This window comes from Streptomyces sp. NPDC102270, from assembly GCF_044766405.1.
GTDB lineage: Bacteria > Actinomycetota > Actinomycetes > Streptomycetales > Streptomycetaceae > Streptomyces.
Genome location: NZ_JBIWLX010000006.1, coordinates 1 through 57,058, shown reverse-complemented (window position 1 = coordinate 57,058; position 57,058 = coordinate 1). Strand labels below are relative to the sequence as shown.

General features: G+C 71.0%; 50 protein-coding genes and 1 riboswitch (1 of these 51 cut by a window edge). Of the genes, 17 read left to right on the top strand and 33 right to left on the bottom strand.

The window, feature by feature from the left end:
* Nucleotides 1–1,540, bottom strand: the 5' portion of a protein-coding gene (locus tag ACIRP7_RS12915) for a TraR/DksA C4-type zinc finger protein (protein ID WP_403657286.1). Its footprint begins 515 nt before the window's first position; only the first 1,540 of its 2,055 coding nucleotides appear in the window; the start codon lies at nt 1,538–1,540; its stop codon lies beyond the left edge, outside the window.
* Between the two features lie 581 nt (nt 1,541–2,121).
* On the opposite strand from ACIRP7_RS12915, the gene ileS reads away from it, so the two are divergent.
* Nucleotides 2,122–5,259, top strand: a complete 3,138-nt coding sequence (ileS, locus tag ACIRP7_RS12910) for an isoleucine--tRNA ligase (RefSeq protein ID WP_403657283.1) — start codon at nt 2,122–2,124, stop codon at nt 5,257–5,259.
* A gap of 152 nt (nt 5,260–5,411) precedes the next feature.
* Here the strand turns inward: ileS and ACIRP7_RS12905 are convergent, their stop codons facing one another.
* From ACIRP7_RS12905 to rsmH, 16 genes are all read right to left on the bottom strand, one after another.
* Nucleotides 5,412–6,656, bottom strand: a complete 1,245-nt coding sequence (locus ACIRP7_RS12905) for a DivIVA domain-containing protein (protein WP_403657280.1) — start codon at nt 6,654–6,656, stop codon at nt 5,412–5,414.
* A gap of 52 nt (nt 6,657–6,708) precedes the next feature.
* Complete coding sequence (locus tag ACIRP7_RS12900; RefSeq protein WP_053847334.1) at nt 6,709–6,999, bottom strand: YggT family protein; 291 nt, start codon at nt 6,997–6,999, stop codon at nt 6,709–6,711.
* 50 nt (nt 7,000–7,049) lie between these two features.
* Nucleotides 7,050–7,691 carry a cell division protein SepF gene (locus ACIRP7_RS12895; RefSeq protein ID WP_007381413.1) on the bottom strand — a complete coding sequence of 214 codons (642 nt, stop codon included), beginning with the start codon at nt 7,689–7,691 and terminating at the stop codon, nt 7,050–7,052.
* 128 nt (nt 7,692–7,819) lie between these two features.
* Nucleotides 7,820–8,539 carry a YggS family pyridoxal phosphate-dependent enzyme gene (locus ACIRP7_RS12890; RefSeq protein ID WP_403657276.1) on the bottom strand — a complete coding sequence of 240 codons (720 nt, stop codon included), beginning with the start codon at nt 8,537–8,539 and terminating at the stop codon, nt 7,820–7,822.
* A gap of 6 nt (nt 8,540–8,545) precedes the next feature.
* Complete coding sequence (gene pgeF / locus ACIRP7_RS12885) at nt 8,546–9,274, bottom strand: peptidoglycan editing factor PgeF (RefSeq protein WP_403657273.1); 729 nt, start codon at nt 9,272–9,274, stop codon at nt 8,546–8,548.
* On the bottom strand, nt 9,271–10,467 hold the full coding sequence (ftsZ, locus tag ACIRP7_RS12880; RefSeq protein WP_403657270.1) for a cell division protein FtsZ: 1,197 nt from the start codon (nt 10,465–10,467) through the stop codon (nt 9,271–9,273). The genes pgeF and ftsZ overlap by 4 nt, the downstream gene beginning before the upstream one ends.
* Before the next feature lie 287 nt (nt 10,468–10,754).
* Nucleotides 10,755–11,549: a cell division protein FtsQ/DivIB gene (locus ACIRP7_RS12875; protein WP_403657267.1), complete on the bottom strand. Its 795-nt coding sequence runs from the start codon at nt 11,547–11,549 to the stop codon at nt 10,755–10,757.
* A gap of 19 nt (nt 11,550–11,568) precedes the next feature.
* Nucleotides 11,569–12,663 carry an undecaprenyldiphospho-muramoylpentapeptide beta-N-acetylglucosaminyltransferase gene (gene murG / locus ACIRP7_RS12870; protein WP_352382882.1) on the bottom strand — a complete coding sequence of 365 codons (1,095 nt, stop codon included), beginning with the start codon at nt 12,661–12,663 and terminating at the stop codon, nt 11,569–11,571.
* Between the two features lie 6 nt (nt 12,664–12,669).
* Nucleotides 12,670–14,031: a putative lipid II flippase FtsW gene (gene ftsW, locus ACIRP7_RS12865; RefSeq protein ID WP_403657264.1), complete on the bottom strand. Its 1,362-nt coding sequence runs from the start codon at nt 14,029–14,031 to the stop codon at nt 12,670–12,672.
* Nucleotides 14,032–14,051: 20 nt separating this feature from the next.
* Nucleotides 14,052–15,485, bottom strand: a complete 1,434-nt coding sequence (gene murD, locus ACIRP7_RS12860; RefSeq protein WP_403657261.1) for a UDP-N-acetylmuramoyl-L-alanine--D-glutamate ligase — start codon at nt 15,483–15,485, stop codon at nt 14,052–14,054.
* Entirely contained in the window at nt 15,467–16,540 is a 1,074-nt protein-coding gene (mraY, locus tag ACIRP7_RS12855) for a phospho-N-acetylmuramoyl-pentapeptide-transferase (protein WP_352382888.1), read from the bottom strand. Before mraY ends, murD begins: the two co-directional genes overlap by 19 nt.
* Nucleotides 16,537–17,946, bottom strand: coding sequence for a UDP-N-acetylmuramoyl-tripeptide--D-alanyl-D-alanine ligase (gene murF / locus ACIRP7_RS12850; RefSeq protein ID WP_403657257.1), 1,410 nt, complete (start codon nt 17,944–17,946; stop codon nt 16,537–16,539). Before murF ends, mraY begins: the two co-directional genes overlap by 4 nt.
* Nucleotides 17,947–17,950: 4 nt before the next feature.
* Entirely contained in the window at nt 17,951–19,471 is a 1,521-nt protein-coding gene (locus ACIRP7_RS12845; RefSeq protein ID WP_403658405.1) for a UDP-N-acetylmuramoyl-L-alanyl-D-glutamate--2,6-diaminopimelate ligase, read from the bottom strand.
* Between the two features lie 202 nt (nt 19,472–19,673).
* Nucleotides 19,674–21,650, bottom strand: coding sequence for a peptidoglycan D,D-transpeptidase FtsI family protein (locus ACIRP7_RS12840; protein ID WP_403657254.1), 1,977 nt, complete (start codon nt 21,648–21,650; stop codon nt 19,674–19,676).
* A gap of 5 nt (nt 21,651–21,655) precedes the next feature.
* Nucleotides 21,656–22,219 (bottom strand): hypothetical protein, encoded by a 564-nt coding sequence (locus tag ACIRP7_RS12835; RefSeq protein WP_403657251.1) that lies wholly within the window; start codon nt 22,217–22,219, stop codon nt 21,656–21,658.
* A 58-nt stretch (nt 22,220–22,277) separates the two neighbouring features.
* On the bottom strand, nt 22,278–23,279 hold the full coding sequence (gene rsmH, locus ACIRP7_RS12830; RefSeq protein WP_403657248.1) for a 16S rRNA (cytosine(1402)-N(4))-methyltransferase RsmH: 1,002 nt from the start codon (nt 23,277–23,279) through the stop codon (nt 22,278–22,280).
* Nucleotides 23,280–23,639: 360 nt separating this feature from the next.
* Between rsmH and ACIRP7_RS12825 the strand changes: the two genes are divergently transcribed.
* The 4 genes from ACIRP7_RS12825 (at nt 23,640) to ACIRP7_RS12810 (ending at nt 29,313) form a co-directional block, all read left to right on the top strand.
* Nucleotides 23,640–24,245: a beta-class carbonic anhydrase gene (locus tag ACIRP7_RS12825; RefSeq protein ID WP_403657245.1), complete on the top strand. Its 606-nt coding sequence runs from the start codon at nt 23,640–23,642 to the stop codon at nt 24,243–24,245.
* A gap of 249 nt (nt 24,246–24,494) precedes the next feature.
* A complete protein-coding gene (locus ACIRP7_RS12820) occupies nt 24,495–25,532 on the top strand; it encodes an AAA family ATPase (RefSeq protein WP_403657242.1) in 1,038 nt (345 codons plus the stop codon).
* Nucleotides 25,532–26,905 (top strand): DUF58 domain-containing protein, encoded by a 1,374-nt coding sequence (locus tag ACIRP7_RS12815; RefSeq protein ID WP_403657239.1) that lies wholly within the window; start codon nt 25,532–25,534, stop codon nt 26,903–26,905. The genes ACIRP7_RS12820 and ACIRP7_RS12815 overlap by 1 nt, the downstream gene beginning before the upstream one ends.
* Nucleotides 26,905–29,313 carry a DUF3488 and DUF4129 domain-containing transglutaminase family protein gene (locus ACIRP7_RS12810; RefSeq protein WP_403657236.1) on the top strand — a complete coding sequence of 803 codons (2,409 nt, stop codon included), beginning with the start codon at nt 26,905–26,907 and terminating at the stop codon, nt 29,311–29,313. The genes ACIRP7_RS12815 and ACIRP7_RS12810 overlap by 1 nt, the downstream gene beginning before the upstream one ends.
* Nucleotides 29,314–29,538: 225 nt before the next feature.
* On the opposite strand, the gene ACIRP7_RS12805 is transcribed toward ACIRP7_RS12810, so the two are convergent.
* The 3 genes from ACIRP7_RS12805 to ACIRP7_RS12795 all read right to left on the bottom strand — a co-directional run bounded on the left by ACIRP7_RS12805 (nt 29,539) and on the right by ACIRP7_RS12795 (nt 31,707).
* A complete protein-coding gene (locus ACIRP7_RS12805) occupies nt 29,539–29,934 on the bottom strand; it encodes a DUF3040 domain-containing protein (protein ID WP_057618523.1) in 396 nt (131 codons plus the stop codon).
* A 277-nt stretch (nt 29,935–30,211) separates the two neighbouring features.
* Nucleotides 30,212–30,982, bottom strand: coding sequence for a methyltransferase (locus ACIRP7_RS12800; RefSeq protein WP_403657233.1), 771 nt, complete (start codon nt 30,980–30,982; stop codon nt 30,212–30,214).
* 155 nt (nt 30,983–31,137) lie between these two features.
* Nucleotides 31,138–31,707 (bottom strand): SAV_6107 family HEPN domain-containing protein, encoded by a 570-nt coding sequence (locus tag ACIRP7_RS12795; RefSeq protein ID WP_403657230.1) that lies wholly within the window; start codon nt 31,705–31,707, stop codon nt 31,138–31,140.
* Between the two features lie 180 nt (nt 31,708–31,887).
* Here ACIRP7_RS12795 and ACIRP7_RS12790 point away from each other — a divergent pair, with 180 nt between their 5' ends.
* The 5 genes from ACIRP7_RS12790 (at nt 31,888) to ACIRP7_RS12770 (ending at nt 38,273) form a co-directional block, all read left to right on the top strand.
* Nucleotides 31,888–32,643 (top strand): ATP-binding cassette domain-containing protein, encoded by a 756-nt coding sequence (locus ACIRP7_RS12790; protein ID WP_403657228.1) that lies wholly within the window; start codon nt 31,888–31,890, stop codon nt 32,641–32,643.
* A complete protein-coding gene (locus ACIRP7_RS12785; protein ID WP_403657225.1) occupies nt 32,615–34,699 on the top strand; it encodes a YhgE/Pip family protein in 2,085 nt (694 codons plus the stop codon). Before ACIRP7_RS12790 ends, ACIRP7_RS12785 begins: the two co-directional genes overlap by 29 nt.
* Nucleotides 34,700–34,746: 47 nt before the next feature.
* Nucleotides 34,747–35,379, top strand: coding sequence for a TetR/AcrR family transcriptional regulator (locus tag ACIRP7_RS12780; RefSeq protein ID WP_403657222.1), 633 nt, complete (start codon nt 34,747–34,749; stop codon nt 35,377–35,379).
* 391 nt (nt 35,380–35,770) lie between these two features.
* Nucleotides 35,771–36,385, top strand: coding sequence for a DUF4126 domain-containing protein (locus ACIRP7_RS12775; RefSeq protein WP_403657219.1), 615 nt, complete (start codon nt 35,771–35,773; stop codon nt 36,383–36,385).
* A 385-nt stretch (nt 36,386–36,770) separates the two neighbouring features.
* Complete coding sequence (locus ACIRP7_RS12770; RefSeq protein ID WP_403657216.1) at nt 36,771–38,273, top strand: phytoene desaturase family protein; 1,503 nt, start codon at nt 36,771–36,773, stop codon at nt 38,271–38,273.
* A gap of 16 nt (nt 38,274–38,289) precedes the next feature.
* Here the strand turns inward: ACIRP7_RS12770 and ACIRP7_RS12765 are convergent, their stop codons facing one another.
* The 6 genes from ACIRP7_RS12765 to ACIRP7_RS12740 form a co-directional block, all read right to left on the bottom strand.
* Entirely contained in the window at nt 38,290–39,270 is a 981-nt protein-coding gene (locus tag ACIRP7_RS12765) for a hypothetical protein (RefSeq protein ID WP_403657213.1), read from the bottom strand.
* Between the two features lie 56 nt (nt 39,271–39,326).
* Nucleotides 39,327–40,250, bottom strand: a complete 924-nt coding sequence (metF, locus tag ACIRP7_RS12760; RefSeq protein ID WP_403657210.1) for a methylenetetrahydrofolate reductase [NAD(P)H] — start codon at nt 40,248–40,250, stop codon at nt 39,327–39,329.
* 132 nt (nt 40,251–40,382) lie between these two features.
* On the bottom strand, nt 40,383–41,033 hold the full coding sequence (gene thiE / locus ACIRP7_RS12755) for a thiamine phosphate synthase (RefSeq protein ID WP_403657207.1): 651 nt from the start codon (nt 41,031–41,033) through the stop codon (nt 40,383–40,385).
* Nucleotides 41,034–41,127: 94 nt separating this feature from the next.
* Nucleotides 41,128–41,499 (bottom strand): Rv2175c family DNA-binding protein, encoded by a 372-nt coding sequence (locus ACIRP7_RS12750; protein ID WP_352382923.1) that lies wholly within the window; start codon nt 41,497–41,499, stop codon nt 41,128–41,130.
* A gap of 655 nt (nt 41,500–42,154) precedes the next feature.
* The gene (locus tag ACIRP7_RS12745) at nt 42,155–43,375 is read right to left on the bottom strand and encodes an NAD(P)/FAD-dependent oxidoreductase (protein ID WP_403657204.1); all 1,221 of its coding nucleotides are present in this window, start codon (nt 43,373–43,375) and stop codon (nt 42,155–42,157) included.
* Between the two features lie 32 nt (nt 43,376–43,407).
* Complete coding sequence (locus ACIRP7_RS12740; RefSeq protein WP_403657201.1) at nt 43,408–43,758, bottom strand: hypothetical protein; 351 nt, start codon at nt 43,756–43,758, stop codon at nt 43,408–43,410.
* A gap of 52 nt (nt 43,759–43,810) precedes the next feature.
* Nucleotides 43,811–43,922, top strand: a riboswitch (TPP riboswitch).
* Between ACIRP7_RS12740 and thiO the strand changes: the two genes are divergently transcribed.
* The 5 genes from thiO to ACIRP7_RS12715 all read left to right on the top strand — a co-directional run bounded on the left by thiO (nt 43,920) and on the right by ACIRP7_RS12715 (nt 49,201).
* Nucleotides 43,920–45,083 (top strand): glycine oxidase ThiO, encoded by a 1,164-nt coding sequence (gene thiO / locus ACIRP7_RS12735; RefSeq protein WP_403657198.1) that lies wholly within the window; start codon nt 43,920–43,922, stop codon nt 45,081–45,083. (Overlaps the previous riboswitch by 3 nt.)
* Nucleotides 45,080–45,280: a sulfur carrier protein ThiS gene (thiS, locus tag ACIRP7_RS12730; RefSeq protein WP_403657195.1), complete on the top strand. Its 201-nt coding sequence runs from the start codon at nt 45,080–45,082 to the stop codon at nt 45,278–45,280. The genes thiO and thiS overlap by 4 nt, the downstream gene beginning before the upstream one ends.
* 3 nt (nt 45,281–45,283) lie before the next feature.
* Nucleotides 45,284–46,081 carry a thiazole synthase gene (locus ACIRP7_RS12725; protein WP_403657192.1) on the top strand — a complete coding sequence of 266 codons (798 nt, stop codon included), beginning with the start codon at nt 45,284–45,286 and terminating at the stop codon, nt 46,079–46,081.
* A 147-nt stretch (nt 46,082–46,228) separates the two neighbouring features.
* On the top strand, nt 46,229–48,166 hold the full coding sequence (pknB, locus tag ACIRP7_RS12720; protein ID WP_403657189.1) for a Stk1 family PASTA domain-containing Ser/Thr kinase: 1,938 nt from the start codon (nt 46,229–46,231) through the stop codon (nt 48,164–48,166).
* Between the two features lie 171 nt (nt 48,167–48,337).
* Nucleotides 48,338–49,201 (top strand): deoxyribonuclease IV, encoded by an 864-nt coding sequence (locus ACIRP7_RS12715; protein ID WP_403657186.1) that lies wholly within the window; start codon nt 48,338–48,340, stop codon nt 49,199–49,201.
* Between the two features lie 39 nt (nt 49,202–49,240).
* On the opposite strand, the gene ACIRP7_RS12710 is transcribed toward ACIRP7_RS12715, so the two are convergent.
* The 5 genes from ACIRP7_RS12710 to ACIRP7_RS12690 all read right to left on the bottom strand — a co-directional run bounded on the left by ACIRP7_RS12710 (nt 49,241) and on the right by ACIRP7_RS12690 (nt 54,541).
* The gene (locus ACIRP7_RS12710) at nt 49,241–49,729 is read right to left on the bottom strand and encodes a Pycsar system effector family protein (RefSeq protein ID WP_403657184.1); all 489 of its coding nucleotides are present in this window, start codon (nt 49,727–49,729) and stop codon (nt 49,241–49,243) included.
* Nucleotides 49,726–50,802 (bottom strand): hypothetical protein, encoded by a 1,077-nt coding sequence (locus tag ACIRP7_RS12705; protein ID WP_403657181.1) that lies wholly within the window; start codon nt 50,800–50,802, stop codon nt 49,726–49,728. Before ACIRP7_RS12705 ends, ACIRP7_RS12710 begins: the two co-directional genes overlap by 4 nt.
* Entirely contained in the window at nt 50,799–53,000 is a 2,202-nt protein-coding gene (locus tag ACIRP7_RS12700; protein WP_403657178.1) for a hypothetical protein, read from the bottom strand. The genes ACIRP7_RS12705 and ACIRP7_RS12700 overlap by 4 nt, the downstream gene beginning before the upstream one ends.
* Entirely contained in the window at nt 52,997–53,737 is a 741-nt protein-coding gene (locus tag ACIRP7_RS12695; RefSeq protein ID WP_403657175.1) for a hypothetical protein, read from the bottom strand. The genes ACIRP7_RS12700 and ACIRP7_RS12695 overlap by 4 nt, the downstream gene beginning before the upstream one ends.
* 105 nt (nt 53,738–53,842) lie before the next feature.
* On the bottom strand, nt 53,843–54,541 hold the full coding sequence (locus ACIRP7_RS12690; protein ID WP_403657172.1) for a Crp/Fnr family transcriptional regulator: 699 nt from the start codon (nt 54,539–54,541) through the stop codon (nt 53,843–53,845).
* Nucleotides 54,542–54,779: 238 nt separating this feature from the next.
* Between ACIRP7_RS12690 and ACIRP7_RS12685 the strand changes: the two genes are divergently transcribed.
* Nucleotides 54,780–55,292, top strand: coding sequence for a DUF4396 domain-containing protein (locus tag ACIRP7_RS12685; protein ID WP_403657169.1), 513 nt, complete (start codon nt 54,780–54,782; stop codon nt 55,290–55,292).
* An 11-nt stretch (nt 55,293–55,303) separates the two neighbouring features.
* On the opposite strand, the gene ACIRP7_RS12680 is transcribed toward ACIRP7_RS12685, so the two are convergent.
* On the bottom strand, nt 55,304–55,936 hold the full coding sequence (locus ACIRP7_RS12680; RefSeq protein ID WP_403657166.1) for a sulfite oxidase-like oxidoreductase: 633 nt from the start codon (nt 55,934–55,936) through the stop codon (nt 55,304–55,306).
* A 177-nt stretch (nt 55,937–56,113) separates the two neighbouring features.
* On the opposite strand from ACIRP7_RS12680, the gene bfr reads away from it, so the two are divergent.
* Nucleotides 56,114–56,593 carry a bacterioferritin gene (bfr, locus tag ACIRP7_RS12675; RefSeq protein ID WP_007381448.1) on the top strand — a complete coding sequence of 160 codons (480 nt, stop codon included), beginning with the start codon at nt 56,114–56,116 and terminating at the stop codon, nt 56,591–56,593.
* A 22-nt stretch (nt 56,594–56,615) separates the two neighbouring features.
* Here the strand turns inward: bfr and ACIRP7_RS12670 are convergent, their stop codons facing one another.
* A complete protein-coding gene (locus ACIRP7_RS12670; RefSeq protein ID WP_403657161.1) occupies nt 56,616–56,849 on the bottom strand; it encodes a bacterioferritin-associated ferredoxin in 234 nt (77 codons plus the stop codon).
* Nucleotides 56,850–57,058 lie beyond the last annotated feature (209 nt).

Here is a 57,058-nt window from a genome sequence, read left to right as displayed (position 1 = left end):
CCGCCTTGTGGGCCGTGCTCTTCCCGGCCGCCCTCTTCGTGGGGGACTTCTTCCCGGAGGTGCCCTGCCCGGCGTCCCCCTGCGGGACACCGGCCTCCGTAGCGACCCCCTCCTCGACCGCGGCGTCCTTCCCGACGGTCTTCTTCCCCACGGCCTTGCCCCCAGCCGTGTCCTCGGACGCGCTCTTCGTCACGCCCACACTCTCGGAGCCGACCTCGGTCACAGCCGCGCCTTTCATGACACCCGCGTCCTTGCCCGCGGCCTTCGTCCCGCCCGTGCCCTTGCCGGCGGTCGTGCTTTTGACCGCGCCCTTCGTCACGGCCGCGCTCTTGGAGCCGACCTCGGTCACAGCCGCGCCTTTCGTGACACCCGCACTCTTGTCCGCGGCCGTGCCCTTCGCCCCTCCCGCGCTCTTGCCCGCGGCCGTGCCCTTGAGCGTGCCCCTCGTGGCGGACGTGTTCTCGGAACCGGCCTTGGTCACAGCCGCGCTCTTCGTCACGCTCGTGTTCTCGGAGGCGGTCGCAGCCGCGCTCTTTGTGACACCCGCGCTCTTGGCCGCGGCCCTGTTCTCAGCGGCGGTCTTCGCCGCCCCCCTGCCCTTGACCGCGCCCTTCGTCACGGCCGTGTTCTTGGCCGCGGCCGTGCTTTTGACCCTGCCCTTCGTCGCTGCCGAGCGCTCGGAACCGGCCTTGGTCACAGCCGTGCCCTTCGTGACACCCGCGCTCTTGGCCGCGGCCCTGTTCTCGGCGGCGGCCTTCGCCGCGCCCGTGCCTTTCACCGTGCCCTTCGTCGCGGCCGTGCTCTTGGCCGCGCTCTTCTTCGCGACCGCCTTCTTCGTCGCCGAGGCCTTCTTGGTGACCGCGGACTTCTCCGCGACCGCCCTCTCGGCAACCACGGCGTTCTCGTCGACAGCTTGCTCGCCGACCGCCTTCTCCGCGACCGCAGCCTTTCGACCGAGCGCCTCCTTGCCGACCCCCTTTTCGGTGACCGCAGCCTTTCGACCGACCGCCTTCTCCGCGACACCAGCCTTCTTGCCGACCGCCTTCTTCGCGGCCGCAGGCTTTTTCGTAGCCGCAGCCTTCTTCGAAGCCGCAGCCTTCTTCGTAACCCCGGTCTTCTTCCTGACCGCAGCCTGCTTCGTGACGGAAGCCTTGCCGACGCCCCTGGTGGTCTCCATCGTCCCGCCGACGGGCGGCTCGGTCGCCGGTCTCCCGGCCGACGCCTCCTCCTGCGCGGCCCCCCGCCCGCCGGAGGCAGCCGTGGCCTTCCTGGCGCCGCTCGCCTTCCGCGGCGGCGTCTTCTTCGCCACGGCCACGGCCTTCTCGGCACCCGCGCGCGTGCTCTTGACGGCGGCCTTCTCAGCGACTTTCTTCGCCGCCGCTCCGACCGCCTTCACCGCCTTGGCCGCCGCTCCCTTGCCGGACGGCACCCCGCGCGCACTCTTCTTCCCGCCCGCGTCCTTGGCCCCGCCGCCGGAGGCACGGGCATGGGTGGACCGGCCCGACGCCGACTGCTGTACGGCGGTCTTTTTCGCCACCATGCCGCGGCCCCTTCACATATTGTGATCTTGCTCGCGAATCGTGCTGGGACGATAAATCGACTCGAGTCCCGCGGCAACGGGGCACGCCGCCCGATTCGCCCGCCCCACGCGCGCGAGGCGGGAAGCATGCATGCGTTGTGCCCAGCTCCCCGCCGGGTAATCCGCCGGACCGTCCGTCCCGGATTCCGAACAGCCGTGCCGCTCCATTCGGGTCACCCCACGCCCTACGGCGACCTCCGCGCCCGGCCCGGGAAAAGCGGTCGGCCGCTGTCCCCGGGGCGCCGTACACTGGGCGCAGCGAAAAGCGTGGATGGGGACGAGTAGCGGCGTACGCAGCCCAGAGCGACCCGGGGACGGTGGAAGCCCGGGGGCGAGCGCGACGTGAAGATCACCCCGGAGCCGCCGGAAGAAAGCCCAGCGGGGCCAGTAGACCCGGCATCGCGACCCCAATGAGGGGGCTCACCGACACACACCAGGTGTCGGCGGGCCAAGGAGGGTGGTACCGCGGGAGCGCGTCGAAACCGGCGCACGGACTCTCGTCCCTCCGGACGGAAGGCAGCACATCCGCCGGAGGAAGACTGATGACGCAGTACCGCCAGGTGCCCGCCCAGGTCGACCTGCCCGCGCTCGAGCACGCGGTGCTCGACTTCTGGCGCGAGCAGAAGATCTTCGCCAAGACCCTGGAGCAGTCCGAGGGCCGCCCCGAGTGGGTGTTCTACGAGGGCCCGCCCACCGCCAACGGCATGCCGGGCGCCCACCACATCGAGGCACGCGTCTTCAAGGACGTCTTCCCCCGCTTCCGCACCATGCGCGGCTACCACGTGGCCCGCAAGGCCGGCTGGGACTGTCACGGCCTCCCGGTGGAGCTGGCGGTCGAGAAGGAGCTCGGCTTCACCGGCAAGAAGGACATCGAGGCGTACGGCATCGCCGAGTTCAACGCCAAGTGCCGCGAGTCCGTGACCCGCCACACCGACGCCTTCGAGGCGCTCACGACCCGCATGGGCTACTGGACCGACCTCCAGGACCCGTACCGCACGATGGACCCGGAGTACATCGAGTCCGTCTGGTGGTCGCTGAAGGAGATCTTCAACAAGGGCCTGCTGGTCCAGGACTACCGCGTGGCCCCCTGGTGCCCCCGCGACGAGACGGGCCTGTCGGACCACGAGCTGGCGCAGGGCTACGAGACGATCGTCGACCCTTCCGTGTACGTCCGTTTCCCGCTCACCTCCGGTCCGCTCGCCGGCCAGGCCGCGCTCCTGGTCTGGACGACGACCCCCTGGACGCTGGTCTCCAACACGGCCGTGGCCGCGCACCCGGAGGTCACCTACGTCGTCGCGACCGACGGCGAGGAGCAGCTCGTCGTCGCCGAGCCGCTGCTCGCCAAGGCGCTCGGCGAGGGCTGGGAGACCACCGGCCAGTCCTTCACCGGCGCCGAGATGGAGCGCTGGACCTACCAACGTCCGTTCGAGCTCGTGGAGTTCCCGGAGCCGGCCCACTACGTGGTCAACGCCGAGTACGTCACGACCGAGGACGGTACGGGCCTGGTCCACCAGTCCCCCGCCTTCGGTGAGGACGACCTCAAGGTCTGCCGCGCCTACGGCCTGCCCGTCGTGAACCCCGTCCGCCGGGACGGCACGTTCGAGGAGGACGTCCCCCTGGTCGGCGGCGTCTTCTTCAAGAAGGCGGACGAAAAGCTCACCGACGACCTCCAGCAGCGCGGCCTCCTCTTCAAGCACATCCCGTACGAGCACAGCTACCCGCACTGCTGGCGCTGCCACACCGCGCTCCTCTACTACGCGCAGCCGTCCTGGTACATCCGCACCACCGCCGTCAAGGACCGCCTCCTCCAGGAGAACGAGAACACCAACTGGTTCCCGGAGACGGTGAAGCACGGCCGCTTCGGCGACTGGCTGCAGAACAACATCGACTGGGCGCTGTCCCGCAACCGTTACTGGGGCACCCCGCTGCCGATCTGGCGCTGCGAGGACGATCACCTGACCGTCGTCGGCTCCCGCGCGGAGCTCACCGAGCTGACCGGCACGGACCAGTCGGGCCTGGACCCGCACCGCCCGTACATCGACGAGGTCACCTTCGCCTGCCGCCACGACGGCTGCCAGAAGACGGCCACGCGCGTGCCGGAGGTCATCGACGCCTGGTACGACTCGGGTTCGATGCCGTTCGCACAGTGGGGCTACCCGTACAAGAACAAGGAACTGTTCGAGTCCCGCTACCCGGCGCAGTTCATCTCCGAGGCCATCGACCAGACGCGCGGCTGGTTCTACACGCTGATGGCCGTAGGCACCCTGGTCTTCGACAAGTCGTCGTACGAGAACGTCGTCTGCCTCGGCCACATCCTCGCCGAGGACGGCCGCAAGATGTCCAAGCACCTGGGCAACACCCTGGAGCCGATCCCGCTGATGGACCGGCACGGCGCGGACGCGGTGCGCTGGTTCATGGCGGCCGGCGGCTCCCCGTGGGCGGCCCGCCGTGTCGGCCACGGCACGATCCAGGAGGTGGTGAGGAAGACCCTCCTCACCTACTGGAACACGGTCGCCTTCCAGGCCCTGTACGCCCGCACGTCCGGCTGGGCGCCCAGCGGGGCGGACCCGGCCCCGGCCGACCGCCCCGTCCTGGACCGCTGGCTGCTGTCCGAACTGCACGCGCTGACCGACCAGGTGACCCAGTCCCTGGAGTCGTACGACACCCAGCGCGCCGGCAAGCTCCTGTCGGCGTTCGTCGACGACCTGTCCAACTGGTACGTACGCCGGTCCCGGCGCCGCTTCTGGCAGGGCGACAAGGCCGCGCTGCGCACGCTGCACGAGGTCGTCGAGACGGTCACCCAGCTGATGGCCCCGCTGACCCCGTTCATCACCGAGCGGGTCTGGCAGGACCTGGTCGTGCCGGTCACCCCGGGCGCCCCGGAGTCGGTGCACCTGGCCTCCTGGCCGGAGGCGGACCTCTCCGCCATCGACCCGGAGCTGTCGAAGCAGATGGTTCTGGTGCGCCGGCTCGTCGAGCTGGGCCGTGCCACGCGCGCGGAGTCGGGCGTGAAGACCCGTCAGCCGCTGTCCCGGGCGCTCATCGCCGCGACCGGCTTCGACTCCCTCGACCGCGAACTGCACGCGCAGATCACCGACGAGCTGAACGTGAGCGCGCTCGCCTCCCTCAGCGACGTCGGCGGCAGCCTGGTCGACACCACGGCGAAGGCCAACTTCCGCGCCCTGGGCAAGCGTTTCGGCAAGCGCGTCCAGGACGTGGCCAAGGCCGTGGCGAACGCCGACGCGGCCGCGCTCTCCCTGGCCCTGCGCGAGGGCACGGCCTCGGTGGAGGTCGACGGCGAGACGATCACGCTCGCCCCCGACGAGGTGATCATCACGGAGACCCCGCGCGAGGGATGGTCGGTGGCGTCCGACTCCGGGGCGACGGTGGCCCTGGACCTGGAGATCACGGAGGAGCTCCGCCGAGCGGGCCTCGCCCGTGACGCGATCCGCCTGATCCAGGAGGCCCGCAAGAACAGCGGCCTCGATGTGGCCGACCGCATCGCGCTGCGTTGGACCGCCACGGACCCGGCCGTGATCGCGGCCCTGTCCGAGCACACGCCCCTGATCGCCGACGAGGTCCTGGCCACGGACTTCGCCCAGGGCGAGGCGGACGACACCTACGGCACCCCGTTCACCGACGAGGGCCTGTCGCTGACGTTCCGCCTGCGCAAGGCGTAGGACCGAGAAAAGAAGGCCCGGCCCCCACGTGGGGGCCGGGCCTTCTTCGTGCCCACACAACGTGGTCAACTCGCGTAAAAGGGAGGGGCCCCGGATCGAAATCCGGGGCCCCTCCCTGAACGCTGCCGACGCCTAAGGCGTACTAGAGGCCGTCAGTTGTCGTCCTCGTCGATGAGGAAGCCACGCATGGGCGAGGGAGCCTGTCCCATCGGACCGGGACCCTGCGGCCGCACGGGCGCCATCGGCTGGGTCATCGCGGGCGACATCTGCTGCTGGCCGCCGTACGACGGGCCGGCCGGCGAAGGACCGCCGCCCATGCCCTGGTTGCCACCGTACGACGGCGCGCTCGCACCGGCCGGAGCCATGGAAGGCGCCGGGGACGGCGGCAGCGACGCGGCGGCCGGGGTACGCGGCGGAGCCAGCGAGTCGTCGGCCTGGGTCTCCAGCTGACGCAGCTGCGACTCGAGGTACGACTTCAGACGCGTGCGGTACTCGCGCTCGAAGCCGCGCAGGTCCTCGACCTTGCGCTCCAGCGTGGCGCGGGCGGACTCCAGGGAGCCCATCGCGACGCGGTGCTTCTCCTGCGCATCCCGCTCCAGGGCGTCCGCCTTGGCACGGGCGTCACGCTCGAGACCCTCGGCACGCGAACGCGCCTCGCCCACGATCTTGTTGGCCTCGGAACGCGCCTCGGCGATCGCCTGGTCGGCGGTCTGCTGGGCCAGCGAGAGGACACGGGCGGCGCTGTCGCCACCAGGGCCCTGACCGGGGCCGCCCATCGGACCGCCCATGGGGCCGCCCATCGGGCCACCCATCTGCTGCTGCATGGGCGGCTGACCGCCCATGGTGCCCTGACCCATCTGGCCCTGACCCATCGGACCCTGGCCCATCGGACCCTGGCCCATCTGGCCCTGACCCATCTGGCCCTGGCCCATCGGACCCTGGCCCATCTGGCCCTGACCCATCGGACCCTGGCCCATCTGGCCCTGACCCTGCGGGCCGCCCTGGCCGGCGGGCAGCTGCGGCGCACCGCTCGGCAGCTGGGGCGGGCCACCCATGGGGCCGCCCATCTGCTGCTGCGGCGGACCGGATATGCCGGCCGGTACGGGGGCGCCGGGACCGGGCCCACGCATACCCTGCTGCGGCATTCCCTGTCCGGGCATGCCGCCTTGCTGCTGGTCCTGCTGCTCCGGAGGCTTGCGCATGTTCTGCTGGTTCTGGGCAGCAGCACGCGTCGCCGCGGCCAGCTTGGCGCGCAGGTCCTCGTTCTCGCGCAGCAGGCGGGTCAGTTCGGCTTCGACCTCGTCGAGGAAGGCATCGACCTCGTCCTCGTCATAGCCTTCTCGGAGGCGGACGGTCGTGAACTGCTTGTTCCGCACGTCCTCGGGGGTCAACGGCATCTCTTCACCTCAACGTAGTCATCGGCAGTCGGCAAGACCGTATCGTCCACAGTCACCTCGCCAGGTTTCCCATGATGGAGATGAGGATGTAGACGATGATCATCAGCACGAAGAAGGACAGGTCGAGCGCCACGCCCCCGAGACGCAGCGGCGGGATGAACCGCCGCAGAAGCTTCAACGGTGGATCGGTGACAGTGTAGGTGGCCTCCAGAACGACCACCATCGCCTTGCCGGGTTGCCACGAGCGGGCGAACTGGAAGACGTAGTCCATGACCAACCGGAAGATGAGCACGATGAGGAACACCATCAGCGCGATGTAGATCACCTGCGCGAACACGCTCATGGTCTGTCTTTCCCTCTCCCCTGTTCGTACTTCGTTCCGGTTGCTGCTTCTCAGCTCTGGTTGAAGAATCCGCCCTCTGCGATGCGGGCCTTGTCCTCCGCCGTGACATCGACGTTAGCAGGCGACAACAGGAACACCTTCTGCGTCACCCGCTCGATGCTGCCGTGAAGACCAAACACCAAACCGGCTGCAAAGTCGACAAGTCGCTTGGCGTCTGTGTCATCCATCTCAGTCAGATTCATGATCACCGGGGTGCCCTCACGGAAGTGTTCCCCGATGGTACGGGCCTCGTTGTAGGTCCGGGGGTGAAGTGTGGTGATCCGGTAAGGCTCTCGTTCCGACACGACCTTGGGCATGATCACCGGTGCGTTCTTCTCCAGGCTTGCGCGCTCTTGTGTGATGGATGCCACGGGCGCGATGCGCGCCGGACGCACCGATTCCGCGGCGAGCGAAGAGGATCGGGGCACCGGGTCGCGCGGCACCGAGGACTGCACAACTCTGACCGATTCGTCCCTTTCAGGCTGAAGTGCCTGATGTGACTGGTGAGACGGCTCATGCCGTCGGCGGTCCCGCTCGGGCTCCGGGTCGAGTTCCGGTTCGAAGTCGTCGTCGGGGTCGAAACCGCGGCCGTCGTACCCATCGTCCTCCACGAGGCCGAGGTAGACCGCCATCTTGCGCATCGCGCCGGCCATTCTCTGAGTCCTCCGCTCTGTGGTGGATCGGCTGACGACTGCCAAGTGCCCGCGATCCACGAGGTCGTTATGACCGCCTTTGGCGGTAATGACCATATTTTCTGCTGTGGTCCGACTTCCTGGCGACGTTACCCGAGCCTGGGGCGGACTCCGAGTACCGCGGTGCCGACGCGCACATGTGTCGCTCCTGCCGCCACGGCCTGTTCGAGGTCCGCGCTCATCCCTGCCGAGACCATGTTGGCAGTCGGATGGGCTCTGCGCAGGTCGGTCGACAAATCCATCAACCGCTCGAACACCGCCTGTTCGCGTCCCGCGTACTCCCCGGTGAGCGGGGCGACGGTCATCAACCCGTCGAGCCGCAACCCCGGAGCCCCGGCCACGAGACCGGCCAACTCCTCGATTCCACCCGGTGCCACACCACCCCGCTCCCCTCGCTCGCTCGAACCGGCGTCGAGAGCGACCTGGATCAGGCAGCCCACCTCGCGCTCGGCCTTCACGGCCTCCCTGGAGAGAGCCGTCACCAACTTCGAACGATCGACAGACTGCACGAGATCCGCGTAACCCACCACAGACCGCACTTTGTTGGTCTGCAACTGACCAACAAAGTGCCAAGTAAGAGGCAGATCCGAGCATTCGGCGGCCTTGGGCGCTGCGTCCTGGTCCTTGTTCTCGGCGACGTGGCGCACACCTAGCTCGGCGAGGATCCGCACATCGCTCGCGGGGTAGGTCTTGGTGACCACGATGAGGGTCACCTCTTCCCGCCTGCGCCCGGCGGCCGCACACGCGGCGGCGATGCGCGCCTCCACCTTCGCCAGATTTGCGGCGAGTTCATCCTTACGGTCCGTCATGCCCCATCAGTCCAGCCAGACATATCCCGCGAGTCGCCCCGTGGTGCGATCGCGACGATACGAGAAGTGGTCGTCCGACTCCAGCGTGCACACCGGCGACTGCTGCCGGGCGCGCACCCCGAGCCGGTCGAGCTGCGCGTGCACTCCGGCGGTCACGTCGACCGCGGGAGTGCCCCAACTCGTTTCGGAGTGCGCCGTTGGTTCGACGGCGGCGACGTCGGCGCGCATCTCCTCGGGCACTTCGTAGCACCTGCCGCAGACGGCGGGTCCGGTGCGGGCGACGATCCGGGCGGGATCGGCGCCGAGTTCGGTCATCGCGCGTAGCGCGGCCGGGACGACTCCGGCGATCATGCCGGGCCGGCCGGCGTGGGCCGCCGCGGCGATCCCGGCGACCGGGTCGGCGAGCAGCACCGGGGTGCAGTCGGCGATGAGGACGGCGAGGGCGAGACCGCGTTCGGCGGTGACGAGCGCGTCGACCCGGGGCACCGGCTTCTCGCCCCACGGCTCCGAGACCACCACGACGTCCGCCCCGTGCACCTGGTTCATCCAGACCACCCGGGCCGGGTCGAGACCGAGCGACTTGGCGGCCAGTTCGCGGTTGGTCCCCACGGCCTCGGGGTCGTCGCCGACCGCCCCGCCGAGGTTGAGCTCCTCATACGGAGCGGCGCTCACCCCGCCCCACCGGTCGGTGAAGGCGAAGTGCGCGCCGCTCACGCTCTCGCGCTGTCCTATCACTTCAGGAAGTCCGGCACGTCCAGCTCCTCGGCCGCGCTGTCCGAGTAGCTCCGAGACGGCGGGACGGGCGGGGCGACCGGGAGGTCGGCGGCCGGCTCGGGCGCCGGCTCCGGGTCCTCCTTCGGCGTGACGCTGCCGAGCGAGCCGAAGGACGGACGGCTCTCGGTCTGCCGCACCGGAGTGGGCTCCTCGCGGCGGGCCGAGGCCGAGGAGGAACCCATGACCGTCTCGCGGCGGGCGGGCGGCTGGCCCCCGTCGAAGCCGGCGGCGATCACGGTGACGCGGACCTCGTCGCCGAGGGCGTCGTCGATGACCGCGCCGAAGATGATGTTCGCCTCGGGGTGGGCGGCCTCGCTGACCAGCTGGGCCGCTTCGTTGATCTCGAACAGGCCGAGGTCGCTGCCGCCGGAGATGGAGAGCAGCACGCCCCGGGCGCCGTCGATGGACGCTTCGAGCAGCGGCGAGGAGATCGCCATCTCGGCGGCGGCCACCGCGCGGTCGTCGCCGCGGGCCGAGCCGATGCCCATGAGCGCCGAACCGGCCTCCGACATGACCGACTTGACGTCGGCGAAGTCGAGGTTGATCAGACCGGGCGTGGTGATGAGGTCGGTGATGCCCTGGACACCGGAGAGCAGGACCTGGTCGGCCGACTTGAAGGCGTCGAGGACCGAGACCTGGCGGTCCGAGATGGACAGCAGCCGGTCGTTGGGGATGACGATGAGGGTGTCGACCTCTTCGCGGAGTTCCGCGATGCCGTCCTCGGCCTGGTTGGCGCGGCGCCGGCCCTCGAAGGTGAAGGGGCGGGTGACCACGCCGATGGTGAGGGCGCCCAGAGTGCGGGCGATGTTGGCCACGACGGGCGCGCCGCCGGTGCCGGTGCCGCCGCCTTCACCGGCCGTCACGAAGACCATGTCGGCCCCCTTGAGGACCTCCTCGATCTCCTCGCGGTGGTCCTCGGCGGCCTTGCGGCCCACGGCCGGGTTGGCTCCGGCGCCGAGTCCGCGGGTGAGTTCGCGGCCGACGTCGAGTTTGACGTCGGCGTCGCTCATCAACAGCGCCTGCGCGTCGGTGTTGATGGCGATGAACTCGACGCCCTTGAGACCGACCTCGATCATCCGGTTGATGGCATTGACACCACCGCCGCCGACACCGATGACTTTGATGACTGCGAGGTAGTTCTGCGGTGCTGCCACGTCGAAGGCCTCTCGCCTCGAGTTACGTGTCGCCGAACCGACGAAGCACTGCTGCCTCGCGATCCGTCGACTGATGCCGAATGGGACGGTCCGTAGCGCCGACCCGAACCCTAACGCTGAAGTTTAGGGTTACCAGTGTGTCTGTTCCCTGGAGTCTTCTGAACAGGACACTAAGTCGACAAGTGGCGCACGTTCAACGAACACGCCGAACCTCCCGTTTTTCTTTTCACCCTATGTGATCAGCCGTAGCAGTGCCCAACCAGGGTGCTGGCCTGCGCTGATGTGCGTCAACTCCCCGATGACGCGGGGGCGGTGGGAACGCTGACGTCGAAGTGCCGGGCATCCGGGGCGGCTTTCATGAGGGCACTGAGCGTACGGGCCTTCGCGGCACCCTTCTCACCGCTTCCCCAGGCGACGGTACGACCGCCCCTCAGCTCCAGCGAGATGTCGTCATACGAACGCACCTTGACGGAACGGGTCGCGCGCGCGACGTCGACCGGAATGTCACCCGCCACGCGCACCGCTTCCCGCACCAGTCGGCCCTCCCCGAAGCGACGCAGGCTCGCGGCACGGGAGTCCGGCCGGGAGAGCGCCAATTCCAGCGCGGGGACGCCTTTCGGGGCCACGGAAACCGTGGCGAACCGGACACCTTCGTCGTCCACTTCGACAAAGTTTCCGCCCTTTTGGACAAGCAGAACCGGAGTACGCTCAGTCACTTTCAGCCCGATTCCGTGGGGCCAGGAGCGAGCGACATCAACTGAGTCAATTCGGGGCAATTTCCGGCGCAGCCGTGCCTCAATCGCATCGGTGTCGACGGAAATCAGCGGCGAGCCGACCGGGACGTCGGCGGCCTCACGGACCTGTTCCGGAGTCAGCACCAGGGTTCCCGAGACCGACACGCGTTCGACACGGAGCCACTGGGATCCGTACAACAGCCAGACGGCGCCCGCGGAGAGAAGTGCGAGCGCCACGGCGAGGATGATGATCATACGAAGCCGACGCACCCTCAACCGCCGGGCGGGAGGCGGGCCGGACGACTCCTGCTGGCGTTCACCGCGCTCGGCGGTCGTCGATCCGGCCACGCGCACTCCCTCTTCCTGGCTACTGGCGTCGGTGCGAGGCGATCGCCTCGTACACCATGGCGACGAGCAGCTCGTCGGCATCCCGGCGACCGAACTCGGCGGCGGCGCGGGACATCTCGTACAACCGGTGCGGGTCGGCGAGCACGGGCAGGACGTTGCCCCGCACCCAGTCGGGCGTCAGTTCCGCGTCGTCGACCAGCAGTCCGCCGCCGGCCTTGACCACCGGCTGGGCGTTCAGCCGCTGTTCGCCGTTGCCGATGGGCAGCGGGACGTAGGCGGCCGGGAGCCCGACGGCGGAGAGTTCGGCGACGGTCATCGCGCCCGCGCGGCAGAGCATCATGTCGGCCGCGGCGTACGCGAGGTCCATCCGGTCCAGGTAACTTACCGGGATGTAGGGGGGCATTCCCGGCATCTGCTGTACATGTGGCAGTTCGTTCTTCGGACCGACCGCGTGCAGGATCTGGATTCCGGCCTGCTGGAGCCAGGGCGCGACCTGCTGGACGACCTCGTTGAGGCGCCGGGCGCCCTGCGAGCCGCCGGAGACCAGCAGGGTCGGCAGGTTCGGGTCGAGGCCGAACATGTGCCGGGCCTCGGGGCGGACGGCGGCCCGGTCCAGGGTGGCGATGGTGTGGCGCAGCGGGATGCCGATGTAGCGGGAGTTGCGCAGCTTGCTGTCCGGCGTGGCCACGGCGACCTGGGCGGCGTACCGGGAGCCGATCTTGTTGGCGAGGCCGGGGCGGGCGTTGGCCTCGTGGACCACGATCGGGACGCCGAGCCGCTTGGCAGCGAGATAGCCGGGCAGCGCCACGTAGCCGCCGAAGCCGACGACGGCGTCGGCCTTGGTGCGCTCCAGGATCTGCTCGGTGGCCTTGATCGTGCCGCGCAGCCGGCCCGGCACGGTGATCAGCTCCGGGGTCGGCTTACGGGGCAGCGGGACGGCCGGGATGAGCGCGAGCTCGTAGCCGCGCTGTGGGACGAGCTTGGTCTCCAGGCCCCGTTCCGTGCCCAGGGCCGTGATCCCCACGGTCGGGTCCTGCCTGCGCAGGGCGTCCGCGAGGGCGAGCGCGGGCTCGATGTGGCCGGCGGTCCCCCCACCGGCGAGTACGACATGCACCGAAATTCACCGCTCTCCGGACGAACGCGCCGAGGGGGCGCGCCGTCGCATCGTGTTCCATCTCCGAGGACCCCGTGCCGGCACGGCGCCTCCCGCCCGCTTTCTACCAAAGCGGGGTTGCCGCATCGAAAGCGCCATCCGCGCAGCGGGATCGTCACGCGCGAACGCGATCAGCAGCCCGATGGCGAACATGGTCGGCAGCAGGGCGGACCCTCCGTAGGAGAACAGCGGGAGCGGGACGCCGGCGATCGGCAGCAGACCGAGCACCGCACCGATGTTGATCACCGCCTGAGCGGTGATCCAGGTGGTCACACCTCCCGCGGCATACCTCACGAAGGGGTCCTCCGTGCGTCCGGCCACGCGGATACCCGCATAGCCTAGAGCCGCGAAGAGAGCGAGTACCGACAGCGTCCCCGCGAGGCCCAGTTCCTCACCGGTGACGGCGAAGATGAAGTCGGTGTGGGCTTCGGGGAGTTGGCCCCATTTTTCCACACTCGCACCGAGCCCGGAGCCAAAGATTCCGCCGGATGCGAGGGCATAGATGCCGTGCACGGCCTGCCAGCAGTCGGCGGCCCCCGACTTGGGCTCGGTGGCGCCGATGCAGGCGAGCCGGGCCATGCGGTTGGGGCTGGTCTTGATGAGGATCATGCCGATCAGCCCGGCGATCGACAGCACCCCGACGAACAGCCGGGTCGGGGCCCCCGCGAGCCACAGCAGGCCGAACAGGATCGCGGTCAGGATGATCGCCGTACCCATGTCGCCGCCGAGCATGATCAGCCCGAGCAGCAGGAAGGCGGCCGGGACGAGCGGCACCAGCATGTGCTTCCACTGGGTCAGCAGCTTCTTGTCCTGCTTGCGGGCGAGCAGGTCGGCCGCCCACAGCACGAGGGCGAGCTTGCCGAACTCGCTGGGCTGGATCTGGAAGGAGCCGCCGAGCGAGATCCAGTTCTGATTGCCGTTGACCGACATCCCTATCCCCGGCACCTGTACCAGGGCCATCAGGAAGACCGCGCCTGCCAGGATCGGATAGGCCAGCGCCCGGTGCAGCTTGACCGGCATCCGGGAGGCGATCAGCAGCAGTACGGTGCCGATGACGGCGGCCAGGAACTGCTTGCGGAAGAAGAAGGAACCCGGCAACGACATCTGCAGGGCCGTGATCTGGGAGGCCGAGTACACCATCACCAGACCGAGCACGGTGATCAGCAGGCTGCCACCGAGGATCAGGTAGTAGGCGGTCAGCGGCCGGTCCCAGGCCTTCCGCGCACGCGTGTAGAGCTGTTGTACGGGGTTCTCGCGCGGCTGCCGGGGGACGGCGGGGCGCCGGGACGCCCGCTGCACGGGGGGCCTGCCGGTCCGGCTACTGGGCATCAACGCCTCCGCTACGTCGGTCAGGCGCCGAGTTCGCGAACCGCCTCCGCGAACGCGTCACCGCGCTGGTTGTAGTTGGCGAACATGTCCATCGAGGCGCAGGCCGGAGCCAGCAGCACCGTGTCACCTGCGACGGCGAGGCGTGAGGCCTCCTGGACAGCCGCGAGCATCGCCCCAGTGTCGGTCCGGTCGAGGTCCACCACGGGTACCTCCGGGGCGTGTCGCGCGAGGGCTTCACGGATCAGGGCGCGATCCCGGCCGATGAGCACGACCCCGCGAAGTCGCTGTGCCGACTTGGCGACCAGCTCGTCGAAGGTCGCGCCCTTGGCGAGCCCGCCCGCGATCCACACGATCGACTCGTAGGCCGCCAACGAGGCTTGTGCCGCGTGGGTGTTGGTGGCCTTGGAGTCGTCGACGTAGCCGACCCCGTCCACGTCGGCCACGTGGGAGATGCGGTGGGCGTCCGGGGTGAAGTCCCGCAGCCCGTCCCGTACGGCCCTTGCGGGCACCCCGAATGCGCGTGCGAGGGCCGCCGCCGCGAGGGCGTTGGCGATGTTGTGCGGGGCCGGCGGGTTGACGTCGGAGACCTCGGCGAGCTCCTGGGCGTTCTTGTGCCGGTCCTCGACGAAGGCCCGGTCGACCAGGATGCCTTCGACGACACCGAGTTGAGAGGGCCCGGGAGTGCCGAGGGTGAAGCCGATGGCCCGGCAGCCCTCCTCGACATCCGCCTCGCGCACCAGGTCCTCGGTGGCCTTGTCGGCCACGTTGTAGACGCAGGCGACCCGATTGCCCTCGTAGATACGGCCCTTGTCGGCGGCGTACGCCTCCATGGAGCCGTGCCAGTCCAGGTGGTCCGGCGCCAGGTTCAGCACGGCGGCGGAGTGCGCGCGCAGCGAGGGCGCCCAGTGCAGCTGATAGCTCGACAACTCCACGGCGAGGACGTCGTACTGCTCGTCGCCGAGCACGGCGTCCAACAGGGAGACGCCGATGTTGCCGACGGCGGCGGTGCGCAGCCCCGCGGCCGTCAGGATCGACGCCAGCATCTGGGTGGTGGTCGTCTTGCCGTTGGTGCCGGTGACCGCGAGCCAGGGGGCCGCGTCGGGGCCGCGCAGCCGCCAGGCGAGCTCCACGTCGCCCCAGATCTCCAGGCCGGCCTCACGGGCCGCGGTGAAGAGCGGCTTGTCCGGCTTCCAGCCGGGCGCGGTGACGACGAGTTCGGTGCCCTCGGGCAGGGTCGCGCCGTCACCGAGACGCACGGTGATGCCGAGCGCCTCCAACTCCGCGGCCTGCTCACGCGCGCGTGCGTCGTCGCCGTCGTTGACGACCGTGACGTGTGCCCCGCGCGCGTGCAGCGCCTTGGCCGCCGGGATGCCGGAGACACCGAGTCCGGCGACGGTGACGTGCTTTCCCTGCCAGTCGAGGTGCTCCGAGGAGGTCACTTTTCTGCTGCCCATCCCGCGTAGAAGAGACCCAGGCCGACGATCACACAGATGCCCTGGATGATCCAGAAACGGACCACCACGAGGACTTCGGACCAGCCCTTGAGTTCGAAGTGGTGCTGGAGCGGGGCCATGCGGAAGACGCGCTTGCCGGTGAGCTTGAAGGAGCCGACCTGGATGACCACCGACATGGTGATGAGGACGAACAGGCCGCCCATGATGGCCACCAGCAGCTCTGTGCGGGACAGGATCGCGAGGCCGGTCAGGACACCGCCGAGCGCGAGCGAACCCGTGTCACCCATGAAGATCTTGGCCGGCGAGGTGTTCCACCACAGGAAGCCGAGGCAGGCACCCATCAGCGCCGAGGCGATGACCGCGAGGTCGAGGGGGTCCCGTACCTCGTAGCAGGCACCTGGGTTGGTCAGGGTGCCCGCGTTGGCGCAGGACTCCTGGAACTGCCAGACACCGATGAACGTGTAGGCGCCGAAGACGAGAACGGAGGCGCCGGTGGCGAGGCCGTCCAGACCGTCGGTGAGGTTCACGCCGTTCGACATCGCGAGGATCATGAACAGCGCCCAGACCACGAACAGGATCGGGCCGATCTTCCAGCCGAAGTCGGTGATGAACGACAGCTTGGTCGAGGCCGGGGTGTTGCCGCGGGCGTCCGGGAACATCAGCGCGAGCACCGCGAAGCTGATGCCGACGATCAGCTGGCCGGCCATCTTCGCCTTGGCCCGCAGGCCCAGCGAACGCCGCTTGACGATCTTGATGTAGTCGTCGAGGAAGCCGACCAGGCCCATGCCGCACATCAGGCCGAGCACCAGCAGGCCCGAATAGGTGGGCGGGAAGCCGGTGATGACCTTGGACAGGAAGTAGGCGACGACCGTCGCCAGGATGAAGGCGATACCGCCCATCGTCGGCGTACCGCGCTTGCTGGCGTGCTCGCGCGGGCCGTCGTCCCGGATGTACTGGCCGTAACCCTTGCGCGCGAGCAGCTTGATCAGCAGCGGGGTGCCGACCAGGGTCAGAAAGAGGCCGATGACTCCTGAGAACAGGATCTGCTTCATCATCGGGCGGCAACCTCACCCTCGGCGTCGAGCAGCGCCTGGGCGACGCTCTCCAGGCCGACCGAACGGGACGCCTTCACGAGGACGACGTCTCCCGGGCGCAATTCACTGCGCAGCAGGTCGACCGCCGCCTGTGCGTCGGACACGTGCACCGACTCCTCACCCCACGAACCCTCGTTATATGCGCCCAGTTGCAGCCAGGACGCTTCCCTGCCCCCGACCGCGACGAGCTTGCCGACATTGAGCCGGACGGCGAGCCGTCCGACCGCGTCGTGCTCGGCGAGCGCCTCGTCCCCGAGCTCGGCCATCTTGCCGAGCACCGCCCAGGTCCGCCGCCCCTTGCCCATCGCCGCGAGCGCGCGCAAGGCCGCTCGCATGGACTCGGGGTTCGCGTTGTAGGCGTCGTTGACGATGGTCACGCCGTCCGGGCGCTCGGTGACCTCCATACGCCAGCGGGAGAGGGAGCCCGCCTCGGAGAGCGCGGTGGCGATCTCGGTTGCGGACATGCCCAGCTCATGGGCGACGGCGGCCGCGGCGAGCGCGTTCGACACGTGGTGCTCACCGTACAGGCGCATGGTCACTTCGCTTGCACCGGAGGGTGTGCGAAGGCTGAAGGCGGGCTGTCCGCTGTCCGTGAGTCGCACGTTCTCGGCGCGAACGTCCGCTTCGCCGGACTCTCCGAAAAGGATCACCTTCGCCTTCGTACGGGAGGCCATGGCCCGTACGAGAGGATCGTCGGCGTTGAGGATCGCGGCGCCGCCGTCCTGTGCCGACGGCAGGGCTTCCACGAGCTCGCCCTTGGCCTGCGCGATCTGCTCGCGGCCGCCGAACTCGCCGATGTGGGCGGAGCCGACGTTGAGGACCAGGCCGATCTTCGGGGGCGTCAGATCCGTGAGGTAGCTGATGTGGCCGATACCGCGGGCGCCCATCTCCAGGACGAGGAACTTCGTCTCCTCGGTGGCGGTGAGCGCGGTGAGCGGCAGCCCGATCTCGTTGTTGAGCGAGCCCGGCGTGAACACCGTCGGCGCCTTGCGCCGCAGCACCTGCGCGATCAGGTCCTTGGTGCTGGTCTTGCCGGCCGAGCCGGTGAGGGCGACGAGGGTCGCGCCGAGCCGTCGTACGACGTGACGCGCGAGGGCGCCGAGGGCCGTCTGGACGTCCTCGACGACGATCGCGGGCACGCCGACGGGGCGTTGGGCCAGCACGGCCACCGCGCCCGCCCTTACGGCCTGGTCGGCGTAGTCGTGGCCGTCGACGCGCTCCCCCACGAAGGCGGCGAACAGAGCGCCGTCCTTCACCTGCCGGGAGTCGATGACGACGGGCCCGTGCACCTGCGCCGACGGATCCGGTATGTCGTGGGTCTGCCCGCCGACGACTGAGGCGATCTCGGCGAGAGAGAGGGCGATCACAAGTTCATCCCTGGGTCTGCTGGATGGCTTCTCGAAGCACCTGGCGGTCGTCGAAGGGACGGACCACCCCGGCGATGTCCTGGCCCTGCTCGTGGCCCTTGCCCGCGACGAGCACGGTGTCACCGGGCTGCGCGCGGGCGACGGCTGCGGCGATCGCGGCGGCCCGGTCCTCGAAGACCTGGACCTCGCCGCGCTCGTGTGCTGGTACGGACGCCGCACCCTCGAGCATGGTTGCGAGGATCGCGAGCGGGTCCTCGGAGCGGGGGTTGTCGGAGGTCAGTACGGCGGTGTCGGCGAGGCGGGCCGCGGCCGCGCCCATGGGCCCGCGCTTGGTCCTGTCGCGGTCGCCACCGCAGCCGAGCACGACGTGCACCTTGCCCTCGGTCACCTTGCGGAGCGCCTTGAGCACCGACTCGACGGCGTCGGTCTTGTGGGCGTAGTCCACGACGGCGAGGTAGGGCTGCCCGGCGTCCACGCGCTCCAGGCGGCCCGGCACTCCCGGTACGGCGGCGACGCCGTCGGCGGCGGTCTGCGGGTCGAGGCCGGCCGCGGCCAGGGCGACGATCGCGGCGAGGCTGTTGGCCACGTTGAAGGGGCCCGCGAGCGGCGACCTGGCGGCGACGCGCTCGCCCTTGGGGCCGATCACGGTGAACGTCGAGTCCATGGGCCCGACTTCGACGTCCTCGGCACGCCAGTCGGCGTCGGGGTGGCCCTCGGCGGAGAAGGTGACGACCGGGACCGTGGCTTCCTTGACGAGCCTGCGGCCGTACTCGTCGTCGAGGTTGACAACGCCGAGACGGCTGCGTTCGGGCGTGAAGAGCTGCGCCTTGGCCCGGAAGTAGTCCTCCATGTCGGAGTGGAACTCCATGTGTTCCGGGCTGAGGTTGGTGAAGACGCCGATGTCGAAGACACAGCCGTCGACCCTGCCGAGGACCAGCGCGTGGCTGGAGACCTCCATGGCGACCGCCTCGACCCCGCGCTCGCGCATGACCGCGAACAGGGCCTGGAGGTCGGTGGCCTCGGGCGTGGTGCGCTCGGACTTGATGCGCTCGTCGCCGATGCGCATCTCGACGGTACCGATCAGACCGGTGGACCTGACCCCCTTCAGACCGCCCTCGACGAGGTACGCCGTGGTGGTCTTGCCGGAGGTGCCGGTGATCCCGATCTGGAGCAGGTCCCGGCCGGGGTGGCCGTAGATCGTGGTGGCCAGTTCGCCCATGCGCGCGCGTGGATCCTCCACAACGAGCACCGGGAGCCCGGTCGCGGCGGCGCGCTCGGCGCCCGTCGGGTCGGTCAGCACCGCGACCGCGCCGAGGCCGGCGGCCTGGGTGACGAAGTCGGCGCCGTGCAGACGGGCTCCGGGGAGGGCGGCGTACAGGTCGCCGGGGCGGACGGCACGTGAGTCATGGGTGATACCCGTGACCTGCGCGGTCTTCTCCGGCTGTTCGATACCCAGCTGATCGGCGAGCTCCGCGAGGGGGGTGGCGGAGACCCGGACCGGCCGGGGCGGTCCCGGATAGGTCACGGGTGCGCCCTTCTGGGTGGTTTGGGACTGATCAGCGTGTGGCACGGCGGTGAGCGTACCGGGCGCACCCGCCTCGGAGCGAAGTGAGGGGCGGGGGGCGCCCTGGTTCCCGGGATCGGAGGTGATCGTCGTCACGAGGTGGTTCCTGGTGGCCTTTCCGAGGTGCTGATGAGGTGCTCAGGTGGTGCTCAGGTGGAGCTGATCAGGGCGTGTAGGAGACGGGCAGCTTCGCGGCCTTCGCCCCCGTGGGCGGGACCTGCAGGGTCTTCAGGGCGAACTCCATGACCTTCTTGTAGACGGGTCCGCAGATCTGGCCGCCGAAGTAGCTGCCGCTGGTGGCGTTCTGGATGGCGCAGTAGACGGTGATCCGGGGCTGGTCGGCGGGCGCGAAGCCGGCGAACGAGGAGGTGTAGCCCTTGTACTTGCCGGTGGCCGGATCCACGCGGTTGGCCGTGCCCGTCTTGCCCGCGACCCGGTAGCCGGGGATGCGCGCCTTGGCGCCGGTGCCCTCCTGGTCGTCCACGACCGACTCCAGCATCCGGGCCAGTGTCTTGGCCGTCTTGGCGCTGACGACCCTTGTCTCCTTGGGCTTCGCGGCGGGTGTGAAGCGTCCGTCGGGCCCCTTCGTGCCGCGCACGAGGGTGGGTTCGACGCGGACTCCGCCGTTGGCGATCGTCGAGTAGACGGACGCGGCCTGCATGGCGTTGAGGGAGACACCCTGGCCGAAAGGAATCGTGTACTGCTGCGAGGTCGACCAGTCCGCGGGCTTGGCCAGGATGCCCGGGGTCTCGCCGGGGAAGTCGAGCCCGCTGTAGCGGCCGAGGCCGAACTTGCGCAGGTAGGAGTAGAGGACCTGGTTGGCCTGCGCCTGGCTCTTGCCCAGCTGGCCGGTCGCCAGGATGGTGCCGATGTTGCTGGACTTGGCGAGCACGCCGTTGAGCGTGAGGTACCAGGTCTCGTGGTCGATGTCGTCCTTGAAGAGCCGGTCACCGCGGTGCAGCCGGTTGGGGACGATCACATGGGTGAGCGGGGTGGCGACGCCCTGTTCCAGTACGGCGGCCATCGACATCACCTTGGCGGTGGAGCCGGGCTCGTAGGCGTCCTGGAGAGCCGCGTTGCCCATGTTCACCGAACGCGCCTTGGACAGGTCGTTCGGGTCGAAGCCGGGCGAGTTGGCCATGGCCAGGACCTCGCCGGTCCGGGTGTCCTGCACTATCACGTACCCGCGGTCCGCCTTGGACTCCTTCACCTGGTCGGTGATGGCCTGCTGGGCGGCCCACTGGATGTCGCGGTCGATGGTGAGCTCGACGTCGCTGCCGGGCACCGCGGGGGTCTCGGTGGAGCCCACGGTGGGCACCTGACGGCCACCGGACTGGGCGTAGCGGACCTTGCCGTCCTTGCCGGCCAGCAGGGAGTTCAGCTGCTGCTCGACACCGCCGCCGCCCTTGCCGTCGGCGTTGACCCAGCCCAGTATCCCGGCGGCGAGATCGCCGTTCGGGTACACGCGCTTGGTCGTCGGCACGGACAGGACGCCCCCGAGGACGTTGGCCGTGCCCGGGTCTGTCGCGCTCTTGGTGGCGAGCGCGGACTTCAGGTCCTTGATCTGCTTCCAGACCTGCGGGGTCTGCCGGTTGGCGAGCAGGACGTAGCGGAGCTTCTTGTCCTTGGGCCGCAGCTTGTCGAGGATCGTCTCCTGGTCCTGCCCGAGGATCGGGGCGAGCAGGGCGGCGGCCTGCTCGGGGCCGTCGTCGATCTTCAGCTGCTTGCGGGTGAACAGCGTGGGGTCGGCCGTGATGTCGTACGCGTCCTCGCTGGTCGCGAGGGCCACGCCGGAGCGGTCGGTGATCCCGCCGCGCTCGGCGGCGAGCGTGTAGCCGACGTACCGGTTCTGCTCGGCCTTGGCGGCGTAGGTGCTCGCGTCGACGGCCTGCACCTGGAGCAGTCGTACGACGAAGGCGGCCAGCACGAGCGTCAGCGCGAGGCCGACCAGGCGCAGCCGCGGGCGGGGGCTGCCGAGGCGGATGGTCTTGGGGGCCGCCGCACGGGGCACCGACGGGCGGCGGGCCGGGCGGGCGCCGGGACCCGGTCGCGATCGCCCGACGGGGCGGGCGGAGCGCTCGGGGCGTGCGGGTCCGGGCACGCGGCGGCGCGGCGGTTGCCTGCCGAAGTCGTCGGACACTTCCGTCACCTGCCGGGGGTCGTGGTCGTGGGGAGCGGGACGTCCGAGGGGACGGTCTCGGGTGTCGGTACGACGTCCTCGGGAGCCGGTACGACGGTCTCCGTCGGGGTGGGGCTGGCTGTCGGCGTCGGGACGACCGTGCTGTCGATCACCTCGGGGGCGAGTGCTAGCGGCATCCGGTAGGTGACCGGGTCGGCGTCGGGGGCGGCGGACGGGACACCCTTGACGGTGCCGTCGGGGTCGAGGAAGGCCGGGTCGCCGCCGGGCACCATGCCGAGTTCACGGGCGCGGCGCACCAGGGCGTCGGGCGCGGAGTAGGCGTCGATGTCCCGCTGCAGGGCCTGTTGCTCGTCGGTGAGGCTCTTGGTGTCCTTCTGGAGGTCGGTGAGCTTGAACGAGCCTTCGCTCAGCGCGGAGTTCAGCACCAGCAGCCCGATGAGGCCGCCGCCGAGGAGGAGGACCACGAGGAGCACGAAGGGGGCGCGGGCCGCCTGCCCGGGGCTCGCCGTGCCGGGGAGGAGACGCGCGAGACGAGCCGCCCTCCCCCTCAGTTCGGGTTTCCTGCTCACGCACCCTCCAGTGAGTCCGGTTTCCCAACCCACCGACGCGGCTCACGCGCCTCACGCATCATTCGATGGACTCCCTGATTCGCTCGGCACCTCTGCACCGCGCCGGTGCGGCTCGCCGGTTCTCGGCGATCTCTTCCTCGGTGGGAAGTTCGGCACCGCGCGTGAGCAGCTTGAGCCGGGGCTGGTACTGCTCGGGGACGACGGGCAGCCCGGGCGGGGCGGTGGTGGCGGCGCCGGCCGCGAAGACCTGCTTGACCAGCCGGTCCTCCAGCGAGTGGTACGACAGCACGACGATCCGGCCGCCCACCGCGAGCGCCTTCACCGCGGCCGGGATCGCCCGCTCCAGGACGGAGAGTTCGCCGTTGACCTCGATGCGCAGGGCCTGGAAGGTGCGCTTGGCAGGGTTCCCGCCGGTGCGCTTGGCGGCCTGGGGCAGGGAGTCCCGGATCAGCTCGACGAGCCGCGCGCTGTTCGTGAAGGGCTCCTTGTCGCGCTCGCGCACGATCGCGGACACGATCCGCTTGGCCTGCTTCTCCTCGCCGTAGGCCCTGAGGATCCGGACGAGTTCGCCCGGCGGGTAGGTGTTGAGGACCTCGGCGGCGCTCATGCCCGTCGTCTGGTCCATGCGCATGTCGAGCGGGGCGTCCTGGGCGTAGGCGAAGCCGCGGTCGGCCTCGTCGAGCTGCATGGAGGAGACGCCGAGGTCGAAGAGGACGCCCTGTACGCGCGCGATGCCGAGCCGGTCGAGGACGTCCGGGAGTTCGTCGTAGACCGCGTGGACGAGGGTGGCGCGCTCACCGAAGGGCGCGAGCCGCTCGCCGGACAGGCGCAGGGCCTCCTTGTCGCGGTCGAGGGCGACGAGCCGGGCCTCGGGGAACCGCTGGAGCAGGGCCTCGCTGTGGCCGCCGAGACCGAGCGTGCAGTCGACCACCACCGCCCCGGGCCGCTCGAGCGCCGGGGCCAACAGGTCCAGGCACCGCTGGAGCATGACCGGGACGTGTCGACTCTGTCCCTCCCGTCGCCCACCACCGCCCTTGTTCGAATGCGCTTCGCGCCCCATTGAATTCTGGGCCCTCTCAGGTCCGGCGCGGCCCGTACGCACCGCCGGGTCCCCGCCCGCTCATGAAGGGGAGGCCTGCCGGCGCCGGAAGCGTCAACCGACCGGGAGCGGGAGGAGGCCGAGCCGTACGTACGCGCCGCGCACGTGGGGAGACCGTCCGTGCGCTAGCCGGGGCCTCCGGAAAGTGTCAGCAGGGAGGCCTCGCCTCCCGCTTCGCGTCACTTTAGTCCACGGTGTCTCGCGGTCAATCAACCGGCCTGCGCGTCGCGCACCGGCGCGGATCCGACGCTCCAAAAGGACCGAAAACACCCGTTCGGGTGCACCCGCTCCTCATGTGGGGTACCTCACACACAAGACGTGATGACGTTCTTTTTCCCTTCTCACGGCAGGACCGCGACGGCGGTGACCAGTACCGTCATGGTTATGACGACTTCCGCATCCGTTCCCACCGAAGGCGCCATATCCGACGGCGGCCGTGTGACCGATCGCCTGGTGAAGGCCAACGAGCAGTACGCCGCCGCGTTCACCGACCCCGGGATGGACGCCCGCCCGGTCCTGCATGTCGCCGTCGTGGCATGCATGGACGCCCGCCTGGACCTGCACGCCGCGCTCGGCCTGGAGCTCGGCGACTGCCACACCATCCGCAATGCGGGCGGCGTGGTCACCGACGACGTGATCCGCTCGCTCACCATCAGCCAGCGCAAGCTCGGCACCCGCAGCGTCGTGCTCATCCACCACACGGGCTGCGGCCTGGAGGCGATCACCGAGGACTTCCGCACCGAACTGGAGATGGAGGTCGGCCAGCGTCCCGCGTGGGCCGTGGAGGCCTTCCGGGACGTCGACCAGGACGTACGGCAGTCCATGCAGCGGGTGCGCACCTCGCCGTTCCTGCTGCACACCGACGACGTGCGCGGCTTCGTGTTCGACGTGAAGACGGGCCTGCTCCGCGAGATCGACCCCACGTAAACGGCCCCCACCAGGCCCGCCGTAGCTGTCGTTTCGCTGTTGATTTCGACCCTCGGGATGCCCAAAGCACCGCAAGACCCGACATAGTGCGGCCAGTTGTCCACAGTCGAGTGACACGAATCGGTAACGGCAGCAAGAATGCGGGTGTGGCGTCACGCGGAACTTTTCACGCGTGGTGTCCGTGATTCGGGGTGGGCCGGTTGCGCGTCATATGCGTCGGCCCGGAAAGTACGGGCCGAGGAGGGCCGGGTGACCACCTATGACGATCGATCGAGCCTCACTGATCTGACCGCCGTCGTGGAGCGGGTACGCAGTTCGGTGGAGGGCGTGATCGAGGGGAAGCCCGAGGTCGTACGGCTTTCACTGACCGTGCTGCTCGCCGAGGGACATCTTCTGATCGAGGATGTCCCCGGCGTCGGCAAGACCATGCTGGCCAAAGCGCTGGCGCGGTCCATCGACTGCTCGGTGCGCCGCATCCAGTTCACGCCCGACCTGCTGCCCTCGGACATCACGGGCGTGTCCATCTGGGACCAGCAGCGCCGGGACTTCGAGTTCAAACCGGGCGCGATCTTCGCCCAGATCGTGATCGGCGACGAGATCAACCGCGCCTCGCCGAAGACCCAGTCCGCGCTCCTGGAGTCGATGGAGGAGCGCCAGGTCACCATCGACGGGCAGACCTATGAGCTGCCCAGTCCCTTCATGGTGGTCGCCACGCAGAACCCGGTCGAGATGGAGGGCACCTACCCGCTGCCCGAGGCGCAGCGCGACCGCTTCATGGCCCGGGTCTCGGTGGGCTACCCCAGTGTGGAGGCCGAGCTGAAGATGCTCGACATCCACGGCGGAGTGAGCCCTCTGGAGGACCTCCAGCCGGTGGCCCACGCGCACGACATCGTGAAGCTCATCGAGGCCGTCCGCGGCGTCCACGTCGCCGAAACGGTCCGGCGGTACGCCGTCGACCTGGTCGCCGCCACGCGCACCCACCCCGATCTCAGACTCGGCGCCTCCCCGCGCGCGACGTTGCACCTGCTGCGCGCCGCCAAGGCCTCCGCCGCCCTCAGCGGCCGCGAGTTCGCGCTGCCGGACGACGTCCAGGCGCTCGCCGTGGCCGTCCTCGCCCACCGTCTGCTGCCCACCGCCCAGGCCCAGCTGAACCGGCGCACCTCGGAGCAGGTCGTGCAGGAGATCCTCCAGCGCATCCCGGTCCCCGCCGCCGCTCCCCAGCAGGGCGGTCTCGGAGTCGGCCGCAGGGCGCCCGCGTATCCGCAGCAGCCGCCGCGGAGCCTGTGATGTCCACCGGGGTGCCCTCGGCCGGCGGCCCCGAGACCGACCGGGGCGACCAGGGCGGGGTCCGCACGGCACTGACAGGGCTGACCACCCGGGGCCGCTCCTTCTTCGCCGCCGGTATCGCCGCGGCCATCTGCGCCTATGTCCTCGGCCAGAGTGATCTGCTGCGGGTCGGCCTGCTGCTGGCCGTACTGCCGCTGGTCTGCGCCACCGTGCTCTACCGCACCCGCTACCGCGTCGCGGGCAGCCGCAGGCTCTCCCCCGCGCGCGTGCCCGCCGGCAGCGAGGCCCGCGTCCATCTGCGGATGGACAACGTCTCGCGCCTGCCCACCGGCCTGCTGATGCTCCAGGACCGGGTCCCCTACGTCCTCGGTCCGCGCCCCCGCTTCGTGCTCGACCGCGTCGAGCCGGGCGGCCGCCGCGAGGTCTCCTACCGGGTCCGCTCCGACCTGCGCGGCCGCTACCCGCTGGGCCCGCTCCAACTGCGCCTGACCGACCCGTTCGGCATGTGCGAGCTGACCCGCTCCTTCTCGACGTACGACACCCTGACCGTGATCCCGCGCGTGGAGCCGCTGCCGCCGGTGCGGCTGAGCGGTGAGGCCAAGGGGTACGGCGACGGACGGCAGCGCTCGCTCGCCCTGGCCGGCGAGGACGACGTGATCCCGCGCGGCTACCGCTACGGCGACGACCTGCGCCGGGTGCACTGGCGTTCCACCGCCCGCTACGGCGAGCTCATGGTCCGCCGCGAGGAGCAGCCCCAGCGAGCCCGCTGCACGGTGCTCCTGGACACCCGGGGCCTCGCCTTCGCGGGCGCCGGCCCCGACTCGGCCTTCGAGTGGGCCGTCTCGGGCGCCGCCTCCGTCCTGGTCCACATGCTCGAGCGGGGCTTTTCGGTACGGCTGCTCACGGACACCGGCAACTCCGTGCCCGGCGAGGGCGCCGACGGCTTCGCGGGCGCGAGCCAGGGGACCGCGGACGCGGCCGGGCTGATGATGGACACCCTCGCCGTGATCGACCACTCCGACGACACCGGCCTGTCGCGCGCCTACGAGGTGCTGCGCCGCGGGAACGAAGGACTGCTGGTGGCCTTCTTCGGCGACCTCGACGAGGAGCAGGCCACGGTCGTCGCCAAGATGCGTCAGCGCAGCGGGGGCGCGCTCGCGTTCGTGCTCGACAGCGAGGGCTGGGTGCGGGAACCCACCGATGTGTCCGCGCCGTTGGACGAGCGCGAGGCGCGGCTTCGGATGCTGCGCGAGGCGGGCTGGACGGCGGTGGGCGTGCCGCGGGGCGCCTCGCTGGAGGAGCTGTGGCGGCTCGCGGACCGTGAGCGCACGGGCGTCGGTGCGGCCGGGGCCGGGGCCGGGGAGGCATCGTGATGAGCGGGCGGGCACGACTGGCGCTGTGCGCGTGGGCGGCCACGCTGATGGCCGCGTGCGCCCTGCTGCCGCTGCTCGAGCCGGTCACCTGGATCGTGCAGGCCGCCTTCCTGCTCGGGGTGCAGACGGTCGTGGGCGCGGTGGCCCGGCGGATCCCGCTGGCCCGTCCGCTGACGGTGGCCGCCCAGGCGCTCGTCACGCTGTTCATGCTGACCCTGATCTTCGCCCGCGACCGGGCCTTCCTGGGGCTGGTCCCGGGCCCGGGCGCCTTCCTGCACTTCGGGGACCTGCTGCAGCAGGGCGGCGACGACATCGCGCGGTACGCGATCCCGGCGCCGCTGGCGTCCGAGGGCATCAAGCTGATGGTCTTCGGCGGTGTCCTGATCGTCGGGCTCGTGGTGGACACCCTCGCGGTGACCTTCCGCAGTGCGGCCCCGGCGGGCCTGCCGCTGCTCGCGCTGTACTCCGTCGCCGCGGGGCTGTCCGAAGGCCACGGCGACTGGTTCTGGTTCCTCATCGCGGCGATCGGCTATCTGCTGCTGCTCCTGGCCGAGGGGCGCGAGCGGCTCTCGCAGTGGGGCCGTGTCTTCGGCGGGGCATCACGCTCCCCGGGCGCCGACTCCGGGCCGGTCGCGCCGGTGCGCACCGGCCGGCGGATCGGCGTGGCGAGCCTCGGCATCGCCCTCGTGGTGTCGGCCACCCTGCCCTCGATGAACGGCGGCCTCCTGGACGCCACCGGGGCGGGCGTGGGCGCCGGAAGCGGCAGCGGGGGCACGATCTCCGCGGTGAACCCCCTGCTCTCGCTGCGCGACAGCCTGAACGTGGACGAGGACCGCCAGGTGCTCTCCGTGCGGACCCAGAGCAACGACACCTCCGACCTGTATCTGCGGATCGTCTCCCTGGACGACTTCGACGGCCGGACCTGGAAGCCGTCCAAGCGGTCCATCGGCGCCGTACCGAAGGACTTCCCCCTCCCGATCGGCCTCGGCTCCGACGTCAGGCGCACGGAGCTCAAGACGAGCATCTCGGCGGCGAACTGGTACGAGCAGAGCTATCTGCCCATGCCCTACCCGCCCAGTGGCGTCCAGGTCCGCGGCAACTGGCGCTACGAACCGGAGGGCATGGCGCTCGTCGGCGACCACGGACAGAACACGCGCGGGCTGACGTACGAGGTGAAGAGCCTGGACGTCCAGCCGACGGCCGAGCAGCTCGCCGCGGCACCGGCCGCTCCCCCGGTCATCGAGCGTGAGTACACCGACCTGCCCGACTCGGTGCCGGCGGTGGTGGCCAGGACCGCCCGCGAGGTCACGGCGGACGCGAAGAACCCCTATGAGCAGGCGGTCGACCTCCAGGACTACTTCGCGGTGACCGGGGGCTTCGAGTACGACACCCAGGTGGAGGTCGGCGACGGGCCCAACGCGATCGCCAACTTCCTGCGGGACAAGCAGGGCTTCTGCGTCCACTTCTCCTTCGCCATGGCGGCGATGGCCCGCTCCCTGGGCATTCCGGCCCGGGTCGCGGTGGGCTTCGCGCCCGGCACCCCGCAGGCGGACGGCTCGGTGTCGGTGGGGCTCAAGGACGCCCACGCCTGGCCCGAGCTGTACTTCGAGGGCGTGGGATGGACCCGCTTCGAGCCCACCCCGACCCGGGGCACGGTGCCGTCGTACACCATCCCGGACGCCACCGGCAGCGTGGACCCCGGCGTGGCGCGGCCGTCCGCCGGGTCGTCCACGGCGCCGTCGGCCTCGCCCTCGGCGAGCGAGAGCTGCTCGGCCCAGCTGCGGAAGCTGGAGGCGTGCGACAGCGCCTCCCCGGCGGCAGCGGCGGCCGCGGACGGCGGCGGCCCCTGGTGGGCCGTACAGGGCCCGTGGTGGTATCTGAAGCTGCTGTTCTGGGTGCTCGTCGGGCTGGGCGTGCTGTTGATTCCCCTGGCGCCGATGCTGTGGCGGCTGCGTACCCGTTCGGTGCGTCTGGGCGGGCACGGCCGCAGTGACGAGGGCGCTGCCGCGCACACCCTGGCGGCCTGGCAGGAGCTGACCGACACGGCGTGGGACTTCGGGATCCCGCCGGACGACTCGCAGACGCCACGCAAGGCGGCCGCACGGATGGTCCGGCTGGGGCATCTCGATCCGACGGCCGCGGCCTCGGTGCACCGGGTGGCGGACGCCGTGGAGCAGGTGCTCTACGCCCCGCATCCCCGGCTGACGGCCGGCCTCGCGCAGGACGTCCATCGGGTGATCGGCGGACTGCGCGGCTCGGTGGGCCGGGGCACGCGGGCGCGTGCGCTGATCGCCCCGCGTTCTACCGCGAGGGTGGTGTGGGCGGTCTCGGAGTGGTGGGCAAGGGTCAGGACACGCGCGGCGGCGGCCCGGCCGACCCTGCGCAAACCGTCCGGTCAGGGAGGCTGAGTCGGGAAGGCTGGAAGAGCCGCCCCGCAGGGCGGCGGACGACGGTGGCCCGGGCCTCTCGAAGGCCCGGGCACTGTGCTGCCAGGGATGAGTGCCTGCACGGGCGGGGACGCCTGGCGGACAGCTCGGAGACATGCGGGAGGGGGTGAGCACCCGGCTGGGTGCTCACCCCCTCAGAACGTCTGTGAGAGCGGCTCGTGGCGACCGCGGTGGGCGGGGGGCCGGCTACTGGCCGCCCTGTTCGTCGCGGCGGCGCTGCCAGCGCTGCTCGATCCGGTCCATCATCGAGCGCTTCTGGCGTCCCTGACGACGGGCGTGCGGGGCACCGGCAGCGGGCTGCTCGCCCGGCTTGGGGGCCTTGCGCCAGCCGGTCACCGCGAGCACCGCGCACCCCAGCATGACGAGAAACCCCACCACGCTGAGCCACACCTGCTTGGCGACCATACCGGCCATGAGGAGCGCGATACCCACGAGGAAGCCGGCGACCGCCTGGTAGACCCGCCGCCGGGTGTACGTACGCAGCCCGCTTCCCTCGAGCGCCGACGCGAACTTGGGATCTTCGGCGTACAGCGCTCGCTCCATCTGCTCGAGCATGCGCTGCTCGTGCTCCGAGAGCGGCACGGAGTCCTCCTCATCGTGCAGTCGCCGGGGCGACTCGGGGGGTCCCTTCAGGATAGGCAGGGAATCGCCCCCGTGAAACCCGCCCCTCTGCGCCAATTGGCCAACCGGATTCCGTCATGAACGCTCCGGCTGCTGAATCTTGTCATTCCCCAGCGGCCGTCCCGTCATGCCGGGCGGTCTCCCTCGATCATACGGCGCTGCGGGCGCGATCGGGGGGCCTGTGGCGTACTCCATGCACCATCAAGTACCTGATCAGCACTCCGGCACAGGGGGCGGCTCAGGCCTCGGCGGCCTCCCGCGTCTCACCGAGCACATGGAGCTGGGTGGCCACGGAGTGGAAGGCGGGGAGTTCGGCCGCCGCCTCCTCCAGCTTCAGGAGGGCTTCCAGGGCACCGGGTTCGGTGTCCACCAGCACGCCGGGGACGAGGTCGGCGAAGACCCGCACACCGTGCACGGCGCCCACGGTGAGGCCGACGCCCTCGACGAGCGCGGTGAGCTGGTCGGCGGTGAAGCGGCGCGGCACGGGGTCGCCGTCGCCCCAGCGGCCGTTCGGGTCGTCGAGCGCCTGCCGGGCCTCCTTGAAGTGGCCGGCGAGGGCCCGCGCGAGCACGGCGCCGCCGAGTCCGGCGGCGAGCAGGCTGAGGACGCCCTCGGGGCGCAGGGCTGCCACCACGTTGCGCACGCCCTCGGCCGGGTCGTCCACGTACTCCAGGACGCCGTGGCACAGCACCACGTCGTAGCCGCCGCGCTCGGCCACGTCGAAGAGGCCGTGGGCGTCGCCCTGGACGCCCCGCACCCGGTCGGCGACACCGGCCTCGGCGGCCCGGCGCTCCAGGGCGAACAGCGCGTTGGGGCTGGGGTCGACGACGGTGACCTGGTGGCCGAGACGGGCGACGGGCACCGCGAAGTTGCCGCTGCCGCCTCCGGTGTCGAGGACGTCCAGCGCCTGGCGACCCGTGGCCTTGACCCGGCGGTCGAGGGCGTCCTGGAGGACCTCCCAGACCACGGCGGTACGGAGGGAGGCGCGGGGTCGCAGCGGGTCCGACACGGCAGTTGACTCCTCGGCGCGGATGTGAAGGCTTCAGGCGCCTTCCACCCTATTGCCTCCGGTACCCCACCTGGTCACTGTGGTGCCGTGCCCGGTTGCCCGTCTCGTACGGCGGACCCTGGTGGGCCCCGGTGGTCCGTGGCGCCGCGCGCCGGTCACCCGGCGTCCGGAAAGTCACGGTCGGTGCCGTGGCCGCTCTCCTGTGACCCCTCGGCGTCCTGGCGTGGCTGCGGCAGGACCGGCTGGAGCACCAGCATCCGCTCGACGAGGCGCAGGAACATCGCCACGTCGCGTATGAGGTCGTCCGCGTCCCGGCGGCTGGCCGCGCCCTGGATGCCCGCCTCGGCCCGGGCACGGCGCCGGGCCCCGGAGGCGAACAGCGCGCTCCACTCCGCGAGCTCGGGCGCTATCTCGGGGAGCACTTCCCAGGCGCTCCGTATCTTGGCGCGGCGTCGGGGCGTCGGTTCCGGACGCCCCCGGGCGGCGAGCACGGCGGCCGCGGTGCGCAGGGCGGCGAGATGGGCCGTCGCATAGCGCTCGTTCGGCGTCTCCAGTGCCGAAGCCTCGTCGAGGCCCGCGCGGGCCTGGGCGAGCAGGTCGAGGGCGGCGGGCGGGGCCGTCGCCCGGCGCAGCACGGGGTGTACGTCGCTCGCCGGGCCGGTCAGTGAGGGGGCAGGGCCGGTGGCGCGGCGCCGACGGGCGGCGGCTGCGTGGTAGCTGGCCATGACGATCCTCCTGTCGTCTGGTTGCCGGCATCTCGCGCTACGGAGTGCCGTATGTGCCCATCGTGAGGTATGCCACTGACAATCCGTTCTGACCTGGGCTTTTGCTTCGATCGAAGGTTCGGGTTACTTTTTGCACTGACCAGTCAGTTCAAAAAGTTCTCGATTCAAGAAGATCAGGGGGTGGCCGTGGACGGAGTCGCTGTCACGGCCGAGGGTCTCGGTCTGAAGGGGCCTCGCGGCTGGGCGTTCCGCGGGGTCGACCTCGCCGCGGAGCCCGGCGCGTTGATCGCCGTGGAGGGGCCCTCGGGGTCCGGTCGTACGAGCCTGCTGCTGGCGCTCACCGGGCGGATGAAGGCCACCGAGGGCACGGCGACCGTGGGCGGGGCACGGCTGCCGAAGCAGCTCGCGGCGGTGCGCCGGTTCAGCGCGCCGGCGAACGTCGCCGGGGTCACCGACCTCGACCCGGCCCTGACCGTCGGGGAGCACCTGCGCGAACGGACGCTGCTGCAGCGCCGGTTCGGCGACTCGGTGCGCGCCCTGCTGCGACCCCGCGCGGAGCGTACGGCCGAGGCGAAGCTGCGGATCGACACCGCGCCGGCGGCCGCCGGGCTCGACCTCCCAGCGCTGCCGAAGGGCGCGCGGACCGCCGTACGCGATCTGGAACGTCTGGAAGCCCTGCGGCTGTCGATCGCCCTGGCGCTGATCGGCCGTCCGCGGCTGCTCGCCGTCGACGACCTGGACCTGAAGCTGTCGGACGCCGAACGCGCCGAGGCCTGGGCGCTCCTCAGGTCCCTCGCCGCGGCCGGGACGACGGTCGTGGCGGTGTGCAGCGAGGCCCCTGAGGACGCCGTGACGGTGTCCACGCGGCCGGAAGCCGTGAGGGACGAGACCAGTGAGGAGATGACCGATGCGCTCGCCGAGACTGGCCGCGCTTGAGCTGCGCCGCTTCGGCAGAGGGAAGCTGCCGCGCGCCGCCCTGGTGGCCCTGCTGGTGCTGCCCCTGCTGTACGGCGCCCTGTACCTGTGGTCCTTCTGGGACCCCTACGGCCGCCTGGACCGCATCCCCGTCGCCCTCGTGAACGACGACAAGGGCGCCACCGCCGACGGGAAGAAGCTGACCGCGGGCGACGACCTCACCGAGGGACTGCGCGAGAGCGACACCTTCGACTGGCACGAGGTCGGCGCCGCCGAGGCGCGAAAGGGCGTCGAGAACGGCACCTATTACCTGTCGCTCACCATGCCGGCCGACTTCAGCCGGCGGATCGCCTCCAGCGCGGGCGACTCCCCCGAGACCGGCGCCCTCCAGGTCCGTACGAACGACTCCAACAACTACATCGTCGGGCAGATCTCGCGGACGGTCTTCGCCGAGGTGCGCCAGGCCGCGTCCACGAAGGCGTCGCGGTCCTTCCTGGACCGGATCTTCATCTCCTTCTCCGACATCCACGGCGCCACGGTGAAGGCCGCCAACGGGGCCGACGACCTGGAGGGGGGCATCGGCAAGGCAGAGAAGGGCTCCGAGGACCTCGCCTCGGGCCTGCGGGAGGCCAAGGCCGGCAGCGGCAAGCTCTCCGACGGGCTGGCGAAGCTCGACACGGGCTCGGGCGACCTCGCGGACGGCGCCCGGCAGGTCGCCGACGGCACTCAGAGCCTCGCCGACAAGGTCAACGGGGTCGCGGACAAGGTGGGTCCCTTCCTCAAGGGCAACGAGAAGAGCATCGGCGATACCGCCCGGCTCGTCGCCGACTCGGCCGTGGCCGTCCGCCGCAACCTCGACACGCTGGTCAGGACCGCCCCGGCGGCCGCCGGCGGAGCACACAAGGCTGTCGACGCACTGAACGCCGTCTACAAGGCGCGCTGCACGGACCCGGTCCTGCCGGACCCCGACTGTGCCGACCTGAAGAAGGCCAGGCAGGCCGCCGCGGACGTGGCGAAGGTCGCCGACGACGTCAACGTCCTCGTCGCCGACCAGAACGGCGACCTGAAGAAGCTCGACGGCCAACTCGCCACCCTCCAGCAGCAGGCCCGGACCCTCGCCGACCGGGCGCCCCGCCTCTCCGAGGACCTGGACGACGCCGTTGCGAAGATCAACCAGCTGAACCGGGGCGCGGGCAAGGTCGCCGCCGGCGCCAGGACGCTCCACTCGGGCCTCGGCACCGCGCGGACCGGCGCACAGGACCTGGACGAGGGCGTCGGCAGGCTCAAGACCGGGGCCGACACCCTCAGCGGCGGCATGTACAAGCTCGCCGACGGCTCCGGGAAGCTCTCCGACGGGCTGCACGACGGTGCCTCGCAGATCCCCGACTACGACAAGAAGGACCGCGACCGGCGCACCGGCGTGATGGCCGACCCGGTCCAGCTGGTCTCCAAGGACCTGCACAAGGCACCGAACTACGGCACCGGGTTCGCCCCGTACTTCATCCCGCTGTCCCTGTGGGTGGGCGCGATGGTGGCGTACATGCTCATCACGCCGATGAACCGGCGTGCTCTCGCCGCCGGTGCCGCGGCCTGGCGGATCGCGCTGGCGGGATGGCTGCCCGTGGTGGCGATCGGGGTGCTGCAGGTCGTGGCCCTGATGTCGGTGCTGCACTGGGCGATCGGCCTCCAGATGGCGCGGGCCGCCGGGACGGTGGGCTTCCTGTTCTTGGTGACGGCCTGCTTCGCGGCGATCGTCCAATGGCTCAACGCCCGCTTCGGTGCCGCGGGCCGGATCCTGGTCCTGGCCCTCCTGATGCTCCAGCTGACGTCCGCGGGCGGCACCTACCCCGTCCAGACCAGCCCGGGCTTCTTCAACGCGATCCACCCCTTCCTTCCGATGAGCTATGTCGTCGAGGCCCTCAGAAGGCTCATCACGGGCGGCGGTCTCACTCCGGTGTGGCACGCGTGCGTGGTGCTCCTCGCCTTCACCGCGGGCGCCCTCGCGCTGACCGCCGTCTCGGCGCGTCGCCGGCAGGTATGGACGCTGGACCGACTGCACCCGGAGCTGACCCTGTGAGCCCTTCCGCGACCTCGGGTGCCCCCTCACCTGTGAGAATCAGGACCATGGAAAGCAGCAGCGCCCCGGCGGGCGTCAGCACACGCCGCGAGGCCACCCGGCAGAAGCTCTACGAGGCGGCCGTCACGCTCATAGCCGAGCAGGGCTTCTCCGCCACCACGGTCGACGAGATCGCCGAGCGCGCCGGGGTCGCGAAGGGCACGGTCTACTACAACTTCGCGAGCAAGTCCGTCCTCTTCGAGGAGCTGCTGCGGCACGGTGTGGGCCTGCTCACCGCCTCGTTGCGGGAGGCGGCGGAAGCGACGGCACGCGCGGGGGGCGGCAAGGTGGACGCCCTGGACGCGATGATCCGCGCGGGCCTCGTCTTCATCGACCGCTACCCGGCCTTCACCCAGCTGTACGTGGCCGAGCTGTGGCGCACCAACCGGACCTGGCAGTCCACGCTCATGGTGGTCCGTCAGCAGGCCGTGGCGGTCGTGGAGGACGTGCTGCGCGAGGGTGTGGAGAACGGCGAGTTCAGCGACGAGATCGACGTCTCGCTGACCGCCTCCGCCCTGGTCGGCATGGTCCTGGTGGCCGCCCTGGACTGGCAGTCCTTCCAGCCCGAGCGCTCCCTGGACGACGTGCACGCGGCGCTGTCGCGGCTGTTGCAGGGGCGGGTGAGCGGGCGCAGGGGATGACACCGGGCTGACATGCGAAAGCGCCGGTCCGCTGTGGCCGCGTCCCCCGCGGGCCACCTCGAACCGGCGCCTTCCCTTGCTCCCCCGCACTCCCCCGATCCCCCGTCCCCCCGTTGGGCCCCCGTTCGGTCGTTCCCCCGCTTTCCGGGTTCCCCCGTGCCTCGCTCCCGCCGGCCTCGGCCGACGGAAGGAGCGGGTCCGGGGCGGCTCCGTTCCGGCGCCCCGTGTCGCCGGTGCCGGAGCCGTTCCCCTTCGCCGTGCCTCCACTCTCCCGTTCAGGCAGGTCGAGGCCCATCCGCGCGCGTACTCATCTCCGCCCCTGGGTACGGATACTCAGTCCTGCGCACTCACCCCCAGGACGGCCCGTGGCCGACTGGCTACGATCGCGTCCGTGTCGGTACTCCCTTTGGTGTTCACGAGCGGCTGGGCCAGCGGCGTCAACGCGTACGCGGTGGTGCTGCTGCTCGGCGTGTTCGGCGCGACGGGGCTGAGCGACGACGTCCCCGAGACCCTTCAGCGCCCCGAAGTCCTCGTCGTGGCAGGCGTGTTGTTCCTGTGCGAGGCGGTGGCGGACAAGATCCCGTACGTCGACTCGGCGTGGGACTCCGTACACACCGTGGTCCGGCCGGTCGCCGGCGCCTGGGTCGGGGCGTTGCTCGCGGGGCAGAGCGGTTCGCTCAACGACGTGGTCGCGGGCCTGGTGGGCGGTTCGACGGCGCTGGCGAGCCACACGGTCAAGGCGGGCACCCGCATGGCGGTGAACGCCTCCCCGGAGCCCTTCAGCAACATCGTCCTGAGCCTGGCGGAGGATCTCGGCGTCGGCGGCATCGTCGCCTTCGCGATGTTCCACCCGGAGGCGGCGGCGATCATCGCGGGCGTCCTGCTGACGACCGGACTGGTGGTGCTGGTCTTCCTGATCTCCCGCATCCGGAGATTCCGCCGCCGCAGGGCCCGGCGACGGGAGGAGAGACGCCTGGCGACCCAGCAGGCCCGGCCACCGGCCTGACGCCGTAGACGGCCGGAACGACCCGACTTCCGCCTGCCGCACACCGCGAGTACCACCGCCGAGCCGACCACCGGACCGACGCCTTCGGCAGGCGAAACGACTTCGCCTCCGCCTGCCGCACCCGCGAGGCCACCGCCGAGCCAACCCCCTGCGGGGCCGTGCCCAGGCCTCCCCGTCCCCGGCTCGCACCACCCGCGGAACCGCGCCTCCCGCCCCCCGACCCGGTCTGCGCACCTGCACCGAGGCGGGCGAGGCCTTGGCCGGTCGCCCGGTGGGGCGTGGCCCGGAGGGGAACGGCAGACTGGCGCGTGCAAGGCGGTCCGACCTGCCCGTAACCGCGGCCCGCGGCCGGGGAGTGTCAGTGGCGGCCGATAAAGTCGCAGGCATGGCACGGATTGCGGTGATCGGCGCCGGGATGGGCGCGATGGCGGCTGCTGCCCGGCTGGCCGTCGCGGGCCACCGGGTGGCGGTGTACGAGCGTACGGAGACGTACGGCGGGGCGGTGCGCCGGTTCGAGCGGGACGGGTTCGGGTTCGACACCGGGCCGGGGCTGCTCACCCTTCCCGCTGTCTACCGCGATCTGTTCATCAAGACCGGCAAGGAGCCACTGGAGTCGGTCGTCGAGCTGGTCCAGGTCGACCCGTCGTCACGGCACGTCTTCACGGACGGCACCGAGGTGTCCCTGCCCAACGCCTCGCGCGCGGGAGTGGTCACCGCACTGGACGAGGCCCTCGGCGCGGGCGCGGGCGCACGCTGGGGCGACTTCCTCATCCGGGCCCGCGAGGCCTGGGACCGCACCCGCAGGCCGCTCCTGGAGGAGCCCCTGTGGCCCAACTGGCAGGTGCTGCAGCGTGAGCCCTACCCCGCGGTGCCGCACAAGCGGCTGCTGCGCACCCGCCGGGCCTGCACCCTGGCCCAGATCGGCGCCTGGGAGCTGCGGGACCCCCGTCTCGCGGCCCTGCTGTACGGCCACGCGCTCGCGTACGGCCTCGACCCCGGTTCCGCTCCGGCGAGCGCGGCCGTCCTGCCGTACGTGGAGCACGCCTTCGGGACCTGGTATGTCCGGGGCGGCGTAAGGGAGTTGGCGCGTGCGGTGTACGAGCGGTGCGTCCAGCGCAAGGTCGAGTTCCGCTTCGGCGCCGAGGTGACGGGCGTCCTGGAGAAGGACGGTCGCGCGGTCGGGCTGGAGTTCGCCGACGGGACGGTCGAGGAGGCGGACACCGTCGTCGGCACCGGACCTTGGCGGCTGCGCGCGCTCGTACCGGGTCGCGAGCTCTACGGCGGCGAGGGCGTCCTTCCCGGCGCCGAGGACCTGCACCCGGGCCGGTTCGTGGTGTGTCTCGCTCTGCGCGGCGCGCGCGAGCCGGACGCCGCGCACCGCACGGTGGTGTACGGCCCCGATCCGGAGGACAAGCTGGACCTGTTCGCCCACGGGGAGATGCCCGACCCCACGGTCCGGATCGACCGGCCGGACGACCCCGCGCTGCGCCCCGACGCGGACCACGAGTCCGTCGTGCTGACGGCGACCGTGCCCTGCGGCCGTGGATACGACTGGGTCACACCGGGGGTCGTCGAGACCTTCGCGGACCGGATGGTCGCCGCCGCCGAGCGGGCGATTCCCGGCTTGCGCGAGCGGATCCTGTGGCGCGAGGTGCGGACGCCGCTGCACACCGAGCGGGAGACAGGGGCCGAGGGCGGCGCCGTCCCCCCGCCCTCGCTGGCCGGCGGCGACGGCATCCTGCATCCGTCCAACAGCACGGCGATACCTGGCCTGTTCACGGTCGGCGGCTGGTCGCATCCCGGCGGCGGCCTCGCCCACGCCGGGATGTCAGGTGCGCTGGTGGCCGGACTGATCGTGGAGGGGCCGGAGTTCCGCGGCTCTCAGTGACGCGGGCAGCCCCGCGTCAGAAGCGGTACTGCTCGTCGTACCCCTGGCCCTGGTTGTGCTGCCCCTGGCCGCTGTCGTCCTGGTAGTACCCCTGCTCCTGCGGGAGTTCACCGCCGTAGGACTCGTCGGTGCGCTGCTGCGGCACCCACACCCCGCCGGCCGGGGTCTCGCCGCCGTACGTCCCGCCGTACTGGTCGTAGCCCTGCTGGACGAACTGCTGCTGGCCGCCGTAGGAGGTGTCGTACGAGCCCGCGCCATAGGTCTGGGTGCCGATGTACGGGTCGGAGTAGGCGGCGTACTGCTGCTGTCCGGCCGGGTCGTAGCCGTACTGCTGCTGGTCGTAGCCGGTGTAGCCGTCGTAGCCGTAGGTCTGGTCGGCGGCGGCCGTCGCGTACTGGTCCTGTGTCTGGCCCGTGGACGCGTAGGACTGGTCACCGGCGTAGGCGGAGTCGTTGTACACGCCGTAGGAGCCGGTGTCGTCGGGCAGCGGCTGCGGCTCGTAGACCGAGGTGGTCTCGGCGGCCGTGGGGGCGGCGGAGCGTGCGGGCGTGAAGACGTCGTCGCGGTCGTAGTCGTCGTCGTGGCCGAAGCCGGCGGTGTTGTCCGGCCGGCCCTGGTCGTACCCGGTCTCATCGAGATGGGCCGCGCCGCCCGTCGCCAGGTCGGAGGCCTCCAGGTCGGGCTCCTCGCGGCCGCGCTCGCGGCGGCTCTTCTTGCCGCCGGTCAGACCGCCCAGTGCGGCCGGGGGGTTGACCGCCCAGCCCTGCTCGAAGCCGCGACGGAAGGACAGGGTGACGTAGGTCTGGCCGACCGCGAAGGCGATCGCGCCCAGGCCGATGACGATCACCGACGGGATCAGCACGCCGAGGACCACACCGAGGAAGCCGACGAAGGCGAGCAGCCGCCAGCGCAGTCGCGCCTTGTACTGCAGCAGCACCTCGCCGAGCAGCCACAGCGCGACGAATCCGAACGCGATGTAGAGGACCGTCCAGCCCATGTACGCCCCTCTCCCAGTGACCGCTACGCAGTGTGTCGTATGTCCGTGCGGCCGGTCTAGGCCTGCGGTGGATGGTGCAGACCCAGGTTTTCGTAGATTTCCAGCGAGGCCGTTGAGTTGTTGAGCGTGATGAAGTGCAGTCCGGGCACTCCCTCGGACAGCAGTTGCGCGCAGAACTCCGTGGCGAACTCGATTCCGATTGAGCGTACAGCGGCCGGATCGTCCTTTGCTGTGAGGATCCGCTCTTTCAGGACGGAGGGGATGATCGCGTTACTGAGCTGTGGTAGCCGCTCCAGCATCCGGACGCTGGTCACGGGCATGATCTCCGGGATGACGGGGGTCGCGCAGCCCGCCGCGTCGACTCGGTCACGCAGCCGCAGATAGGACTCCGGCTGGAAGAACATCTGGGTGATGGCGTAGTCGGCGCCGGCACGGCACTTGTCCACGAAGCGCGCGACGTCGGTGTCCCAGTCGGCGGAGCGCGGGTGCATCTCCGGGAAGGCGGCGACACCGACACAGAAGTCGCCCGACTCCTTGATGAGCCGGACGAGTTCGGCGGCGTAGGTCAGGCCCTGGGGGTGCGCCACCCACTCGGCCATCGGGTCGCCGGGCGGGTCGCCGCGCACGGCCAGCATGTTGCGGATCCCGGCGTCGGCGTACTGGCCGATGATGTTGCGCAGTTCCGCGATGGAGTGGTTGACCGCGGTGAGGTGGGCGACCGGGGTCAGGGTGGTGTCCGCGACGATCTGCTGGGTCTCCTTGACGGTGCCCGCGCGGGTGGAGCCGCCGGCGCCGTAGGTGACGGAGACGAAGTCCGGGGCGACCGCCTCGACCCTCCTGAGGGCGCTCCACAGGTTCCGCTCGCCTTTGGGGGTCTTCGGCGCCGAGAACTCGAAGGAGTACGTCGTCTTTCCCGCGGCGAGCATGTCGCGCACCGTGCGTGCGCGGTCAGTCCTGGTGGATGCGGTTCCTAGGGCCATACCGGCAGGTTAGCCAGGGGGCAGCGGTCACCCAACCAGATCAGGGAAATTTGCCCGTTTTGTCGACTTGTTGTCCATCCTTCGGACACCGGGCCGATCATGCGACCGGCCTCTCCGGTCGGCGCCGACCCGTCACCACGTGTCACGCAACCGCTTCGCGAACTCCGCGGCGGCCGCGCCCGGATCGTCCGCCTCGGTGATCGCCCGGACGACCACGACCCGGCGGGCGCCGGCCTCCAGGACCTCGTCGAGGTTGCCGAGGTCGATGCCCCCGATGGCGAACCAGGGGCGGTCGGTGCCGAGGGCGGCGGTGTGGCGGACCAGGTCGAGGCCGGGGGCGTGCCGGCCCGGCTTGGTGGGGGTCGGCCAGCAGGGGCCGGTGCAGAAGTAGTCCACGCCGTCCTGCTCGGCGGCCGCTGCGGCCTCCGACTCGGCGTGGGTGGAGCGGCCTATGAGGATGTCGTCGCCGAGGATCGCGCGGGCGGCGGGGACGGGCAGGTCGCCCTGGCCCAGATGCAGTACGTCGGCACCGGCCGCGTGGGCGACGTCGGCCCGGTCGTTGACCGCGAGAAGCTTGCCGTGGCGCGCGCAGGCGTCGGCGAACACCCGCAGATGCTCCAGTTCCTCGGCCGCCTCCATGCCCTTGTCCCGCAGCTGCACGATGTCGACACCGCCGGCCAGGACCGCGTCCAGGAACTCGGCGAGGTCGCCCTGGCGCCTGCGGGCGTCCGTGCACAGGTAGACACGGGCGTCGGCGAGCTGGGTGCGGGCGGTGTCGGGCATGCGTGTGTCTCCCCCGGGTTCGGTGGCGTACGGGCCGTGCCGGACCGTGGCCGTGGCCTCGGTGGTCACGGCCCGTACGCCGGTGTGGTTCGGATCAGACGGCGAGCGCCTGGGCCCGGCGCTTCACCTCCGTGCCGCGATTCTCGCTCAGGGCCTGCGCGGGGGTGCCGGGCAGGCTGTCGTCGGGCGTGAAGAGCCACTCCAGCATCTCTTCGTCGGTGAAGCCGTCGTCCCTCAGGAGCGTCAGGGTCCCGGTCAGGCCCTTGACGACCTTCTGCTCGGCCACGTCGATGAAGGCGGCGGGCACGTGCAGCGCGCGGTTCTCACCACGGCGTACGGCGATGAGCTGGCCCTCCTTGACCAGCTGCCGCACACGCGTCACCTCGACATCGAGCATCTCTGCGATGTCGGGGAGGGTGAGCCAGGCGGGGACGAGAGCATCGATCTTTGCGTCAATCTCGGTCACGGGATTAAGCGTGCCATCCCGCACTGACAGTCGGAAGCCGGGGCACCTCCGACGGGGGGACGGAAGGGCTGATCGCCGGGTGCGCTCAGGGTGGCCCCGGGGGCCGAAAGAGAGGCCGGCAGCAGGTCAGGGGCACCGAGCAGTATCGGGCCGCGTCGCCGGACCACGCCGCCGACCGACGCGCCACTGTGATCGCCGGTGGCGTCCGATTGCGCAGCGCCTCGCCCGGGAAGCCCAAGCGTGGCCGCCGGTAGGTCAGGGGCATCAGGCACCACTAGGCCGCGCCGCCGAGCGACCCGCCACCGCAATTCGCCGACCGCGACCGATCGCGCGACACGCTGCCCAGACGGCCGAAAGCATGGCCGCCAGCAGCTCAGGCGCGTCAAACACCACCAGACCGCGCCACCGCGGCGGAAGGGCCTTGCCCGGGTCACGACACGGTGGTCCGCCTCCGCCGTGGTTGCCAGCGGCGGCATACGGGGCCCGGTCGCCTCGCCGTCCATGTCGGAGGCGACGGAGAAGGCGACGGACTCGTCGCCCTTTCCGGAGGCCTTCACCGGGGCGACCTTGCCTGCGCCATCGTCGGCCTCCGTGGCCGGACGGGCCGCCCACGCCCTCGCCCTCGCCGCTCAGGAATCGCCGGGCCCCGGGCCGCCTACGCCGTCGCCGCCTTGAGCGGTCTCGCCGGGTCTGCCAACAGTTCCGGGTCCATCTCCGTGCCCGCCTCGATCAGGCGGCGGCCCTGGGCCAGGTCGCGGGGCCGGCCCACCGCCAGGAGGGCCACCAGGCGGTTCTCGCGCAGCCAGCACACCGTCCAGGCGGGACCGGACGGCTCGCCGCGCCACAGGGTCGTGTCGGCGGAAGCGTGGTGGCCGGCGTACTGGACGAAGCGGCCGAACTGCTCGGACCAGAAGTACGGGACCGGGTCGTAGACCGTGGGGGTCTCGCCCAGGATGTCGGCGGCCACCGTGCGGGGGCCCTGGAGGGCGTTGTCCCAGTGGTGGACCAGCAGGCGCTCGCCGTACCGCGCCGAGGGGAAGGAGGCGCAGTCGCCGACCGCGTAGACGTCCGGCGCGGAGGTGCGCAGCCGGTCGTCGGCGAGGACCTCGCGGTGGGCGCCCAGCTCGATGCCGGAACCGGCGAGCCAGGCCGTTGCCGGCCGGGCGCCGATACCGACCACCACAGCGCCCGCGGCCACCCGGGAACCGTCGTCCAGGACGACCGCGCCCGGATCGACACGCTCCACGCGCGCGTTCGTCCGCAGAACGGCCCCGGCGTCGGCGTACCAGGAGGCCATCGGCGCGGCCACCTCGGCGGGCAGCGCGCCCGCGAGCGGCCGGTCGGCGGCTTCCACGACCGTCACCGCGCAGCCCGACTCGCGTGCGGCGGTGGCGAACTCGGCGCCGATCCAGCCCGCGCCGACGACCACGATGTCGTGCTGCCGGGCCAGCACGGGGCGCAGTCGCTCGGCGTCGTCGAGGGTGCGCAGCAGATGCACGCCGGGCACGCCCTCCGTGCCGGGCAGCCGGATCGGTTCGGCACCGGTGGCGATGACCAGGACGTCGTACGGGCAGGGCCCGGCCTCGGTGTCCAGCTCGTGCGCGTCGGGGCGCACGCCCAGCGCCTCGCGGCCGAGCTGCAGTTCGATGCCGAGGGCCTCGAAGTCCACGTCGAAGGCGGATCCCTCGGCCTTGCCCAGCAGCACGGCCTTGGAGAGCGGCGGACGGTCGTACGGCTGATGGGGCTCCGCGCCGATCAGCGTGACGGTTCCCGTGAAGCCCTGTTCCCGCAGGGCGACCGCGGTCTGCACCCCGGCCATGCCCGCGCCGACCACGACCACCCGCCGCTGCGCCCGCGCCTGCATCTGCTCGCTCATTTGATCACCATAGTCACCTGACAATCAGTCAGTCAGGAGTCGTGCTCCGTGACCTGCTCCACAACGCTCGTCCCGCTGCCCGGTTGCGACTCCCACTCCCACGTCTCCTCCAGCCGCACCCGGCCGTCGGGAAGCTCCACGACCGTCGAGACACAGTGCCCGGAGGATGTCGTCCCGTCAGGCTTGAGCTGGACGTACCGGAAGTCGAGACGGTCCCCCGCGCGCGTGCCGACGAGATGGCCGCGTACGACGTCGCCGCCCGCGTACTCCGCCCAGATCTCCCCGTCCTTCTCGTGGTAGGTGAACCGGGTGCGCGTCCCGACCTGACCCGGTGCCTGATCGGCCACCGGGGCGAGGACGAGACCGTCGAGCGAGCGGGGCATGGTGCGAGGCTCCCTTACAGCGGCACACGGGCACGGGCTAGGGTGGCCAACGTAGAGCACTCGCGGGAGCCCGGACGCACCGGGCTGAGAGGGAGGCTGGCGGCCTCCGACCGTACGAACCTGATCCGGGTCATGCCGGCGAAGGGAGGGGCTGGACGCCCATGTCCTCACGTACGTCAGACGTCCTCGTCGTCGGGGGCGGCATCATCGGCCTGGTCACGGCCTGGCGGGCCGCCCAGCACGGTCTCACCACGGCCGTCGTGGATCCCGAACCGGGCGGCGGGGCCGCCCAGGTGGCCGCCGGGATGCTGGCCGCGGTCACCGAACTGCACTACGGCGAGCAGACCCTGCTGGGCCTGAACCTCGCCTCCGCCCAGCGCTATCCCGCCTTCGCGGCCGAGCTCACCGAACTGACCGGACAGGATCTCGGTTACCGCCGGTGCGGCACGCTCGCCGTCGCCCTGGACGCCGACGACCGCGCCCACCTCCGCGAACTGCACGCGCTCCAGCGGCAGTCGGGGCTGGAGTCGGAGTGGCTGTCCGGCCGGGAGTGCCGGCGGCTGGAGCCGATGCTCGCGCCGGGGGTGCGGGGCGGGCTGCGGGTGGACGGCGACCACCAGATCGATCCGCGCCGCCTCACGCGCGCGTTGCTGGCCGCGTGCGAGCAGGCAGGTGTCGTCTTCCACCGCGCGTGGGCCAAGGGCCTCCGTGTCGCGGGGGACCGGGCCGCGGGAGTCACCACGACTGACGGCGACGACCTGGGCGGGGGCCAGGTCGTGCTCGCCGCCGGAAGCCTCAGCGGCCGCCTCGAAGGGATCCCCGCGGACGTCCTGCCCCCGGTACGGCCCGTCAAGGGCCAGGTGCTCCGGCTGACCGTTCCTCCGCGCTGCGCGCCCTTCCTGAGCCGCACGGTGCGGGCCGTGGTCCGCGGCAGCCAGGTCTATCTGGTGCCGCGCGAGAGCGGAGAGCTGGTGATCGGCGCGACCAGCGAGGAGCTGGGGTGGGACACGACGGTGACCGCGGGCGGGGTGTACGAGCTGCTGCGGGACGCCCACGAACTCGTCCCCGGCATCACCGAACTGCCGCTCACAGAGACCCGCGCGGGACTGCGCCCGGGCTCCCCGGACAACGCCCCGCTGCTCGGGCCCACGGAACTGGCCGGGCTGGTGCTCGCGACCGGCCACTATCGCAATGGCGTGCTGCTCACGCCGATCACCGGGGACGCCATGGTGCACGTCCTGACGACCGGTGAGCTCCCCGACGCGGCACGCCCGTTCACCCCGAGGCGCTTCGCCGCCACGGAGCTCCTGGAGCAGCCGGCATGAACATCTCCGTCAACGGAGAGCCGCGGGAGTTCGCTCCCGGCACGGCTCTCGACACCGTCGTGCGGGCGGTGACGGCGGCGCCCGCCGGGGTGGCCGCCGCGCTCAACGAGACCGTGGTCCCGCGCACGCAGTGGCCCTCGACGCCACTCGCCGAGGGAGACCGCGTGGAAGTCCTCACCGCCGTCCAAGGAGGCTGACCGATGGCCGACGATCCCTTTGTCATCGGCGGTACGTCCTTCTCGTCCCGGCTGATCATGGGCACGGGCGGCGCGCCCAGCCTGGAGGTGCTGGAACGGGCGCTGGTCGCCTCCGGCACGGAGCTGACGACGGTCGCGATGCGGCGGGTGAACCCCTCGGTGCACGGCTCGGTGCTGTCCGTGCTCGAGAAGCTCGGCATTCGGGTGCTCCCGAACACGGCGGGCTGTTTCACCGCCGGGGAGGCCGTCCTGACGGCCCGCCTCGCGCGCGAGGCGCTCGGCACGGACCTGGTCAAGCTGGAGGTCATCGCCGACGAGCGCACCCTGCTGCCGGACCCCATAGAGCTGCTGGACGCGGCGGAGACGCTGGTCGACGACGGCTTCACGGTGCTGCCGTACACGAACGACGACCCTGTGCTGGCCCGCAAGCTGGAGGACGTGGGCTGCGCGGCGATCATGCCGCTGGGCTCGCCGATCGGCTCCGGCCTCGGCATCCGCAATCCGCACAACTTCCAGCTGATCGTCGAGCACGCGCGTGTGCCGGTGATCCTGGACGCGGGGGCGGGCACGGCGTCGGACGCGGCCCTGGCGATGGAACTGGGGTGCGCGGGTGTGATGCTCGCCTCGGCGGTGACGCGGGCGCAGGAGCCCGAGCTGATGGCGCATGCGATGCGGCACGCGGTGGAGGCGGGGCGGCTGGCGCGCCGGGCAGGGCGGATTCCCCGGCGGCACTACGCGCAGGCCTCGTCTCCTGCGGAGGGCCTGGCGGCGCTGGATCCGGAGCGGCCGGCTTTTCAGTAGTCGCGCCCAGGGCTGAATGCGTCCGGTACACCTGCCTAGAGAGGCGCGCGTTCCCCCCGTGCGATCCTCGTCACAGCTCGGCTGCAGTACCGCCCCGATCGGGTCGAACCGAATCGACTGTCAGCGGCGGCTCGTACACTCGCCTGCGTGGATACGACCCTTCAGGACCCGCTGGTCGGGCAGGTGCTCGACGGCCGCTATCGCGTGGACGCGCGGATCGCGGTCGGCGGGATGGCCACGGTCTACCGGGCCCTGGACACCCGCCTGGACCGCGTGCTCGCGCTCAAGGTGATGCACCCCGCGCTCGCGGCGGACGGGACCTTCGTCGAGCGGTTCATCCGGGAGGCCAAGTCCGTCGCCCGGCTCGCCCACCCCAACGTGGTGCAGGTCTTCGACCAGGGCACCGACGGGTCGTACGTCTATCTCGCCATGGAGTACGTCGCCGGCTGCACCCTGCGTGACGTGCTGCGCGAGCGCGGGGCCCTGCAGCCGCGCGCCGCCCTGGACATCCTGGAGCCGGTGCTCGCCGCGCTCGGCGCCGCGCACCGCGCCGGTTTCGTGCACCGGGACATGAAGCCGGAGAACGTCCTGATAGGGGACGACGGCCGGGTCAAGGTCGCCGACTTCGGTCTCGTGCGGTCGGTCAACACGGTGACGAGCAGCACCGGAGCCGTCCTCGGCACCGTGTCCTATCTCTCACCCGAGCAGATCGAGCAGCCGGGCGCCGCGGACGCCCGCGTCGACGTGTACGCGTGCGGTGTCGTCCTGTACGAGATGCTGACCGGCAGCCAGCCGCACGACGGCGACTCCCCCGCCATAGTCCTCTACAAGCACCTCCACGAGGACGTCCCGCCCCCCTCGGCCGTGGTCCCGGGGCTGCCGTACGAACTGGACGAACTGGTCGCGTCGGCCACCGCCCGTACCCCGGACCTGCGTCCGTACGACGCCGTGGCACTGCTCGCGCAGACCCGCGAGGCCTATGGCCGGCTGAGCGCCGACCAGCTGGACGCGGTGCCGCCGCAGGCGCTGTCGGCGGAGTACGCCGGCGCCGAGAACAGCACGAGCGTGATCCCGCGCGCCCTGACGGTGCCGCGTCTGCTGCCGGTCAACGAGGACGAACCCGCGCCGGTGTACCACCGCACCAGCGTCCTGGAGAGTCCCCCGCTCCCGCCGTCCCGGCGCGGCCGCTCCTCGGGCGGTTCCCGACGCGGCCCGCTCCTGATCGTCGCCGCGGTCCTGCTGACCCTCGGACTCGGGGCGGGCGTCTGGTACATCAACTCCGGCCAGTTCACGCAGGTCCCGGCCCTCCTGGCGAAGACCGAGGCACAGGCCCGGGACCGGCTGGACGAGTCCGGTCTGGAGACCGGCAAGGTCACCTACGCCTACAGCGACACCGTCAAGCGCGGCACGGTCATCAGCACGGACCCGGAGGTCGGCACCCGGATACGGAACCACGACTCCGTGTCGATCACCCTCTCCAAGGGCCCGCAGACGGTGAAGGTGCCCGACGTGGACGGCTACGAACTCGGCAGGGCGAGAACCCGGCTGAAGACGGAAGGACTCCAACCGGGCATGGTGACCCGGGAGTTCAGCGACGACGTCCCCAAGGGGTTCGTGATCGGCACCGACCCCGGGGGCGGCACCACGTTGCGCGCGGGCTCGGCGATCGCGCTCACCGTCAGCAAGGGCGCCCCGGTCGACGTCCCGGACGTCACCGGCGAGGACCTGGCGGACGCCAAGGCCGATCTGGCGGAGGCCGGCCTGAAGGTCAAGGTCGCCACCGCGCGGGTCAACTCCGACGACGACGCGGGCCAGGTCGCCCGGCAGACCCCGGACCCCGGCAGCCAGGCGGCCGACGGCGACACCGTCACGCTGACGATCTCCAAGGGCCCGGAGATGGTCGAGGTCCCGGATGTCACGGGCGACAGCGTGGACGACGCCAAGTCGGAACTGGAGAAGGCGGGCTTCCAGGTCGAGGAGGACCGCGGCCTGCTGGGCCTGTTCGGCGACACGGTGAAGAAGCAGTCGGTGGACGGCGGCGACACGGCTCCCAAGGGTTCGACGATCACGATCACCATCCGCTGACGGGCGCTCCGCGCGGGCGCCCTTCCTTACCTCACAAACCACGGGCGCGGCCCCCTGCCCAGGGGCGCGGGGAACTGCGCGCCCGGCCCCCGGGGGCCCGCAGCCACCCGAGGCAAGGGGCTGCCCCCACCCCACCGGCCCGAGCGCCGCAGGCAATGGCACCCTGGATCGGTGACAACACAGCGCAACCCCGTCGGCGGCCACGTCCCCGTGGCCGGTGGCCTTCACTCGGTGGGCATGTCGTACGCCCAGGACCTCGACGCCGAGACCGTGCAGGTCTTCGTCGCCAACCCACGCGGCTGGGCCACCCCCGTCGGCAACCCGCGCCAGGACGAGGCGTTCCGTGAGGTCTGCGCGGACAAGGCGATACCCGCGTACGTCCACGCCCCGTACCTGATCAACTTCGGCTCGCACACCGAGGCGACCGTGGAGCGGTCGGTCGACTCGCTGCGGCACTCCCTCCGACGCGGACGCGAGATCGGCGCGCTGGGCGTGGTCGTGCACACCGGCAGCGCGACCGGCGGCCGCGACCGTTCCGTGGCCCTGAAGCAGGTGCGCGAGCACCTGCTGCCGCTCCTGGACGAGCTGACCCACGACGACGACCCGCATCTGCTCCTGGAGTCGACGGCCGGCCAGGGCTCCTCGCTCTGTTCACGCACGTGGGACTTCGGGCCGTACTTCGAGGCCCTGGACGCCCATCCGAAGCTCGGCGTCTGCCTGGACACCTGCCACATCTTCGCCGCCGGCCACGACCTGACCGGCCCGTTCGGCATGCACCAGACGCTCGACCTCCTGGTGGACACGGTCGGCGAGGGCCGACTGAAGCTGATCCACGCCAACGACTCCAAGGACGTGGTCGGCGCCCACAAGGACCGTCACGAGAACATCGGCTCGGGCCATATCGGCGAGGACCCGTTCCGCGCCCTGATGACCCACCCCGCCACCGACGGTGTCCCCCTGATCATCGAGACACCCGGCGGCAAGGAGGGCCACGCGGCGGACGTGGAGCGACTGAAGAAACTCCGGGACGGCTGAGGACGGCCGAGGTCGGCGAAGGAAGCCGAGACGACCGGGTCAGCTCACGACGGCTGACAGGAACGCCAGCAACAGCCCTGCCCCGAGCAGCACCATCGACCGACGCAGCCAGCGGTACTTGGCCGCGAGGATGACGCTGGCGTCCTGGAACTGGGTCAGCAACCAGCTCACCCGGTCCGCGCCGGCTTCGGCGGTGGCCCGGCGCAACGCCTCCATGTCCGTGACCCGAAGGGCGTCGGCGTAGTACGTCGGACCTGGAGCCGAGCGGACCGTACCGGTACGGGGCAGGACCACCGCGAGGAGCAGGAGCGTGCCGACCGCCCAGAGTGCCCCGCCTGCCGCGAGGAGTCCCAGGGCAACCCCCGAGGCCTCGGTCGGCACCCCTCGGCCGAGCGCCAACGCGGGCACCGCCACGGCACCCGAGAGCAGGATCGACGCCTTCACGTCCGCCCTGCCCAGGTCCTCGCGCACGGTCAGCAGCAGCCGCTCGGCGACGTAGTGCGCGGCGTCCGGTTCGGCTGGGGTCACTCGCGGGCCCCGGGACCGGAGTCGTACTCCATTTCCGTGCCCTCCCCGGGGACCGAGTCGGCCGGCGGCGCGGGAGGAATCGGCGGTGCGTCGGCCCGGGCCAGCGGCGGTGCGGGCGGCATCGGCGGTATCGGCAGCGAGGTCGGGGCCTGCGGCAACCCGCTCGGGAAGACGCCACCGGCGACCGTACGGCTGTAGTCGATGAGGGCCTGGACCTGGTCATCGATCTGGTGCCGCTGGACCACACCCTGGTTGATCAGGTTGGTCAGGTAGTCCAGGGCGCCCTGGCGCTGCTCGCGGGCCTGCTGCTGGAGCACGCCGAGGATCTCGTGCGCCCGGCTGGGGTCCTGGGCCAGCATCGTGGCGTACTGGACGGTCTCGCCCGCGCTGATCAGCTTCTGCGCGTCGTCGAGGTTGGCGGCGATCCGCGCCTTGTGGGCCAGGTCAAGGGCCTCCTGGACCTTGCTGCCCGTCTCCACCGCGACCATCTGGGCCTGGTGGTCGGCGGCGGCCTGGCCGAGGTCGATACGGATGAACACCTGGGTGGCCAGACCGAGTTCGGCGCCGAAGTCGTTCCACCGTCCGCTGGCCAGCTCGTCCTGGATCGCCTCATCGACCTGCTGCGCCGAGTCCAGGCTGTAGCGTCGGCTGAGCCCTCGCAGCCGGGCCTCCAGCGGCGGCCGGAGCATGCGCTCCACGTCGACCACCCGCTTTTCGGCAGCGAGGTAGAAGTCGCGCACCTCCCAGTTGACGTCGGCGCCCGCCTTGAACCGCGACCGGTCGCCGTAGGTGGGCAGTTCGAGCTGGAAGGAGGCCTGGTGCTGACCGCGGGCGACCCAGCACACCGAGGTGGGCTTCCCCATCAGCGGCTTGTTGACGTGCTCGGCGCCGCGCACGGTGAGGATGCTGTATCCGCCGTTCTTGTAGTAGAGCACCGAGGCCACCTGGCTGTTGCGGTGCCGGTAGGCGGCCTGTGGGGCGAACTCGCGTACGAAAGGGCCTCTGAGGTCGTGGGGCAGGACGAACTCCTCGTCCTGCCGCGGCCACTGCTGGCCCCACTGGTTGTGCGTCATCGTGTACTCGCTCCCTGGACCGCCCCCCACAGGCGGCGGACCTGCTGTTCGTTCAGTGGTTGGTCGGGGTCTTCGGTCAGTTCCTTGATCAGCGACAGCAGCCGGTCCCGGTCGTCCTGGCTGTGCACCAGCAGCGGCAGGAATCGCTCCAGGCACTCGGCCCAGGGCTGCTCGGCCGAGTCGCGCAGCCAGCCGGACAGGGCGTCGACGGCGGCCTCGTAGGACCGCGGGGTCTGCAGAGCCGTCCACAGGAGTCCGGCGAGTTCCGCGGCCTGGGCGGGCCGGACGGCGGAGAGGGCCAGCATCAGCGGCCAGTCGCCGTGACCCGCCAGGTCGTCGTGCTGGTTCCAGAGGTCGACCACGGAGACGGAGGCCAGGAAGATCGTGCTCTGCAGACCCAGGTCCTGCTGGGGCCGGCGTTCGTCGGACAGCCAGGCGCGGATCCTGCTCGGAGTCCGGCCGTCGGGGTGGGCGCCGGTGAAGTGCGCGACCTGGACGGCCGCGTCGGCCCGTAGCCTGCCCTCGTCCCAGACGCCGATTCCGCCGAGCAGGTCCAGTGACTCGCGCGCAGTGGCCGTGGCCCGCCCCCTGCCGAGTACGGCGCCCGCCGTCCAGCGCAGCTGTTCGTCGCCGTGCCGGGCCCAGGAGCCGACCAGGGCGCGGACGGCGCCGCCGACGTCCGGGGAGCGCAGAGCCACGTCGAGCACGGTCGCGGCGAACAGCCGGCGTCGGGCCTGCCTGGCCTGGGCCATGGGCTGGACCAGTTCGTGCACGGTGTGCGACAGGTCGAGGCGGCACAGCTGCCCGGCCGCGACGGCGGCCCGCACCCAGACCTGCGGCCGGTCGTCCTCGCACAGTCCGGCCAGCCATCGCAGCACGGGCCCGCGCGCATTGTGCCGGTGCTGCCAGAGGTGGCCCAGGACGGCCGGGGCGAGAGCCTCACCGGCGAAGCGCACCGTGCGCACCGGGACCTCCTCGGTGCCGACCTCCTCCGTGCCGAGTTCGGCGACCGCGCGGGCGGAGACCAGCCGGGCGTCAACTCCGTCGCTGAACAGCGGGCGGCCGGGGGTCGCCTCCGGATCGACGGTGACGGCCAGTTCCCAGGCGAGCACCTCGGCGGCCTCGGCGACGGCGCTGAGCGAGGCCCCGTCCAGGACGGCGACGGCGATCCGGTAGGCCGCGTCCCGTAACCGCTCGGGGGTTTCCGAGCGGACGCCTCCGGCGAACCACTCGGCGGCCTGGTTCTCGGCGAACTCCCGGCATGCGGCGAGCAGTTCGTCGTGCGTGAGCTCACCCCGGGTGTTGCGGGCCAGCAGGGTCGCGAAGCGGGCCGCCTCCGCGGGCCGCAGCTCGTCGAGGCCCCGCGCCTCCAGCACCTCGGGATCGAGCGCCATGACCCGGGCCCGCTCGTACGCCTCGGGTCCCGCCTCGTCGAGTTCGTCGGCGAGGTGACCTTCGAGTACGGCGGTCTGGGGGGCCGGGGTGTGGACGCGGCGGTAGCGGCCGCCGCGGGAGAGCACGTCCCCGGCTTCGGGGGTGGCCAGCAGGACCGCGTAGGCCTGCTTCTTGCGGAGCAGTCCGCACAGCCGGTCCAACCCGGTCTCGTCGGGCAGTACGACGGCGCTGGATTCCAGCACATAGCCGCGGCCCTCGTCGATCTGGTTGTCGTCCAGCTTGTCCAGGTCGGTGCGCGGATCGAGCCGCGAGACCTGGCCGCGGGTCAGGTCGTCCAGCAGGGACAGCGCCGTGTAGGAGCGTCCGGTACCGGGACGGCCGAGGAGGACCAGGAGCCGTCCGTCGCGCAGTTGCCCGCGGTGGTCGCCGTAGTCCTTCGGTTCCTGGAAGACCCGGCGCAGCCTGCGCAGTTCGTCCTCGGGGAGCGGGCCGGCGAGCAGCCGCTCGGCCGCCTGTCCGCCGTAGAAGTTCATGGTGTGGACGGACCCGGAGCTGATGAGGGTGCCGGAACCGTGCGAGGACACGGTCGAGCGATAGATCCTGGAGGCGGCGGCCGCGGCTCCGGGCAGCGCCTCCTCGCCGAGCGGGTCGGCCGCGGTGCCGCCGATGACGTCGGACTGCGGCTGTTCCGGGCCGCTCCCCTGGGCGGGGCCGGCGGACTTGTCCGGTTCGGCTTTCTGCTGCGGCTGTTGCTGCTGGGGTTTCGGGTTGCCCTGGGGAGGCTGGGGGCTCTGCGCGTTCACCGGTCACCGCCGTGCTGGTTGATGTGCAAGGTGTCGACGTTGCCGTTGGCGATGAACTGGCCGCTACCGTGGTGGTGGTTGTTCTGGACGAAGCTGTCCCCGGTGCCCAGGGGCTGCGGCGGCTCGGGTGCGAGGTCCTTCGCCGCAGTCGCCGGCTCGGGCGGCTGCGGCAGCCCGGGCACCGTGAACCAGGCGGCCCTGCGGCCCTCCTTCAGCTCCACCTCGTGGCGGCGGTAATGGTCCGGCTCCACCCAGCGTCCGCCGGCGAGCACGACGTCCTCGTACAGCCGGTCGGAGGCGACCACCACCAGGGGTGCACCCTCCGCGGCCTTGAGGATCGCCTTCGCGGTGTCGCAGTCGCCCAGCCGGCAGGCGAGATCGACGGCCCGCCCGGAGCGGCCGTGTGCGTCGCGCGTGACGGGGCCGATGTGCAGGCCCACGCGCAGCCGCAGGGGCTTGTTGAGGTCGCGGTTGGTCTGGCGGAGGTTCTGGTGGAGGTACTCCAGCCACTCCCCCACCACCCGCTGGGGCGGCACGTCGGGCGCGAGGACGCTGAGGATGCCGTCGCCGCGGTCCTCCTGGTAGAGCCGGGGAGCGCGGATACGGGCCTGTTCGAAAGCGGCGTTCGTGACCTCGTAGAGTCTGCGCCGCATCCCGGGTTTCTCGGTGTCGGACAACAGGCCCGAGCCCTGCGCGTCCACGTTGACGATGAAGCCGTACTCGGCTTCCTCCTCCATCGTTCTCTCCTCCCTGCCGTCCCGTCGAACCACCGGCTCCTCGGATGGTCGCGGAGCCGGCTGATCCCCGCTGTAGCCGTTTACACAGCGCGGCACCCGATGCTTCTAGGTCTGTGTGCCATGGGGCTGTCCGGCGGCGAGCAGGCGGAGGGGATCCAGGTCGGCCACGGCGAGGGTGCCGGGGCCGGTGCGGACCAGGCCCTGTTCGCGTAACAGGCGCAGGGCCTTGGCGACGGCCTCGCGGGTGGAGCCCACGGAAGCGGCCAGTTCGTGCTGCGCGAGGGGGAGCCGTATGGTCACGGCCTCGTTCTCCAGTCGGCCGGTACGGTCGGCGAGTTCGACCAGGCGTTCCGCCAGCCTCTGTAACACCGTCATGGAGGCGAGGGCCCGGCGCTCGTGGTCCGCGCTGCGCAGCCGCTCGGTGAGCTGAATCGTCATCAGCGCGTTGGCGGGCGGCCGGGAAGCCAGGAAGCGCCGGAAGCGCTCGCCGGGTACGACCAGGCCGGTCACCGGACCGAGGGCGCTCACCGAGGCGCTGCGGGGGCGGCCGTCGAGTGCCGCCATGTCGCCCACGATCTCGCCGGCCCGACGCAGGGCCAGGATCAGACGGCCGCCGCGCTCGGTCGGCGTCCACACCGTGCACCAGCCGCTGAGCAGGACAACCACGAACGTGGTGCGGTCGCCCTCGGCGAGCAGTGTGTCGTGCGGTGGGTACTCGTGCCGCGTGCCGAGACCCGACAACGCCTCGCGGTCCGCCGGGCCGAGACCCGCGAAAAAGGTATGCCGCTCTCCGAACAGCCCCAACCGTCGTCCCCCGTGTACCGCGCTCCCCCGAACCGGACGGCAAGCGGAACCCCACAGGTCGCTTGGATCCGTCTCCACCCGACGGTTCCCGCCAGGCAAGGATCTCAGCGTAGCGCTCTGGGCACGGAATGTGCTGTCAGTTACCGGAACGGCGTCCGAACCTTCACAGGAATACCCCTGGGGGGTATACAGTTGGTCCTCAGGGAAAGGGTCCGTCATCCGACACTGGGGGTCAGCCGTGGACCACGAGCACACCGCACACGCTCACACCGCACACGCTCACACCGGGCACGCCGACGCCGAACAGCCGAGCGCCACCTGGGCCGTCGCCGTCCAGGCCACCCTCCACTGCCTCACCGGCTGCGCCATCGGTGAGGTGCTCGGCATGGTCGTCGGTACCGCGCTGGGCTGGGGCAACCTGGCGACCACCGTACTGGCGATCGTCCTGGCCTTCGTCTTCGGCTACTCGCTCACCCTGCGCGGTGTCCTGAAGACCGGCATGGGCTTCAGGGCCGCGCTTCGAGTCGCACTGGCCGCCGACACCCTGTCCATCGCCGTGATGGAGTTGATCGACAACGGCGTGATCGCCCTGTGGCCGGACGCCATGGACGCGAAACTCGCGGATCTGCTGTTCTGGGCGTCGCTGGCGATCTCGCTGGCCATCGCGTTCGTCGTCACCGTCCCGGTCAACAAGTGGATGATCGGCCGCGGCAAGGGGCACGCCGTGGTCCACCAGCACCACGGTCACTGAGCCTCAGAGCATCACAGCTCGGGGCCGTCCCCCGGCTCCTCCTGGTACGAGTACCGCTGTTCCTTCCAGGGATCGCCGACGTTGTGGTAGCCGCGCTCCTCCCAGAACCCGCGCCGGTCGGCGGTCATGTACTCCACGCCGCGGACCCATTTGGGCCCCTTCCAGGCGTAGAGCTGGGGGACGACCAGGCGGAGCGGGAACCCGTGCTCCGCGGTCAGCAGCTCCCCGTCCTTGTGGGTGGCGAAGATCGCACGGTCGGACGCGAAGTCCGCGAGCCGCAGGTTGGAGCTGAAGCCGTACTCGGCCCACACCATCACATGGGTGACCGTCGGCGCGGGCGGGGCGATCTCCAGGATGGTGCGGGCGGGAATGCCGCCCCACTCGGCGCCGAGCATGCTGAACTTCGTCACACAGTGCAGATCGCCCACGACGGTGGTGTGCGGCAGAGCCGTGAACTCCTCGTGGTTCCAGCAGTGCTTCTCGTCGTCCGCGGTGGCGCCGAAGACCCGGAACTCCCAGCGCTCGGGCCGGAACTTGGGGACCGGGCCGTAGTGCGTGACGGGCCAGCCGCGCTGCAGTCGCTGCCCCGGCGGAAGCTCGGAGTGCGCCGCTTCTCCACTCTCCCGCTCCACCGGCTGACCCATGCCTTCCATCCTGACAGACCCGAGGCGATGCACCCGACCAACCCCCACTCAACCCATCCCAAATCGGACTAAGCATGCCCTTACTTACTAAGTGAAGACTTACTGGACGATCTTCTTCGCCGGTGCAAGGATGCGGCGCAGCCTGCCAGTTCCCCACGGTTGGAAGGAGCCTCTGCGATGCAGGGCGACCCCGAGGTCATCGAATTCCTCAACGAGCAGCTCACGGGCGAGCTCACCGCGATCAACCAGTACTTCCTGCACGCGAAGATGCAGGAGAACTTCGGCTGGACGAAGCTCGCGAAGTACACGCGGCACGAGTCGTTCGACGAGATGAAGCACGCCGAGGTCCTCACCGACCGCATCCTCTTCCTGGAGGGACTGCCGAACTACCAGCGGCTGTTCCATGTGCGCGTGGGCCAGACCGTCAAGGAGATGTTCGAGGCCGACCGGCAGGTCGAGGTCGAGGCGATCGACCGGCTCAAGCGCGGTATCGAGGTGATGCGCGCCAAGGGGGACATCACCTCGGCGAACATCTTCGAGTCGATCCTCGCGGACGAGGAGCACCACATCGACTATCTCGACACGCAGCTGGAGCTGCTGGAGAAGCTCGGTGAGGCGCTGTACATCGCCCAGCTGATCGAGCAGCCCGAGAGCTAGTCCGGAGAGCTGGGCCGGAGAGCTAGGCCGCCTCTTCCAGTTCCTCGACTCCGGTCAGGACCTGCTTGCCAGGGTCGGCCGGCTCACGGCGGGGGTACGCACCGCGCCCGAGGATCGCCTGGATCCGACGTACACAGGATCCGCAGTCCGTCCCGGCCTTGCAGGCGGAGGCGATCTGGCGGGGGGTACAGGCGCCGTTGTCCGCGTGCTGCTGGACCTGCGCTTCGGTCACACCGAAGCAGTTGCAGACGTACACGCGGGCTCACCTCCTGCCGAGATCGATAAGGCTAACCTAACCTTACCCGGCGCTCAGGAACCGCAAAAGTGGAGTGGGGGGGGGGGGGGGGGGGGGGGGGGGGGGGGGGGGGGGGGGCGGGGGCGCGGGGGGGGCCCGGTTGCGGGATCGGCTTGTCGGTCGGGGGCCCGGCCGTCGCTGCGGGAGCGGGCCGGTCGTGGGGTCGGTCG

Bases quoted from the DNA above. Each gene is read 5' to 3' on its own strand.
- bfr (WP_007381448.1), top strand. From the start codon at position 56,114: ATGCAGGGCGACCCCGAGGTCATCGAATTCCTCAACGAGCAGCTCACG.
- metF (WP_403657210.1), bottom strand. From the start codon at position 40,250: ATGGCCCTAGGAACCGCATCCACCAGGACTGACCGCGCACGCACGGTG.
- rsmH (WP_403657248.1), bottom strand. From the start codon at position 23,279: ATGGGGCGCGAAGCGCATTCGAACAAGGGCGGTGGTGGGCGACGGGAG.
- ACIRP7_RS12810 (WP_403657236.1), top strand. From the start codon at position 26,905: ATGAGCGGGCGGGCACGACTGGCGCTGTGCGCGTGGGCGGCCACGCTG.
- ACIRP7_RS12905 (WP_403657280.1), bottom strand. From the start codon at position 6,656: ATGCCGTTGACCCCCGAGGACGTGCGGAACAAGCAGTTCACGACCGTC.
- ACIRP7_RS12680 (WP_403657166.1), bottom strand. From the start codon at position 55,936: ATGGGTCAGCCGGTGGAGCGGGAGAGTGGAGAAGCGGCGCACTCCGAG.
- thiS (WP_403657195.1), top strand. From the start codon at position 45,080: ATGAACATCTCCGTCAACGGAGAGCCGCGGGAGTTCGCTCCCGGCACG.
- ACIRP7_RS12780 (WP_403657222.1), top strand. From the start codon at position 34,747: ATGGAAAGCAGCAGCGCCCCGGCGGGCGTCAGCACACGCCGCGAGGCC.
- ACIRP7_RS12740 (WP_403657201.1), bottom strand. From the start codon at position 43,758: ATGCCCCGCTCGCTCGACGGTCTCGTCCTCGCCCCGGTGGCCGATCAG.
- ACIRP7_RS12765 (WP_403657213.1), bottom strand. From the start codon at position 39,270: ATGGGCTGGACGGTCCTCTACATCGCGTTCGGATTCGTCGCGCTGTGG.
- ACIRP7_RS12785 (WP_403657225.1), top strand. From the start codon at position 32,615: ATGCGCTCGCCGAGACTGGCCGCGCTTGAGCTGCGCCGCTTCGGCAGA.
- thiE (WP_403657207.1), bottom strand. From the start codon at position 41,033: ATGCCCGACACCGCCCGCACCCAGCTCGCCGACGCCCGTGTCTACCTG.
- mraY (WP_352382888.1), bottom strand. From the start codon at position 16,540: ATGATGAAGCAGATCCTGTTCTCAGGAGTCATCGGCCTCTTTCTGACC.
- murD (WP_403657261.1), bottom strand. From the start codon at position 15,485: ATGGGCAGCAGAAAAGTGACCTCCTCGGAGCACCTCGACTGGCAGGGA.
- ACIRP7_RS12695 (WP_403657175.1), bottom strand. From the start codon at position 53,737: ATGGAGGAGGAAGCCGAGTACGGCTTCATCGTCAACGTGGACGCGCAG.
- ACIRP7_RS12900 (WP_053847334.1), bottom strand. From the start codon at position 6,999: ATGAGCGTGTTCGCGCAGGTGATCTACATCGCGCTGATGGTGTTCCTC.
- ACIRP7_RS12795 (WP_403657230.1), bottom strand. From the start codon at position 31,707: ATGGCCAGCTACCACGCAGCCGCCGCCCGTCGGCGCCGCGCCACCGGC.
- ACIRP7_RS12770 (WP_403657216.1), top strand. From the start codon at position 36,771: ATGGCACGGATTGCGGTGATCGGCGCCGGGATGGGCGCGATGGCGGCT.
- thiO (WP_403657198.1), top strand. From the start codon at position 43,920: ATGTCCTCACGTACGTCAGACGTCCTCGTCGTCGGGGGCGGCATCATC.
- ileS (WP_403657283.1), top strand. From the start codon at position 2,122: ATGACGCAGTACCGCCAGGTGCCCGCCCAGGTCGACCTGCCCGCGCTC.
- ACIRP7_RS12745 (WP_403657204.1), bottom strand. From the start codon at position 43,375: ATGAGCGAGCAGATGCAGGCGCGGGCGCAGCGGCGGGTGGTCGTGGTC.
- ACIRP7_RS12895 (WP_007381413.1), bottom strand. From the start codon at position 7,691: ATGGCCGGCGCGATGCGCAAGATGGCGGTCTACCTCGGCCTCGTGGAG.
- ACIRP7_RS12725 (WP_403657192.1), top strand. From the start codon at position 45,284: ATGGCCGACGATCCCTTTGTCATCGGCGGTACGTCCTTCTCGTCCCGG.
- ACIRP7_RS12815 (WP_403657239.1), top strand. From the start codon at position 25,532: ATGTCCACCGGGGTGCCCTCGGCCGGCGGCCCCGAGACCGACCGGGGC.
- ACIRP7_RS12890 (WP_403657276.1), bottom strand. From the start codon at position 8,539: ATGACGGACCGTAAGGATGAACTCGCCGCAAATCTGGCGAAGGTGGAG.
- ftsW (WP_403657264.1), bottom strand. From the start codon at position 14,031: ATGCCCAGTAGCCGGACCGGCAGGCCCCCCGTGCAGCGGGCGTCCCGG.
- ACIRP7_RS12705 (WP_403657181.1), bottom strand. From the start codon at position 50,802: ATGACGCACAACCAGTGGGGCCAGCAGTGGCCGCGGCAGGACGAGGAG.
- ACIRP7_RS12825 (WP_403657245.1), top strand. From the start codon at position 23,640: ATGACGTTCTTTTTCCCTTCTCACGGCAGGACCGCGACGGCGGTGACC.